The organism is Microbacterium testaceum (genome assembly GCF_001476285.1).
Lineage (GTDB): Bacteria > Actinomycetota > Actinomycetes > Actinomycetales > Microbacteriaceae > Microbacterium > Microbacterium testaceum_B.
This window is the reverse complement of record NZ_LDRU01000026.1, coordinates 1-56,794: the sequence shown is the minus strand read 5'-3', so window position 1 is coordinate 56,794 and position 56,794 is coordinate 1. Positions and strand designations below refer to the sequence as shown.

The 56,794-nt window shown below is 70.7% G+C and carries 52 protein-coding genes (1 of these 52 cut by a window edge); 24 read left to right on the top strand and 28 right to left on the bottom strand.

Translation table 11 applies throughout. The annotated features are described in order from the left end of the window. Both NS283_RS05400 and NS283_RS05395 read left to right on the top strand, forming a co-directional pair. Positions 1-105, top strand: the final stretch of a protein-coding gene (locus NS283_RS05400; protein WP_058595863.1) for a GNAT family N-acetyltransferase. The gene continues 414 nt to the left of window position 1, outside the view; 105 of the gene's 519 nt are visible here — the last part of the coding sequence; its start codon lies beyond the left edge, outside the window; the stop codon is at positions 103-105. Between the two features lie 157 nt (positions 106-262). Then, positions 263-1,000 carry an alpha/beta fold hydrolase gene (locus tag NS283_RS05395; RefSeq protein ID WP_153003287.1) on the top strand — a complete coding sequence of 246 codons (738 nt, stop codon included), beginning with the start codon at positions 263-265 and terminating at the stop codon, positions 998-1,000. An 84-nt stretch (positions 1,001-1,084) separates the two neighbouring features. Here the strand turns inward: NS283_RS05395 and NS283_RS05390 are convergent, their stop codons facing one another. Further along, a complete protein-coding gene (locus NS283_RS05390; RefSeq protein ID WP_058595854.1) occupies positions 1,085-1,918 on the bottom strand; it encodes an ADP-dependent NAD(P)H-hydrate dehydratase in 834 nt (277 codons plus the stop codon). After that, a complete protein-coding gene (locus NS283_RS05385) occupies positions 1,902-2,861 on the bottom strand; it encodes a histidine phosphatase family protein (protein ID WP_346338306.1) in 960 nt (319 codons plus the stop codon). The genes NS283_RS05390 and NS283_RS05385 overlap by 17 nt, the downstream gene beginning before the upstream one ends. Before the next feature lie 128 nt (positions 2,862-2,989). Between NS283_RS05385 and NS283_RS05380 the strand changes: the two genes are divergently transcribed. Beyond that, a complete protein-coding gene (locus tag NS283_RS05380) occupies positions 2,990-3,706 on the top strand; it encodes a GNAT family N-acetyltransferase (RefSeq protein WP_058595853.1) in 717 nt (238 codons plus the stop codon). A gap of 12 nt (positions 3,707-3,718) precedes the next feature. On the opposite strand, the gene NS283_RS05375 is transcribed toward NS283_RS05380, so the two are convergent. The 3 genes from NS283_RS05375 to NS283_RS05365 form a co-directional block, all read right to left on the bottom strand. Then, entirely contained in the window at positions 3,719-5,026 is a 1,308-nt protein-coding gene (locus tag NS283_RS05375; protein WP_058595852.1) for an amidase family protein, read from the bottom strand. Further along, complete coding sequence (locus NS283_RS05370; protein WP_058595851.1) at positions 5,023-6,456, bottom strand: MFS transporter; 1,434 nt, start codon at positions 6,454-6,456, stop codon at positions 5,023-5,025. The genes NS283_RS05375 and NS283_RS05370 overlap by 4 nt, the downstream gene beginning before the upstream one ends. Before the next feature lie 72 nt (positions 6,457-6,528). Beyond that, positions 6,529-7,206, bottom strand: coding sequence for a helix-turn-helix transcriptional regulator (locus NS283_RS05365; protein WP_058595850.1), 678 nt, complete (start codon positions 7,204-7,206; stop codon positions 6,529-6,531). A gap of 324 nt (positions 7,207-7,530) precedes the next feature. Between NS283_RS05365 and NS283_RS05360 the strand changes: the two genes are divergently transcribed. The 3 genes from NS283_RS05360 (at position 7,531) to NS283_RS05350 (ending at position 11,795) form a co-directional block, all read left to right on the top strand. Continuing rightward, positions 7,531-9,441: a beta-glucoside-specific PTS transporter subunit IIABC gene (locus NS283_RS05360; protein WP_058595849.1), complete on the top strand. Its 1,911-nt coding sequence runs from the start codon at positions 7,531-7,533 to the stop codon at positions 9,439-9,441. Next, a complete protein-coding gene (locus NS283_RS05355) occupies positions 9,428-10,879 on the top strand; it encodes a family 1 glycosylhydrolase (RefSeq protein WP_058595848.1) in 1,452 nt (483 codons plus the stop codon). Before NS283_RS05360 ends, NS283_RS05355 begins: the two co-directional genes overlap by 14 nt. Positions 10,880-10,955: 76 nt before the next feature. Then, the gene (locus tag NS283_RS05350) at positions 10,956-11,795 is read left to right on the top strand and encodes a PRD domain-containing protein (RefSeq protein WP_058595847.1); all 840 of its coding nucleotides are present in this window, start codon (positions 10,956-10,958) and stop codon (positions 11,793-11,795) included. Here NS283_RS05350 and NS283_RS05345 read toward each other — a convergent pair. Further along, the gene (locus NS283_RS05345) at positions 11,756-12,700 is read right to left on the bottom strand and encodes a LysR family transcriptional regulator (RefSeq protein WP_058595846.1); all 945 of its coding nucleotides are present in this window, start codon (positions 12,698-12,700) and stop codon (positions 11,756-11,758) included. The two genes, NS283_RS05350 and NS283_RS05345, sit on opposite strands and share 40 nt — an antisense overlap. Before the next feature lie 137 nt (positions 12,701-12,837). On the opposite strand from NS283_RS05345, the gene NS283_RS05340 reads away from it, so the two are divergent. From NS283_RS05340 to NS283_RS05325, 4 genes are all read left to right on the top strand, one after another. Continuing rightward, complete coding sequence (locus NS283_RS05340; RefSeq protein WP_058595845.1) at positions 12,838-13,788, top strand: lactate/malate family dehydrogenase; 951 nt, start codon at positions 12,838-12,840, stop codon at positions 13,786-13,788. A gap of 22 nt (positions 13,789-13,810) precedes the next feature. Then, positions 13,811-15,265: an aldehyde dehydrogenase family protein gene (locus tag NS283_RS05335; protein ID WP_058595844.1), complete on the top strand. Its 1,455-nt coding sequence runs from the start codon at positions 13,811-13,813 to the stop codon at positions 15,263-15,265. Positions 15,266-15,284: 19 nt separating this feature from the next. Continuing rightward, a complete protein-coding gene (gene mdlC / locus NS283_RS05330; RefSeq protein ID WP_058595843.1) occupies positions 15,285-16,874 on the top strand; it encodes a benzoylformate decarboxylase in 1,590 nt (529 codons plus the stop codon). A 66-nt stretch (positions 16,875-16,940) separates the two neighbouring features. Beyond that, on the top strand, positions 16,941-18,332 hold the full coding sequence (locus tag NS283_RS05325; protein ID WP_058595842.1) for an MFS transporter: 1,392 nt from the start codon (positions 16,941-16,943) through the stop codon (positions 18,330-18,332). A gap of 84 nt (positions 18,333-18,416) precedes the next feature. Here NS283_RS05325 and NS283_RS18340 read toward each other — a convergent pair whose 3' ends face one another. Continuing rightward, positions 18,417-19,328 (bottom strand): helix-turn-helix domain-containing protein, encoded by a 912-nt coding sequence (locus tag NS283_RS18340; RefSeq protein WP_193752631.1) that lies wholly within the window; start codon positions 19,326-19,328, stop codon positions 18,417-18,419. Positions 19,329-19,491: 163 nt separating this feature from the next. Here NS283_RS18340 and NS283_RS05315 point away from each other — a divergent pair, with 163 nt between their 5' ends. Beyond that, positions 19,492-20,478, top strand: a complete 987-nt coding sequence (locus NS283_RS05315; protein ID WP_081317270.1) for a carbon-nitrogen hydrolase family protein — start codon at positions 19,492-19,494, stop codon at positions 20,476-20,478. 11 nt (positions 20,479-20,489) lie between these two features. Here NS283_RS05315 and NS283_RS05310 read toward each other — a convergent pair whose 3' ends face one another. The 10 genes from NS283_RS05310 to NS283_RS05265 form a co-directional block, all read right to left on the bottom strand. Further along, a complete protein-coding gene (locus NS283_RS05310; RefSeq protein ID WP_058595840.1) occupies positions 20,490-21,920 on the bottom strand; it encodes an AMP-binding protein in 1,431 nt (476 codons plus the stop codon). Continuing rightward, entirely contained in the window at positions 21,917-23,020 is a 1,104-nt protein-coding gene (locus tag NS283_RS05305) for an MSMEG_0565 family glycosyltransferase (protein WP_058595839.1), read from the bottom strand. Before NS283_RS05305 ends, NS283_RS05310 begins: the two co-directional genes overlap by 4 nt. Positions 23,021-23,041: 21 nt before the next feature. Continuing rightward, on the bottom strand, positions 23,042-23,899 hold the full coding sequence (locus NS283_RS05300) for a carbon-nitrogen hydrolase family protein (RefSeq protein ID WP_058595838.1): 858 nt from the start codon (positions 23,897-23,899) through the stop codon (positions 23,042-23,044). A 24-nt stretch (positions 23,900-23,923) separates the two neighbouring features. Beyond that, positions 23,924-25,180 (bottom strand): MSMEG_0569 family flavin-dependent oxidoreductase, encoded by a 1,257-nt coding sequence (locus NS283_RS05295; RefSeq protein ID WP_081317269.1) that lies wholly within the window; start codon positions 25,178-25,180, stop codon positions 23,924-23,926. Further along, positions 25,177-25,467: an MSMEG_0570 family nitrogen starvation response protein gene (locus tag NS283_RS05290; RefSeq protein WP_241490498.1), complete on the bottom strand. Its 291-nt coding sequence runs from the start codon at positions 25,465-25,467 to the stop codon at positions 25,177-25,179. Before NS283_RS05290 ends, NS283_RS05295 begins: the two co-directional genes overlap by 4 nt. A gap of 1 nt (position 25,468) precedes the next feature. Then, a complete protein-coding gene (locus NS283_RS05285) occupies positions 25,469-26,371 on the bottom strand; it encodes a carbon-nitrogen hydrolase family protein (protein ID WP_058595836.1) in 903 nt (300 codons plus the stop codon). Positions 26,372-26,379: 8 nt separating this feature from the next. Beyond that, a complete protein-coding gene (locus tag NS283_RS05280) occupies positions 26,380-26,907 on the bottom strand; it encodes an MSMEG_0572/Sll0783 family nitrogen starvation response protein (protein ID WP_058595835.1) in 528 nt (175 codons plus the stop codon). A gap of 105 nt (positions 26,908-27,012) precedes the next feature. Then, positions 27,013-28,434: an MSMEG_0567/sll0787 family protein gene (locus NS283_RS05275; protein ID WP_241492193.1), complete on the bottom strand. Its 1,422-nt coding sequence runs from the start codon at positions 28,432-28,434 to the stop codon at positions 27,013-27,015. After that, positions 28,404-29,498 (bottom strand): MSMEG_0568 family radical SAM protein, encoded by a 1,095-nt coding sequence (locus NS283_RS05270; RefSeq protein WP_058595833.1) that lies wholly within the window; start codon positions 29,496-29,498, stop codon positions 28,404-28,406. The genes NS283_RS05275 and NS283_RS05270 overlap by 31 nt, the downstream gene beginning before the upstream one ends. Before the next feature lie 429 nt (positions 29,499-29,927). Further along, entirely contained in the window at positions 29,928-30,155 is a 228-nt protein-coding gene (locus NS283_RS05265; protein ID WP_153003285.1) for a hypothetical protein, read from the bottom strand. Between the two features lie 191 nt (positions 30,156-30,346). On the opposite strand from NS283_RS05265, the gene NS283_RS05260 reads away from it, so the two are divergent. Beyond that, positions 30,347-31,363, top strand: coding sequence for an LLM class flavin-dependent oxidoreductase (locus NS283_RS05260; protein WP_058595859.1), 1,017 nt, complete (start codon positions 30,347-30,349; stop codon positions 31,361-31,363). 204 nt (positions 31,364-31,567) lie between these two features. Here NS283_RS05260 and NS283_RS05255 read toward each other — a convergent pair whose 3' ends face one another. From NS283_RS05255 to NS283_RS05230, 6 genes are all read right to left on the bottom strand, one after another. After that, positions 31,568-32,758, bottom strand: a complete 1,191-nt coding sequence (locus NS283_RS05255) for an aminotransferase-like domain-containing protein (RefSeq protein ID WP_058595831.1) — start codon at positions 32,756-32,758, stop codon at positions 31,568-31,570. After that, positions 32,755-34,410 carry a dipeptide ABC transporter ATP-binding protein gene (locus NS283_RS05250; RefSeq protein ID WP_058595830.1) on the bottom strand — a complete coding sequence of 552 codons (1,656 nt, stop codon included), beginning with the start codon at positions 34,408-34,410 and terminating at the stop codon, positions 32,755-32,757. Before NS283_RS05250 ends, NS283_RS05255 begins: the two co-directional genes overlap by 4 nt. Next, positions 34,407-35,255, bottom strand: coding sequence for an ABC transporter permease (locus tag NS283_RS05245; RefSeq protein WP_058595829.1), 849 nt, complete (start codon positions 35,253-35,255; stop codon positions 34,407-34,409). The genes NS283_RS05250 and NS283_RS05245 overlap by 4 nt, the downstream gene beginning before the upstream one ends. Then, a complete protein-coding gene (locus NS283_RS05240; protein ID WP_058595828.1) occupies positions 35,252-36,268 on the bottom strand; it encodes an ABC transporter permease in 1,017 nt (338 codons plus the stop codon). Before NS283_RS05240 ends, NS283_RS05245 begins: the two co-directional genes overlap by 4 nt. A 66-nt stretch (positions 36,269-36,334) precedes the next feature. Further along, positions 36,335-37,981 carry an ABC transporter substrate-binding protein gene (locus NS283_RS05235; protein ID WP_058595827.1) on the bottom strand — a complete coding sequence of 549 codons (1,647 nt, stop codon included), beginning with the start codon at positions 37,979-37,981 and terminating at the stop codon, positions 36,335-36,337. A 53-nt stretch (positions 37,982-38,034) separates the two neighbouring features. After that, positions 38,035-39,444, bottom strand: a complete 1,410-nt coding sequence (locus NS283_RS05230) for an FAD-binding oxidoreductase (protein ID WP_058595826.1) — start codon at positions 39,442-39,444, stop codon at positions 38,035-38,037. A gap of 435 nt (positions 39,445-39,879) precedes the next feature. Between NS283_RS05230 and NS283_RS05225 the strand changes: the two genes are divergently transcribed. The 3 genes from NS283_RS05225 to NS283_RS05215 are packed head-to-tail and all read left to right on the top strand — an operon-like array spanning position 39,880 to position 44,320. After that, the gene (locus NS283_RS05225) at positions 39,880-41,085 is read left to right on the top strand and encodes an LLM class flavin-dependent oxidoreductase (RefSeq protein ID WP_058595825.1); all 1,206 of its coding nucleotides are present in this window, start codon (positions 39,880-39,882) and stop codon (positions 41,083-41,085) included. Beyond that, on the top strand, positions 41,082-42,431 hold the full coding sequence (locus NS283_RS05220) for an NtaA/DmoA family FMN-dependent monooxygenase (protein ID WP_058595824.1): 1,350 nt from the start codon (positions 41,082-41,084) through the stop codon (positions 42,429-42,431). The genes NS283_RS05225 and NS283_RS05220 overlap by 4 nt, the downstream gene beginning before the upstream one ends. Further along, complete coding sequence (locus NS283_RS05215; protein ID WP_081317268.1) at positions 42,428-44,320, top strand: FAD/NAD(P)-binding protein; 1,893 nt, start codon at positions 42,428-42,430, stop codon at positions 44,318-44,320. The genes NS283_RS05220 and NS283_RS05215 overlap by 4 nt, the downstream gene beginning before the upstream one ends. Before the next feature lie 156 nt (positions 44,321-44,476). Here the strand turns inward: NS283_RS05215 and NS283_RS05210 are convergent, their stop codons facing one another. The 5 genes from NS283_RS05210 to NS283_RS05190 all read right to left on the bottom strand — a co-directional run bounded on the left by NS283_RS05210 (position 44,477) and on the right by NS283_RS05190 (position 48,169). Next, a complete protein-coding gene (locus NS283_RS05210; RefSeq protein WP_058595822.1) occupies positions 44,477-44,932 on the bottom strand; it encodes a MarR family winged helix-turn-helix transcriptional regulator in 456 nt (151 codons plus the stop codon). A 7-nt stretch (positions 44,933-44,939) separates the two neighbouring features. Then, positions 44,940-45,368, bottom strand: a complete 429-nt coding sequence (locus NS283_RS05205) for an SRPBCC family protein (protein ID WP_058595821.1) — start codon at positions 45,366-45,368, stop codon at positions 44,940-44,942. A 174-nt stretch (positions 45,369-45,542) separates the two neighbouring features. After that, positions 45,543-46,559 (bottom strand): asparaginase, encoded by a 1,017-nt coding sequence (locus tag NS283_RS05200; protein WP_193752630.1) that lies wholly within the window; start codon positions 46,557-46,559, stop codon positions 45,543-45,545. After that, positions 46,556-47,473, bottom strand: a complete 918-nt coding sequence (locus NS283_RS05195; protein ID WP_058595820.1) for a polysaccharide deacetylase family protein — start codon at positions 47,471-47,473, stop codon at positions 46,556-46,558. The genes NS283_RS05200 and NS283_RS05195 overlap by 4 nt, the downstream gene beginning before the upstream one ends. Before the next feature lie 27 nt (positions 47,474-47,500). Next, positions 47,501-48,169 carry a GntR family transcriptional regulator gene (locus tag NS283_RS05190; protein WP_058595819.1) on the bottom strand — a complete coding sequence of 223 codons (669 nt, stop codon included), beginning with the start codon at positions 48,167-48,169 and terminating at the stop codon, positions 47,501-47,503. 251 nt (positions 48,170-48,420) lie between these two features. Between NS283_RS05190 and NS283_RS05185 the strand changes: the two genes are divergently transcribed. From NS283_RS05185 to NS283_RS05145, 9 genes are all read left to right on the top strand, one after another. Beyond that, the gene (locus tag NS283_RS05185) at positions 48,421-49,158 is read left to right on the top strand and encodes an alpha/beta fold hydrolase (RefSeq protein WP_193752629.1); all 738 of its coding nucleotides are present in this window, start codon (positions 48,421-48,423) and stop codon (positions 49,156-49,158) included. 9 nt (positions 49,159-49,167) lie between these two features. Beyond that, positions 49,168-50,202, top strand: coding sequence for a BMP family lipoprotein (locus tag NS283_RS05180; RefSeq protein WP_058595817.1), 1,035 nt, complete (start codon positions 49,168-49,170; stop codon positions 50,200-50,202). Between the two features lie 31 nt (positions 50,203-50,233). Then, positions 50,234-51,751 (top strand): ABC transporter ATP-binding protein, encoded by a 1,518-nt coding sequence (locus NS283_RS05175; protein WP_058595816.1) that lies wholly within the window; start codon positions 50,234-50,236, stop codon positions 51,749-51,751. Beyond that, positions 51,748-52,830 carry an ABC transporter permease gene (locus NS283_RS05170; protein WP_058595815.1) on the top strand — a complete coding sequence of 361 codons (1,083 nt, stop codon included), beginning with the start codon at positions 51,748-51,750 and terminating at the stop codon, positions 52,828-52,830. The genes NS283_RS05175 and NS283_RS05170 overlap by 4 nt, the downstream gene beginning before the upstream one ends. Then, positions 52,827-53,771, top strand: coding sequence for an ABC transporter permease (locus tag NS283_RS05165; protein ID WP_058595814.1), 945 nt, complete (start codon positions 52,827-52,829; stop codon positions 53,769-53,771). Before NS283_RS05170 ends, NS283_RS05165 begins: the two co-directional genes overlap by 4 nt. Before the next feature lie 40 nt (positions 53,772-53,811). After that, positions 53,812-54,771 (top strand): nucleoside hydrolase, encoded by a 960-nt coding sequence (locus NS283_RS05160; RefSeq protein WP_058595813.1) that lies wholly within the window; start codon positions 53,812-53,814, stop codon positions 54,769-54,771. A 23-nt stretch (positions 54,772-54,794) separates the two neighbouring features. Continuing rightward, entirely contained in the window at positions 54,795-55,373 is a 579-nt protein-coding gene (locus tag NS283_RS05155) for an amino acid synthesis family protein (RefSeq protein WP_058595812.1), read from the top strand. Beyond that, positions 55,370-56,164 carry an SDR family NAD(P)-dependent oxidoreductase gene (locus tag NS283_RS05150; protein ID WP_058595811.1) on the top strand — a complete coding sequence of 265 codons (795 nt, stop codon included), beginning with the start codon at positions 55,370-55,372 and terminating at the stop codon, positions 56,162-56,164. Before NS283_RS05155 ends, NS283_RS05150 begins: the two co-directional genes overlap by 4 nt. Positions 56,165-56,288: 124 nt before the next feature. Beyond that, positions 56,289-56,794: SDR family NAD(P)-dependent oxidoreductase (locus NS283_RS05145; RefSeq protein WP_153003284.1), on the top strand; the 506-nt coding region annotated here is incomplete at its 3' end.

The window sequence follows — 56,794 nt, the reverse complement described above, 5'->3', positions numbered from 1 at the left end:
CTGTACCTCAAGCTCGGCTTCAGCCGTCTCACCGAGCGCGAGCACCTGGTCGAGGTGGAACCGGGGCGGTTCCTCGACCTGCGCGCCTTCGGGTTCGACCTCTGAGCGACGACCCGCTTCCCGAGATGATGGACGTGCGTCGGTCGATATCGCTTCCCGTGCCGAGGTCCGCTCCCTGTAACCGCCGGAACTCTCGACGCCCGCCAGAGATCACGCAACCCTCGACCAGCCCCATCGCGCCGACCATACGATCGCGCTCGTGATGCACACGGTGGACGGCCTCGCTTTCCGATCCTGGACGAGTCGGCGCCCGAACAGCGCGGTTTACGTCCTGGTCCACGGCATCGGGATGTCCCACCGATACCTGAGCCGCCTTCACGCGCAGTTGGCACGCGATGCCGAGGTGCACTCGATCGACCTTCCCGGTTTCGGCGGCCTTCGGAAGCCGAAGGCCTCCCCCGATATCGCCGCGATGTCCCGAGCGCTCGGCACGGTGCTCGATGATCTCGGTGCGCGCGCGGCCGTGCTCGTCGGGCATTCGATGGGAGCCCAGTGGGTGGTGGAGACGGCCGTGCAGCGTCCGGATCTCGCGAGCGCGGTCGTGGTCATCGGACCCGTGACCGACGACGAACGGCGCAGTGCGGTGACACAGGCTCTCCTGCTCGCGCGCGACTCCGCACTCGAACCGCCCCGGGCCAACGCGATCGTGCTCACCGACTACCTTCGCTGCGGGCCGTTCTGGTACGCGCGGCAGGCGCGTCACATGGTGCGCTACCCGATCGAGGAGCGCGTGGCGCTCCTGGCGGTCCCCCTGCTCGTGCTGCGCGGGGCCGCCGACCCCATCGCGCGGGAGAGGTGGGTTCGGCGGCTCGCCGCGCGGGCACCCGTCGGATCGGTGTCGAGCATTCCCGGCCACCGGCATCTCGTTCAGTACACCGCCGCGGCTGCTGCGGCCGCACGGATCCGCGCGCACGCCCCCGGGGCGGCGGGCACGCTCTGACACCAGCGGCGACGCAACGTCAGGGCGCGATCAGCGCTTTACCTCGATGTTGCGTCCGTCGCCCAGCAGGTGCGTGTCGACGGCTCAGCTGTCGTGAACGACCGCCGTCAGCTCCGCCAGCAGATCGCGCGCGAGGAACCCGATGCCGACGCGCTCGGTGAGCCGGTCGCCGGCCCGCGCGTGCGTCCAGCCGCCCCAGACCGCCGCTCGCTCCGGCTCCATGCCGAGGGCGGCGAAGCCGGCGATCGCTCCCGCCAGCACATCGCCGCTGCCCGCCGTCCCCAAGCCCGAGCCCCCGGGTTCCGCTCGCCACGCCCGCCCGTCGGGGGCGGCGACGGAACCGAAGCAGTGCACCACCGCCGAGAAACGCTCGGCGATCTCGCGGACATCGGCCACGCGGTCGTCCCCCAGATCGCGCCCGAGCAGCAGCGCCGCTTCCTCTTCGTTCGCGTTGATGAGGAGCTCGTCCGGCAGGATGCCGCGGTCCACATCGGGCAGGATGCCGAGCGCGAAGGCATCCAGCACCAGCCTGTCGACGTCCGCGTCGGCGACGGCGAGGAGCGCCGCGCGGGTGGCATCCGGATCATCGAAACCCGGCCCGAGGAGCACGGCGTCGGCGGACTCGACCGCGGATCGCAGGTGTTCGTCGAGAGGGTGCGACCCGGTCGGGAGCACGTAGACGCCGGCCTCCGGCATCGCCGGTCCGAGGGGAGGTGCGATATCGGTGGGAACGGCGAGACCGACGCGGCCCGCGCCCACGCGCAACGTCGCCTCCGCGGACAGCAGGACGCCGCCCGGCGAACGCGTGGCCCCGCCCACCACGACCACCTGGCCGCGCGACTTCTTCGACCCGCCGGGCTCGGGGAGCCCCCACTCGCGCAGCAGCGACAGCGTGACGTTCTCAGTGCTCGAGGCCATCGTCTTCTCCCGAGTGGACGGTGATGTCGGCGCCCTCGACGGCGAGGTGCTCGACCGACGAGAAGGTCGTGAGCTCCCACCCGTTCTCGCCCCGAACGAGCCCACCGCGGACGAGCCCACCGCGGACGAGCCCACCGCGGACGAGCTCGGTCACCGAGGCGTTGCGCACGGTGTTCTCGGCGGCGAACGCGAGCAGCTCGGTCTCGTCGAGGGGCAGCAGCACGGCCAGGATGAGCATCACGACCGCGTCGTGCGCGACGACCATCACGGTGTCGACGGGGCGATCGAGGTTCTCGCCGAGGAACGACCGCAGCCGCAGAGCGACATCCGCCCACGACTCGCCCCCGGGTGGCCGGTGGTAGTACTTGCCGAGGTGGCGCCGCCGCGCCGCCTCTTCGGGGTGGAACTCCCGCACCCCGCGCGACGTCAACAGATCCAGGATGCCGAGCTCGCGGTCGCGGAGCCGATCGTCGACGCGCGTGCGGGTCGAGAGCACCGCGTCGTCGATCGCGAGCGCAAGCGTCTGTCGCGCGCGCAGGTACGGCGAGACCCAGTACTCGTCGATGGGTCCGGCACCCTCCCACCATGTGCGCAACGCCCGCGCCTGCTCCTCCCCCGTGGGCGAGAGCGGGACGTCGGCGTCACGGACGTCGAGGTCGATCGTGAGCGAACCCTCGCGCTCCGCTCTCGAGGCCGCGACGTTGCCCTCGCTCTCGCCGTGGCGGACCAGCAGGAGTCGGGTGACGGTCATGGCGCGACCGTACGGTCGCCCCGCGACCGTGCGCACGGGCGTTGACAGGCCGGAGGTGACCGGCCAGGGGCGCCGGATCTCCGCGGTCAGCGCCTTCGCGAAGCACCGTGACCCCGCGAACCGCACGTACGGCTCGAACACCGGGATCGCGCGGTAGCCGATGCGCTCGTACAGGGCGATCGCTTCCAGCATGCGCCGTCCTCACCGTCGCGGCGCCGCCGCCGACACACAGCGTTGCGAAGCGTCACGCCCCGTCACGAGAACCCGGCCGCGGTGGCCACCGGTTTGCGTGACGGCCAGGACCGGCGGAGAGTGTCTCGGTGACCACCGCTCCCGCCCTCGACATCCCGCACGCCGACGCCACCGTCCTCGACAACGCCGCGTGGCATTCGCTCGCGGGCCCGCACTCCTCGTTCGCGATCGGCGGCGACCTCGTGCGCCGGTATCCGGCCGATGTCGCGCCGTTCGTCGCGGTCCGTACGTGGGACGAGCCCGGCGTCTGGGATGCCCTGCGCGACCTCGTCGGCCCCGGCGCCGACGTGGGACTCTCCGGTTACGAGGGCGGCTTCCCCGACGGGTGGGAGTACCTCGGCGGCGGCGAGGGCGTGCAGCTCGTCGAGACCGATGCCCTCCGACCCCGCCCCGACGACGAGGCGATCGAACTGGGCGCGGAGGACGCCGCCGACATGATGGCGATCGTCGACCGCAATCAGCCCGGCCCCTTCCGGCCCCGCACGTACGAGCTCGGCCGGTACATCGGCATCCGTCGTGAGGGTCGACTCGTCGCGATGGCGGGCGAGCGCCTCCACCCGACCGGGTGGACCGAGATCAGCGCTGTCGCCGTGGATGCCGATCACCGGCGCCAGGGCCTCGCCTCGCGCCTGGTGCTCGACGTCGCCTTCCACATCCAGCAGCGCGGAGACCGGGCGTTGCTGCACGCCGCGGCGGCGAACGTGAACGCGATCGCGGCGTACGAGAAGCTCGGCTTCGCCCTACGGCGGCGCAACAAGTTCGCGTCGGTGCGTACGCCCGCCTGAGGCTCGACGGCGTCAGGCCCCGTGCTCGACGCTGACGCCCGCGCGCGGCACCGCCTCGTCGCGCGAGTCGTCGTGGAGCCTCCTCGCGATGCCCAACGTCCGTGCATCGTCGAAACGCCGACCCTGCACGGTGATCCCGACCGTTGCTCCAATCCCCGGTGCGGGAACGGTGACCATCGGCGCACCGAGGATCGTCCCGGGGCCGGTGTGTCGCGTGTACAGGCCGAAGACCGACGTCTCACGATCGCGATGTCTCACGGTCGCACCCCCACCTGACAAGGGTGCGGGCGCCGGCGTGGTGGGGAAGACGAGTGCGTCGACGCCGAGCCGTGCCAGCGCGTCGTCGGCGAGTATGCGCGCCTCGAGGACGAGCGACAGAGCATCCGCGTACTCGTCGGCCGAGACCGGGCGGTCCACCAACCCCTGGAGGAAGTCGGCGACATCGGCTGTCTCCACCCCCGCGCGGAGCACCTCGAAAGCCTCGTCGGGCGGGAGGTTCAGCGCGCGAGCAGCGGCGGCCGCGAGCTCGCGGGGAGCCTCCCACCCGACGACGAGCGACTCGGCCCTGCGCGCGCGGGCGAGCACGTCCGCGATGTCGACGTCCACGACGTCGATGCCCGCGCCCCGCGCGTCGTCGAGCGTGCGGAAGAACGCCTCCTCCGTCCGCGCGTCCAGGTCTTGGAGGAAAGTGGTCGGGATGCCGAGACGCGCCCGTTCCACGGGTGGTGCCGAACGGCTCCCGGTGACCCAGGAATCGGCGCGCGCCGCGTCTTCGACGGTCGTGGCGAACACTCCCGGCGTGTCCCGTGTCCACGACAGCCCCACGATCCCCGCGGTCGGCCAGCGCCCCGTGCTGGGACGGAAGCCGACGACCCCGCAGTTGCCGGCCGGGATCGACACGGAGCCCCCGGTATCGGTGCCCAGCGCCAGGGGGACGAGCCCCGCGGCGACCGCCGCCGCGCTGCCCCCCGAGGAGCCGCCGGCGGAGAGGCGCGGAGCCGACGGGACGCGTGCCGATCCGTACGCGGCGTTGTCGGAGGTGACCCCGAGAGCGAGCTCGTGCATGTTCGTCATGCCGACGACGACCGCCCCGTGCTGCCTGAACGCCGCCACCACCGGCGCGTCGGCTTCTTCCGCCGCCACATCGAGCACCCGGCATCCGGCCGACCGATGAAGACCACGCACGGCGATGTTCGCTTTCACGGCCGCCGGGAACGCGTCGGGTCCGGCGGTGGAGCGCTGCGACGCGAGCGCGTCGTCGTCGGAGAGCTGCGTCCAGATGCCGAGATCGTCGGGCACCGCCGTGCGTGCGACGGTCATGCCGAGATCTCCTCGAGCGAACGGTTGCGCGTGCGCGGGGCGAGGAGGTTGATCAGCGCGCCCACGATGAGGAAGGCGATGAGTCCGAGGAGCGAACCCAGCAGCGGGAACTGCGAGAAGATCCCGACGAGGAGGAAGACGCCGAGCCCTCCCCCGACGTGCCCGATGCTGTCGGCCAGGGCGTAGGCCGTGGTGCGGAAGCGGGTCGGGAAGCTCTCAGCCGTGAGCGCGTACTGCGCGGGAACCCAGATGTTCTGCCCGAAGAAGACGAGGATGGCCCCCAGGAACGTCATGACCGTCGCCCCGCCCCCGGCCACGACGATGACGGCGCCCACGACGGTGATCGCGCCACCGATGAGCATCCACCACTTGCGCTCGATACGGTCCACGACCGAGCGGGCCACCACTGCCGCCGCGAGGAAGCCGGTGAGACCCACGGCGCTGACGATGCCGGCCTCCGGCGCGGTGTAGCCCTGGCGCACCAGCACCGACGTGAACGCCCCGGCGAAGGAGTACAGCGTCACGTATCCCAGCAGCCAGGCCGCGCCGATCACGAGCAGTCGACGAAGGTACACGCGCGATGTGAGGAGCTCGCGCACGCCCGACCAGGTGCCGCCCGTGGCGACCTCGGTGCTGCTGCTGTCTTCGGGCGATGCGGGAAGCAGCGGGTGACGACGCGTCGCGAGCTGCTCCATGCGCTCGACGACCGCGGCGGCCTCGGCGTCACGGCCGCGGGTGGCGAGCCACCGCGGCGACTCGGGAAGAGCGATACGCAGGACGATCGACACCGCCGCGAGGATGGCTCCCACGGCGTAGACCCAGCGCCAGCCCGACGTGAAGGAGTCGGATGCCAGGGCGAAAGGCAGACCCTGAGGCCAGGGGGTCATGGGCGTGGTGAGGAACAGACCCAGCCAGATCCCGAGCGCCGAGCCGAGAGCGGCCATGAAGAACAGCACGCTCGTGTAGCGGCCGCGCATGCGCCGCGGTGCGATCTCGCTGACGTACACGTTGATGATGGCCAGGTCGGCGCCGATGCCGATACCGGTCACGAGGCGCGAGAGGCTGAAGGACGTCGCGTCACCGGCGAAGGTCGAGAACAGCGACCCCAGACCGGTGATCACCATCGCGATGATGAGCAGGCGGTGGCGCCCGAAGCGATCGGACATCGGCCCGAGCACGAGTGCGCCGATTCCGTACCCCAGGAGGCTGAGGAAGATCGGGAGCCCGATGAACTGATCCGATGTGGCCGGGGTGCAGCCGCCGATGATCTGCGCACAGGTCTGGACGAACGAGACGTTGATGTTGAAGATGTCGTACTGGACGAAGAGCATGCCCAGCCCGATGGTGAGGACGGAGATCGCGCTCAGTCCCCACCGGGGGAATCGATCGAGTCGGGACAGGGGCGAGACCCCCGCGCGCAGTGTGGACATTTCTCTCCCGGGATGCTGAAACGGTTGCGTGCGACCGAGCATCCTCGACGCGGAGCCGCGTCGGCATCGTCATTAATGACGAGGGGTGCGCACCGCCATGGCCAGCGACGTGCGATTCTGCGTTCCCGTCTTGGCGAACGCCTGCGCGAGATGGGTGCGAAGAGTCGGCAGGGAGATGCCGAGCCGGTCGCAAATCGCCTTGTCCGTCAGCCCGTCGCCCACCAGCGACACGATCTCCTTCTGCCGCGGGGTGAGAGCGGATGCCGCCAATGGCTCGTCGCTCCACAGTCGGTGCATGAGATCCCCGATCGCCTGCAGTTTGCGTACGTCATCGGGGGTGAAGGCGCCCCGCCGTTGGGAACGCCACACGCGCAGATCGATGGAGCCGACGACCGGATGCGGTGCGAAGTAGTTCATGCCATGGAACATGCCCGAGCGGAACAGGAAATCGCGGACGAACTCGTCGCGGCTATCGCGCCGGGGGCTGATCGCCGACGCCCCGCGCGCCTCGAGGAAGCGCGGGGTCATCGTGTCGATGTGCCGGAAACGCGCGTCGTAGGCGCGCAGGTGCTCGTCGTCGAACTGCACCCCCACGGGATCGGCGTACGGGCCCGCTGGCGTCCATCGGTACGACACGAACGTGTCTCCCTCGACGGCCCTCAGCAGCTGGCGCCCCAGCCGCCGGCGGCGCTCGGGCAGGGGGGCGTCGGCGGTCAGGGTCTCCATGATCTTCCACGACACGCGGCTCACGGCGTCCTCCTGTCGCGCTGCGTCGGGCCGACCCTAGTCGCGCCGCCGATCGCGCATGTTTCCGGGCGGTGACACCGGGATGCCGATAGCGACGGGCACCGTCGCACCGTCTCGACGGCGACGATACCCCGCGTCGAGCCCACCGTCGAGACGCGACGTCTTGCCGCCCGGTCGCACCTGTGGTAGAAATCTCACGGACGTGTGACTGGTCAAGCAGGCAGGATCCGAACGCAAACGATGTTTTGCGGTCGGGTCCTTTTTTTATTGCCCGAAAGCGGTGGCGGAGCAGCCCCGGGACGTCCATCCAACGAAGGAGGAGCGCCCATGACGAACCAAGACCTCGCCCGCGACATCATCGCGGGGGTCGGTGGCGATGAGAACATCGCCACCCTGCAGCACTGCTCGACGCGACTGCGCTTCACGCTCGCCGACGACTCGCGCGTCGACCGTGCGCGGCTGGAGGCGCTGCCCGGCGTGCTCGGCGTCGTCGTCGGACCGCAGACGCAGGTCGTCGTGGGTGCCAAGGTCGCCGACGTGTACCGCGCCGTCGAGCGTGAGCGCTCGCCGAAAGACGTCGTCGCGAAGCGACAGCCGCTGACGCTCAAGCGCGCGGGCTCGGTGTTCATGGAGTTCGTCGTCGGCGTCTTCACCCCGATCATCCCCGCCATCGCCGGTGCCGGTGTCTTCAAGTCGCTGCTCATCGCGGCGGTGGCGCTGGGCTGGGTCGCGAAGGACAACCCGACCTATCTGACGCTCGTCGCAATCCCCGACGCGGTCTTCTACTTCCTGCCCCTGCTGGTCACCTTCACCGCCGCGCGTCGCCTCGGCGTCAACATCCCGCTCGCCCTCGGGATCGTGGGGCTCCTCGTCTTCCCCGGCTTCTCGACACTGGTGACGAACGGCACCTCGGTGTTCGGCGTTGCCGTTCCGGCCGTCTCCTACGGCGCGCAGGTCTTCCCGCCGATCCTGACGGTGCTGCTGCTCTGGGCCGTCGAGCACTGGGTCACCAAGATCACCCCGGCACCGATCCGCGTCTTCTTCGTGCCGCTGGTGTGCATCATCGTCGTCGCCCCCGCGATGATCTTCCTGCTCGGCCCGCTCGGCTTCTGGCTCGGCTCGCTCCTGACCGGTGGCATGCTGTGGCTGCACGGCACGCTCGGCTGGGTGGCTGTCGCCCTGCTCGCGGGCGTTCTGCCCTTCATCATCTCGGTGGGCATGCACAAGGCCTTCATCCCGCCGACGGTCGCCACGATCGCCGAGACCGGCCGCGAGTCGTTCTACAACGTGTCGTCGCTCGCTCACAACATCAGCGAGTCGGGCTCGAGCTTCGCCGTCGCCTTCCGCACGAAGAACCCCACGCTCCGCGCGACCGCCATCTCGGCCGGTGTCTCGGCACTCTTCGGCATCACCGAGCCCGCCCTCTACGGTGTCACGCTGCAGAACCGCCGCGCGCTGATCGCCGTCATCACGGGTGCCGTCACGGCCGGCGCGTACCTCGGCATCACGAACGTCGTCAGCTTCGTCGCCGTGGGCCCGGGTCTCGCCAGCATCTCGATGTTCGTGGATGCCGAGAACCCGTGGAACCTCGTCAACGCCCTGGTCGGCGCGGGTATCGCGTGGGCCGTCTCGTTCACGGTGTGCTTCGTGCTGTGGCGCGACTCCGCCTCGACCACCCTCCGCGTGCTCGGCGAGAACGCCGACGTCGCCGCCGAGGCATCCGTTCAGGACCCCGCCGCCGTTCGCGCGACAACCGGCGCCTCGGTGCAGCTGCAGGCGCCGCTCACCGGCCAGCTCATCCCGCTGTCGCAGGTCGACGACGCCGTCTTCGCCTCGGCTGCCCTCGGCGAGGGCGTCGCGATCGTCCCGACGGACGGGCGTGTCCTGGCCCCCGTCTCGGGCGAGATCGTGAGCCTGCTGCCCTCCCGCCACGCGATCGGACTCCGCACCGACGAGGGCGTCGAGGTGCTCGTGCACGTCGGCATCGACACCGTCAAGCTCGCCGGAACGCACTTCGAGGCGCACGCCGGCCAGGGCGACCGGGTCGCCGCGGGCGATCTGCTCGTCACCGTCGACCTCGACGCCGTCCGCGCCGCGGGCTACGACATCACCACTCCCGTGGTCGTGCTCAACAGCGAGGCCTGGGAGGTCGCGCCGTCGGCGAACGGATCCGTGGAGGCCGGGCAGCCCATCGCCACTCTCACCTCGAGCAAGGAGACGACCAATGCCGCTTCCTGACACCTTCCTCTGGGGCGGCGGCATTGCCGCGAGCCAGGCCGAGGGCGCCTGGCGCGAGGGCGGGCGGGGGCCCGCCGTGTCGGACATCTCGAAGTACCGCCCGAACGCCGACCCGAAGGACTACGCGGCTCAGCACCACGTCAGCCTCGCGTCCATCGAGGAGGCGATGAGCGACCCCGACCCGACCTTCTACGGCAAGCGGCGCGGGATCGACTTCTACCACCGCTACCCGGAGGACCTCGCGCTGTTCGCCGAGATGGGGTTCACGGTGCTGCGCGTCTCCATCGCGTGGTCGCGGCTGTACCCGACCGGGGAGGAGACCGAGCCGAACGAAGAGGGGGTGGCCTTCTACCTCGCCCTGTTCGAGAACATGCGGGTCCACGGCATCCAGCCCCTGGTGACCCTGGCCCACTACGACGCACCGCTGCACCTCGCGACGACGTACAACGGCTGGACCGATCGACGCCTCATCGCGCTGTTCGAGCGGTTCGCGCGCACGTGCTTCGAGCGCTTCGGCCACCTCGTGAAGCTGTGGCTGTCGTTCAACGAGATCGACAGCGTGCTGCGGCATCCCTTCACCTCGGGGGCCATCATCGAGGAACTGGTCGAGGGCTCGCTCGAGCAGGCGTGCTACACGGCGCTGCACCACCAGCTCGTGGCATCCGCCCGCATCACCGCGATGCTCCGCGAGCTGCACCCCGACGCGAAGCTCGGCTGCATGCTCACGATGCTGACGACCTACCCGCTCACGTGCCACCCCGACGACGTGGCCGCCACGCAGGCCAAGGATCGCCTGATGTACCACTCGAGCGACGTGCAGGCCGGCGGGGAGTACTCGCCGCTCGCGCTACGCACGCTCGCTCAGCGCGGCGTGACGATCCCGATCGAACCCGGCGACCTCGACATCCTGCGCGAGAACACCGTCGACTTCGTGTCGTTCTCGTACTACATGTCGATGACCGAGTCGGTCGACCCGACCGTCGAGCGCACCCCGGGCAACACGGTGTTCGGAGTGAAGAACCCCTACCTCCCGTCCACGGACTGGGGGTGGCAGATCGACCCCGTGGGGCTGCGCATCTCGCTGATCGCGCTGTACGACCGCTACCGCAAGCCGCTGTTCATCGTCGAGAACGGCGTGGGCATGCGCGACGTGCTGACCGACGACCGGAAGGTGCACGACGACTACCGCATCGACTACCTGCGCTCGCACCTCGCGGAGATGATCGTCGCCGTGGACGAGGGCGTCGAGATGCTCGGCTACGCGTGCTGGTCGCCGATCGACACGGTCAGCCTGTCCACGTCGCAGATGTCGAAGCGCTACGGCTTCATCTACGTTGATCAGGACGACGAGGGCCGGGGCAGCGGCGAGCGCATCCGCAAGGATTCGTTCGACTGGTATCGCAAGGTCATCGCGTCGGGCGGCACCGACCTCACCTGACGGGTTCGGGGGCCGGCACACGTCGGCCCCCACACCCGCGACGCTTCATCGGACGGTGTCGACGGAGACAACCACCATGCAGATCATCAAGAAGGTCCTCAACTCGAGCGTCGTGCTCGTCGAGGACGACCGCGGCGTCGAGCGCGTTCTCCTCGGCAAGGGCATCGGGTTCGCCCACCGCCCCGGAGACGTCGTGCCGCCCGGCGCGCACGACCGTGTCTTCGTCGAGCTCCGAGAGACCGATCAACGCAACTTCGTCGATCTCGTCTCGCAGATCCCCGTCGACTTCGTCGAGCTCACGCGGCGCATCGTCGCCGATGCCGAGTCGGAGGGACTGGAGTTCGATCCCCACATCTACCTCGCCCTCACCGACCACCTGCACTTCGCGATCGAGCGCGAGCGTCGCGGGATCGCGATCGTCAACCGTCTCGTGGCCGAGGTGCGCAACCTCTATCCGCTCGAGCACCGCATCGGCCTGCGGGCGGTGGGCCTCCTGCGCGAGAAGTTCGGCGTCGACATCCCCACCGATGAGGCCGCGAACATCGCCTTCCACCTCGTCAATGCGCAGGTGGGACGTGAGGACATGGATGCCGCGGGCGTCGTGTCGTTGGTGGCATCCATCATCAAGATCGTCACGCACGCGAGCACCATCGCCGTCGTCGGCGACGACCTGCACGGCGCACGCTTCCTGACGCATCTCCACTTCTTCGCCGAGCGCCTGTTCGCGGAGCGGATGCTCGGTGACGACGACTTCCTGCTGCAGACGATGCGGACGCGGCACCCCGACGCCGTGACCACCGCGGAACGCGTGCGCACGTTCATCGACCGCGAGTACGGGGTGGCGGTGCCCGACGAAGAGGTCGCGTACCTCGCTCTTCACATCGCGCGGGCGTCGCTCCCCGCCGCGTCCGACTGAGGATCGTGCTCGGCGGCGAAGGAGCGCACCGCCTCCTCGAGGACGCCGAGAAACCACCGACGCGCGGCCGTCGGGTGCAGCGCCGGATTGGCGAAGAGACGGACGTGGAACTCCTCGACCAGCCCGTCCAGGGGCCGAGCGTGCAGCGGCCAGCGGCGGGCGAACATCCCCGCGACCCGGCGCGGCACGATCGCCGCCCCGCCCGAACGGACGAGGGTTTCGGGAAGCGTCGAGAAGTGGTGCGCGCGCAGCACCGCCAGGGGGGCGATGCCGGCGTCGTCGAGTGCGCGGCCGACGCGGTCGTGGCCCGAAGAGGTGTCGATCACGGCCAGTCGCAGATCGGCCAGCTCCGCGGGGCTCACCGCGACGCCCCGCAGGTCGTCGGGCCAGGTCGCCACGCAGACGTACGTCTCGCTGAAGAGGTCGACTGAGGCCGTCCGCCCGCTGGGCGCCGCACTGCTGACGGCCGCGTCGACCTCGCCGCTCGCGATCCACCGGTCGACGGCGTCGACGTCCACGGGAACGACATCCAGGCCCACTCCGGGAGCATCCAGGGAGAGGCGTTCCATGAGGGTGGGGAGATAGGCGTACTCCCCCATGTCGGTGAGCGCGACGCGGAACCGCGTGCGAGCGGTGGCCGGGTCGAACTCGCGGCCGGCGACGACGTCGTCGATCGCGTCGATCGCCGACCGGGCGACCGCGTAGAGCTGATCCGCGCGGGCGGTCGGGGCCATGCCCTGCGCCGACCGGACGAACAGGGTGTCGCCCAGATCACGCCGCAGACGCCCGAGCGCGTAGCTCACCGAGGGCTGGGTGACGTTGAGCGCGCCCGCGGCGAGCGTCAGGCTGCGCCGTTCGTAGATCGCGACGAACGTCCGCATCAGATCCAGATCCACGGATGTCATGACCCGGCCTTTCCGCGCACGTCCGCGTGCGACATAGAGAGATTCTATCCGTGGCATCCGAAACCTCGTCTGGACGCACCACTCATCGAGGCGTTCAATCGATAACGGCGCCAGGGACGGCGCGGAAGGAATGTGCAATGACGCAGACATGGTCGCCGCGACGCGTCGCGATCCTCGGGGCTTCCGGCCTCACCGGCGCAGGCCTCGCCCACCAGCTCTCGCTGGCCGACGAGTACGACGAGATCTTGCTCTTCGACCTCAAAGAGAACGTGCTGCAGGCGCACGCGATCGACATGCGGGAAGCGCAGATCGTCGCCGGCCGTACACGCGCCCGCCTCACGGTCCTCCCTCTCGACGAGGCCGTCGCCCAGACTCCCGTAGACCTCGTCGTCTTCGCCGCTTCTCGCCCCGAGACGCCTGACGGCAGCCGCGAGGCATTCCTCGAGGGCAACCTCGGTGTCCTGCGGGCAGTGCAACCGGCGATCTCCGCGCTCGCGGGCGAGAGCGGGTTGGTGATGATCCTCACCAACCCGGCCGACGTGCTCGCCACGTGCCTCGCGCACCTCAGCGACATCGACCCCGCGCGCATCTTCGGCTACTGCCTGAACGACAGCATCCGTTTCACCGCGGCGATCGCCCGCGAGCTGAAGCTCGACCCCACGCGCATCGACGCCCTCGTCGTCGGCGAGCACGGCGACGGCCAGGTCCCGGTGTGGAGCGGCCTCCGACTCGACGGCGCGCCCCTCGAGCTCACCGCCGACCAGCGTGCCCGTATCGACGCCGACGCGCGCGGGTGGTTCCGCCGGTGGTCCGACCTCCGGCCCGGCCGGAGCTCCGGTTGGACCACCCCGCTGGGATCCGCCCGCACGATCGCGGGACTCGCCGCCGACGAACCGATGCCGGTCGCGGTGTGGCGTCGCGACGCCGAGGGCAACGGTTCGCACACGACGCTGCTCGCCGTCGTTCGTGACGGGGCGGTCGTGCCGACTCCCCTCGACTACCTCGACGACGCCGAGCGCGCCGCCGTCGACGAGGCCTCCGCGGCCCTCGCCGACAAAGCATCACGCGCCGGCGCACTCACTCACTGAACCACTGGAAAGGGACCGACCGATGACGTTCTTCGACCCGCAGACCTGGGATGGCCGCTACTTCGACGGATCGTGGGTGAGCACCCCCGACACCGCCGCGGTCGTCTCCCCCTCGACCGGTGAGACGATCGGCCGCGTCGCCGCCGCGACCGCCGCCGACCTCGACCGCACGGTGAAGGCCGCGCGCCGCGCGCAGACCGCGTGGGCGAGCGCCCCCGCCGAGGAGCGCGCCGCCGTGATGCGCCGCGCCGCGGCGATCATCGAGGAGAACACCGAGACCCTCGCCCGCTGGCTCAGCGACGAGGCGGGCTCGGCCCAGGGCAAGGCGCACTTCGAGGCGAGCCTCGTCGCGAACGAGTTCCACCTCGCCGCGGCGACCGCGATGATGCCGTACGGTCAGCTGCTGCGCTCGGCCCGCCCGCGCCTGAGCCTCAGCCGTCGCCGCCCCGTGGGAGTGGTCGGTGTGATCTCTCCGTTCAATTTCCCCGGCATCCTGTCCGCGCGGTCCATCGCCCCCGCGCTCGCGCTCGGCAACGCCGTCGTCCTCAAGCCCGACCCGCGCACGAGCGTCAGCGGCGGTCTGTTCTTCGCCGCGGTGCTGGAAGCCGCGGGCGTTCCCGCCGGCGTCTTCTCGGTGCTGCCCGGTGGCGTCGAGGTCGGTTCGGCGCTCGTCGACCACCCCGCCGTGCCGATCATCTCGTTCACCGGGTCGACCGAGGCCGGCCGCATCATCGGCGCGCGGGCGGGACAACTGCTCAAGCGCGCGCACCTCGAGCTCGGCGGCAACAACGCCCTGGTCGTGCTCGGTGACGTCGACGTCGCGGCCGCGGCATCCGCGGGCGCCTGGGGATCGTTCCTGCACCAGGGGCAGATCTGCATGACGACCGGACGCCACCTCGTGCACGACAGCATCTACGACGAGTACGTCGAGACCCTCAGCGCGAAGGCGGCGGCCCTCCCCGCGGGCGACCCCTCGACCGGCGCGCCCCTCGGCCCGATCATCGACGAGCGTCAGCGCGACAAGATCAACGCGATCGTGCGCGAGACGGTCGACGCCGGAGCTCGCGTGACCGCGGGCGGCGGCTACGACCGGCTCTTCTTCGAGGCGACGGTGCTCGCCGACGTGACCCCCGAGCACGCCGCCTTCCAGAAGGAGATCTTCGGGCCCGTCGCCCCCGTGACGCGGTTCAGCTCGGTCGACGAGCTCGTCGACCTCGTCAACGCGAGCGACTACGGCCTGTCCCTCGGCATCCTCGCGAAAGACGCGTTCCGCGCCTACGAGCTGGCCGATCGCCTGCCCAGCGGCATCCTGCACATCAACGACCAGACCGTCGACGACGAGTCGCAGGCACCGTTCGGCGGTGTCGGCGCGTCCGGTACGGGTGCCCGGTTCGGTGGGCACGAGGCGAACATCGAGGCGTTCACCGAGACCCAGTGGGTCACGATGCAGGCCGACGTCGCGACCTACCCGTTCTGACACCCGCGAAGGGACCCCCATGTCTGCTCCCGACGTCGCCCAGGCGTTCTACGAGGTGCTGCGTGCGCGCGGCGTCAACCGGATCTTCGGCAACCCCGGCTCCAACGAGCTGACGATGCTGAAGCACCTGCCCGACGACATCGAGTACGTCCTCGCCCTGCAAGAGGGGGCGGCGGTCGCGATGGCCGACGGTTACGCGCAGGCCTCCGGATCGCTCGGCGTCGTCAACCTGCACTCGTCGTCGGGCACCGGTAACGCCATGGGCAACCTGACGAACAGCGCAGCGGCGCACGCGCCGGTGCTCGTCATCGCGGGCCAGCAGAGCCGGCGCTACGTTCCGCTCAACGCGATGCTGACGAACGTGGATGCCACACGCTTGGCGGATCCGCTGGTGAAATGGTCGGCCGAGCCTCTCCGCCCCGAGGACGTCCCCGCGGTGGTGTCCCAGGCGGCGCTGCTGGCGATGTCGGCACCGACCGGACCGACCTACGTCTCGATTCCGCTCGACGACTGGGCACGACCGGCCGACGAGCAGGTCTCTGCCGGCCTCCCAGCGCGTTCGGTGGCGGCGACACCGGTGCTGTCCGAGGCGAGCATCGACGAGATCGTCGCGGAGCTGGATGCCGCCTCCTCGCCGGTTCTCGTCCTCGGGCCGGGCGTCGACACCGAGGCCGGGTGGGCGGCAACACGGGCGCTCAGCGAGCGTCGCGGCCTGCCGGTGTGGGTCGCACCGAGTCCCTCGCGTGCGCCGTTCGCCACCCGGCATCCGCATTTCCGCGGCATCCTCCCGACGGGCCTCGGCGCGGTGGCGGAGCTCCTCTCCGAGCACGACGTGGTCCTCACCCTCGGCGCGGCCGTCTTCCGCTACCACCAGTTCGTCGAAGGCGCGCCCTTGCGTCCGGGAACGCGCCTCATCGGGGTCACGTCCGACCCGGGCGAGGCGGCGCGGGCGGCGGCGGGCGCGATCCACGTGGGCGACCCCGTCGATGCGGCGGCGCGACTGGCGGCACGGGTGCGCGAGAGCGACGGTCCCGCGGACGGCGCCTTCGTTCCGGATGCCGCTCCCCCGACCGTCGGGGGACGCCACTCGGCGCAGGCAATCCTCGACGCCGTCGACCGCGCGAAGCCCGCCGACGCCGTGGTGGTCTTGGAATGGACTTCCGCCGACGCCCTCTGGGCGCGGTTCACCTTCGATCGCGCCCAGTCGTACTACTTCCCCGCCAACGGCGGGCTCGGCTGGGGGCTCCCCGCGGCGATCGGGGTGCAACTCGCCGACCCGTCGCGGCCGGTCGTGGCGCTGATCGGTGACGGCGCCATGCAGTACACCCCCGCGGCGCTGTGGACGGCCGCTCGCTACGGCATCCCGGTGACCTTCGTGATCCCCCAGAACGAGGAGTACGGAGCGCTGCAGCGCTTCTCGCGGATCATGGACGTCCCCGACGGCGGCTACCTCGACCTCCCCGGCCTCGACCCGTGCGCCGTGGCCCGCGGCTACGGCGTCGACGCGCACCGCCTCGACAGCCTCGACGACCTCGAGGAGTTCGTCCGGGGCGCCGCCACCGCGACCGGTCCCCGCCTCGCGGTCGTCCCTCAGCTCTCTCAGCGCTGAGCCCGCCCGCCACACCCCCGCGACGAGAAGCCGCGGTTCCGACAACGACGTCACAGGAGCGCTCCCATGTCCACCCACCCCTCGCGCCGGTCGGGCGGTTTCACCCCGACCGGCACGATTTCCGCCCCCGCCGACCGACGCCGCGTCGTGTTCGCCACGGTGGTCGGCACCACCGTCGAGTGGTACGACTTCTTCCTCTACGCCTCGGCGGCAGGCCTGGTCTTCGGCCAGCTCTTCTTCGCCCCCGCCGGCCCCGGCATCGCGCAGGTGCTGTCGTTCCTCACGGTGGGCCTCAGCTTCCTCTTCCGCCCCCTCGGCGCTTTCCTCGCCGGTCACCTCGGCGACAAGTACGGCCGACGCGTGGTGCTGATGCTGACGCTCACGCTGATGGGTGCCTCGACGACGCTCATCGGCCTCTTGCCGACGTTCGACGTCATCGGGGTCGCCGCGCCCGTGCTGCTCATCCTGCTGCGCATCCTCCAGGGCATCTCGGCCGGCGGGGAGTGGGGCGGGGCGGTGCTCATGGCCGTCGAGCACGCCCCCAAGACCAAGCGCGGAGTGTTCGGAGCCGCGCCGCAGCTGGGCACGCCGCTCGGCCTGCTGCTCGCGAGCGGCATGCTGGGGCTGATGGCGCTCATCGCCCCCGGCGACGCGTTCCTCGCCTGGGGCTGGCGCGTACCGTTCCTGCTGTCGTTCGTCCTCATCATCGTCGGCTACTACGTGCGCAAGAAGGTCGAGGAGAGCCCCGTCTTCCTCGAACTCAGCGAGCGCAAGGAGAAGACGCGCGCCCCCATCGTCCAGCTGTTCCGCAAGCACGCCCTTCTCGTTCTCATCGCCGCCCTCGTCTTCGCGGGCAACAACGCCGTCGGCTACATGACCACCGGGGGCTACATCCAGCGCTACGCCACCAACCCCGACGGTCCCGTCGGTCTCGCCACCGCCGACGTGCTCGGCGCGGTGACCCTCTCGGCCGCGTCGTGGCTGCTGTTCACCTGGATCGGCGGGTGGGTCGCCGACCGGATCGGCCGACGCAACACCTACTTCGTCGGCTGGGCCGCGCAGCTCGTGGGCGTCTTCCTGCTCTTCCCACTGGTCAACACGGCCAGCGTGGGGCTGCTCACCCTGGGCCTCGTGATCCTGTCGGTCGGTCTCGGACTGACGTACGGCCCCCAGGCCGCCCTGTACGCCGAGTTGTTCCCGGCATCCATCCGCTTCTCGGGAGTGTCGATCTCGTACGCGCTCGGAGCCGTCCTGGGTGGCGCGTTCGCGCCGTCCATCGCGCAGGCGCTGGTCGATGCGACGGGCGGCACGACGGCGGTGACGTGGTACCTCGCCGGCATGACCCTGATCGGCGTCGTAGCGACGCTGCTGCTGCGCGACCGCAGCGGCATCCCCCTCGGTCCCGACCACGAGGCCGAGCAGACGGTCAGCCCGATCCGCGGGGTGACGCGGGCCTGACGGCCCCTCCGCCGAACGGTCCCGTTGCGCGTCGGCGCGGCGGGGTCGTTCTCCGCGTCGCACGCGGCGTCTCGCGCCGGGACGTCAATCAGCGGCGAACTGCGCGCGGTACCGCGTGGGGCTCATGCCGACCTCGTTGCGGAAGGTTCGCGCGAACACGCTCGGGTCGGCAACGCCGCAGCGCAGAGCGATGTCCGGGATGGCGAGGGTCGTCTCGCGCAGCAGACGGCACGCGCGCGACATGCGCTCCGCCCGGATGAACGCGGCAGCGCGCAGTCCGCGCTCGGAGAAGACCTGGTGGACCGTGCGCACGGAGACGTTCTCGACCGCGGCGAGCGCGGAGACATCGAGGCGAGGGTCGTCCAGGTGCTCCGCCACGATCCGGTGGAACGAGGCGAACAGTGCCGCGTGAGAGCGGGGTGGGGAGCTGCGCCGCCCTCCCCCGCGCAGAGCCGCGGCGAGCAACTCGGTCGCCACGCGGATCGACTGTGCGGTGTCGTCGAGGACCGGCCTGCCGGTGAAGTGCGAGCGCACGACCCGGCTCGCGGTGCGCAGCAGAGGATCACGGCGCGCGGACAGACGCTGCGCCGCGATCGTGGAAAGTGTGGATGCCGATAGACCCAGCCACTCCGTCGGCACCTGCAGCACGACGAGCTCTGCGTCGTCGGGGAAGTCGAGGTCGTACGCGGATCGGGTGACGTACAGGACGCCGTCGCCCGGGCCGATCGTCGCCTGCCGGTCGTTCTGCTCCACCAGATTCCGGCCCGAGACCTGGAAGGAGAACAACGCCATGTCATCCGCGGCCGGGGACAACAGAGCCCGATCCCGCGCGATGTGACAGGCACCCGAGTGGATGGCCGACAGCGCCGCGCTCGCATACCCGCGGTGATCGAGGGAAGCGACGAAATGAGCGCCCGTTCGCACACGGAGCGGCACGAACGCCTGACTCGAGAGCGTCTCCCACTCGGGAGCGGACACCGCGGTGCGCACTGTCATGAATCGATGATGTGCCATCCGGATGCCGCGGAGGTAGCGCCCGATGACGATTCTGTTTCTCCGGGCCACGATGCAGAAATTGCACGACGGGACGCACGAATCGTCTTCGCCGTGCCCCCACGGCAGTCCTACTGTCTCCTCACCACGACCCCGAGGAGATCCCATGACCACTCGCATCGCCGCCGTTCAGGCCGAACCCGGCTGGTTCGACCTTCCCGCAACCGTCGCCAAGACGGTCGATCTCATCGCCGAAGCCGCCGCCCACGGCGCCGAGATCGTCGCCTTCCCGGAGACGTGGCTTCCCGGTTACCCGGTCTTCCTGTGGGCGTACCCGGTCCCCGAGCAGATCCCCCACCTCGCCCGCTACCACGCCGCATCACCGACCGTGGATGGCCCGGAGATCGCGACGATCCGTGCAGCAGCCGCCGCGCACGGCATCACCGTCGTCCTCGGCCTGAGCGAGCAGGACCACGGCTCGCTCTACATGGCGCAGCTGATCATCGGTCCGACCGGCGACATCCTTCTCCACCGCCGCAAGCTCAAGCCGACGCACGCCGAACGGACGCTCTTCGGGGAGGGTGACGGCGGCGACCTGCAGGTCATCGAGACCCCGCACGGTCGCCTGGGCGCCCTCAACTGCTGGGAGCACCTGCAACCGCTCGTGAAATTCACGATGTACGCGCAGCACGAGCAGATCCACGTCGCCGGCTGGCCGTGCTTCGGCATCTTCGCCGAGCACCCCTCCCTCGGGTGGGAGCCGTCGATGGCCGTCAGCCGCACCTACGCGCTGGAGGGCGGTGCTTTCGTGGTGGTGTCGACCCAGATCCTCAGCGAGACCGGGGCGCAGAACTTCCTCGTCAACGGCGCACCGTCGCCCATCGTCGACTTCGGCGGGGGCTACGCGCGCATCTACGGGCCGGACGGCGCGCTGCTCACCGAGCCGCTCGACACGCACACCGAAGGGCTCGTGTATGCCGACATCGATCTCTCCGCGATCGACATCGCGAAGAAGTTCGCCGACCCCGTGGGCCACTACAGCCGGCCCGACGTGTTCACGCTGACGGTCGATCGCACGGCGCGGACGCCCGCGACCCTCGGGGAGACGAGCACGGCCGAGGCGGACGTGCCGACGTACGACGTCGAGATCTGATCCCGCCTCTCTCAGCCGCCGAACTGCTTGGCGAGCGCGGAACGCCGAACCTTTCCGGCGTCGTTGCGTAGCGACGTCGTCACCACGTGCAACGTGACGGGCGATCGCCGACCCAGATGCGTCCGCGCGTGCACCATAACCGACGCGGATGCCGCGGGGTCGGCGAGCCGGACGGCGGCGTGGACCACGTGGCCCAGATCGTCGTCCGGGATGCCGAAGGCGACGGCCTCCTCGACGGCGGGGTGTTCCTCGAGCACCGCCTCGACGGCAGCGGGCGCGATCTTGTCGCCGCCGCGGTTGATGAGGTCGTCGGCCCGGTCGTGCAGGAAGAGGTAGCCCTCGGCATCCAGGTGTCCGACGTCGCCGAGCGTGTCCCACCCCTCGTCGTCGCGGCGGGAGGTCGCTCCCACGTAGGAGTACGCCGCCGTATCGCCCCGGCGCATCCACACCAGACCGCTCTGCCCGAATGGGAGGTCGGCTCCGACATCGTCGCGGACACGAACCTCGGTGCCGCCGATGGGTCGCCCGACGCTGCCCGGGCGTTCGAGCCACTCCGTTCCGGTGATGCGCGTGAGGCCGTTCGACTCGCTGCCCGCGTACACCTCGTCGACCCGTTCGGCGCCGAGCCAGTCGAGGAACGCCCGCTTCAGAGCCGGCGCGCACGGCGCTCCCATGTGCAGCACTCTCTCGAGGCTCGCGACGCGCACGGGCCTCCGTGCCTCGGCGGGCAGGCGCAGCAGCCGGGCCATCATCGTCGGCACGAGCAGCCCCCACGTCGCACCGTGCGTCTCGACGGCGTCGACCCACGCGTGCGCGTCGAAGTGCTCCAGGATGACGAGCCGGTGCCCCGTGAGCAGACCCCGGAACGCGTACGTGAAAACCGCCGAATGCCACAGCGGACCGGCGACGATCTGCGTCGCCGCCCGCGGGAGGAAAGCTGCCACCGGGCGCGAGGGATCGAGCGTCGCCGGTGCCGCCGCCCGCACGATCTTCGGCCGCCCCGTCGATCCCGAAGTGGCCGGTGCCTTCCAGCACGACGCCGCGACATCGGGGAGATCGCCCGCCCACGGCTCGACCCGCGCTCCGGGCACCCATGTGACGTCGGGTGACGCGGGTCGCACGCCCACGGCGGCGGCGGGCAGGGCGATCGCCTCGAGGTCGGTGCGCTCCGCCGCGGTGAGCGAGGTCGACAGCGGCTGCGGCGTCGCACCTGCCCGCCAGATCCCGAAGCAGGCGATGACCATGTCCCGCCCGTTCGGCAGAGACACAGCGACCGTGTCGTCGCGGCGGACGCCGCGGGAGAGGAGCTCGTGCGCGAGGGCCGAGGCGGCGGCATCCAGTTCCCCCGCCGTCATCACGCCGGCACCGTCGATGACGAGCGGTTCGTCGGGGGCGCCCCGAGCGCGGTCGGCGAGGATCGCCGAGAACGAGCGCTCGGTCACCGCGCGCTCCGCTGCGGCACGCGTGCGTAGAACCGCTCGTGTGCCTCGGCAGCCCGCTCCCAGGTGTGCGCGCGGGCGAGTGCCAGCCCGGCGGCCGTGTCGGTCGGCGCATCGCCCCGCAGCACCGCGTCGAGCCGCACGGCGATCTCTCCGGGAGTCGACGCGTAGAGCACGGTGTCGCCGAACACCTCCCGGATCACGGGCAGATCGCGCGCCACGACCGGTGTCGAGGCGGCAAGCGCTTCCATCGCGGCGAGTCCGAAGCCCTCTTTCGTCGAGACGAAAGCCAGCGCACGGGCCTCCGCGACGAGGGACGGCAACGCGTCGTCGTCGACCGGGCCGAGGATCGTCGGTCGGATGCCGAGCTCGTCGGCGCGAGACTCGAACCGCTCGCGGTACTCGCGGTAGTCGAACAGCGTCTCGCCGCCGCCGAACACGAGGCGCACTTCGGGGTGGGCGTCGCGCAGACGCGCATATGCCTCGAGCAGGTCGAGGGAGCCCTTCCGCGGTTCAATGCCGCCGAGCGCCAGCACGTAGGCGCCGAGCTGTGCCCGCCAGGCGGCGCGTGCGTCGTCGGCGCCCACCGCGGCGGCGAAGCGCTCGGCATACACCCCGTTCGCGATCACCTCGGGGCGCACGCCGTACCTCTGCTCGACCTCGCGGGAGACCGCGTCCGAGACGCACAGCCGGGCCACCGGCTCGACCACCGCACGGTCGTGGCACGCGACGAGCTGCGGGGTCGTGAACGCGTCGAGGTGGTGGATCGTTCGGACGACCGGGATGCCGCGGCGCAGCGCCGCATTCGCCGAGATGCAGTCCTGCGCGTGCACGATGTCAGCGTCGGCTTCGAGAGCCGCAGCCATCAGCTCGATCGAGCGCTCGATGCGCTCCCCCACACCCTCACCGTCGAGCGGGGGGAACGGCACGACCCGCGCGCGCACGCGCGGATCGACCGGGCGGAAGAACGTCGTGTCGTCGCCGCGTCCGAGCGTCCAGACCTCGACCTCATGGCCACGGGCGGTGAGCGCCTCGGCGAGCGCGAGGGTGTGAACGACCCCACCGCGGGGCTTGGTGGAGTACGTCAGCTGCGCGATGCGCATCGATGTCCTTTCCGGGGCGGCTCACGCGGGGGCGCTGAGCCGGTAGGTGTGTTCCGCCCGCTGCGCCAGGTGGTTGAGCTTGCGCCGAGCGCGCGCGATGTGGGCGGCGACGTCGGCCTCGGCGACGGCGAGCCCGCCCTTGGCCCAGGTCTTCGCGATGATCTCACCGGCGGGGTCGACGACCTTCGCCTGGCCGAGGAACCGAAGCCCGCCGAGCACGCCGGTCTGGTTCGACGACACGAGGTAGACCTGGTTCTCCGCCGCGCGCGCGCAGTCGTACAGGTCGAACAGGTGCGCCTGACGGTCGTTGCGGATGCGGTCGGATCGGTCGGTGACGCTCGCCGGCCACGCGCTCAGGCACGCGATGATCTGCGCGCCGTCGAGGGCGACCGAGCGCGCCGCTTCGGGGAAGGTCTTATCGAAGTCGATCAGCATGCCGACCCGCCCCACCGGGGTGTCGAAGGCACGGAAGTCGGCGCCCGCGGCGTAGACGTCGGACTCGCCCAGCGGCAGGTGCACCTTCCGGTGCACGCCGAGCACGCCGTCGCCGGTCACGCACACCGCGGTGTTGTAGCGCCGCTCCTCGCCGTTCTCGACGGCTCGCTCGGCGATGCCGAAGCACACCGTCATGTCGCCCGCGAGCTGCATGATCGCCGCCACCTCGGGCCCGTCGATCTCGACGGAGTGCGGGATGCCGTCGCCCTCCTCCACCGGGTGGTGCAGGTCGAGCAGGTAGCCGCCGATGGTGGCGTCCGGCAGCACGAGGAGGTTCACCCCGCGTCCGCGTGCGTCCTCGACGATGCCGGGGAGCTTCGCGAGCGTGCGTTCGACGTCGCGACCGAAGTGGGCCGCCACCGCAGCCATCGTGACGGATGCCATTCCCCGAGAGTACGCGGTGGCCGATCAGCGCACCGCGAGGACACCGCGCGACGCCTCGACGACTCCGGCCGCGACGTGCTCGGCATCCCGGGCGATCGCGTGGAACCGCCCTGAGCCCCACGTGTGCAGCCAGGGAAGACCGACGAACGAGAAACCCGGTACCGCGGTCATGCCGCGCTCGTGCACGGGGTGCCCGCCCGCGTCGAGGACGTCGAGGTCGCCGAGCCACGACCAGTCGGCCCGGAAGCCGATGGCCCAGACCACCGCGTCGATCTCGTCGAGGTCGAGGTGCGTCGGACCCCCGTCGGGCGTCCACACCGGTCGGTAACGCTCCTCGGTCGGCGCGTCGATCCCCTCGCGCTCGATGTAGGCGTCGATGTCGTTCTTGATCGACTCGGCCACCGAGTCGGCACGATCGAGGTTGGACGCCAGGGTGTCATCGAACGCCAGGATGCCGTCGACGATGCCGATCGCTCGCCCGTGCAGGCCCATCCCCTGGGCGGCGAACGCCCGCAGATCGATGTCACGCCCCCCGTCGCGCCCGGTGACGTAGTGGTTGGTCGCGGCGCGTTTGGCCGCGGCCTGCTCCCCCACCGGCACGTCGTAGACGCCCATGTCGGCGAGCCACGTCATGCAGTCGCGGCCGCGGTAGAACCGCGCGACGCGCGGTGCCCGGCCGACCGCGAGGTGCACCTGTCGCCCCTCGAGGTGGAGGTCTTCGGCGATCTGGGTGCCCGACTGGCCCGTGCCGACCACGAGCACGGTTCCCGGGAGCTGCCCCGCGTTGCGGTAGTGGTGGGAGTGCATCTGCACGATGCGCGCGGGCAGGTCCTCGGCCCACGACGGGGTGATGGGGCGGTGATACCCCCCGGTCGCCGAGGTGACGGCATCCGCGGTGATCTCTCCTGCACTGGTCTGCACGACGAACACCCCGTCGTCGCGGCGGTCGACCCGCCGCACCTCGACTCCCTCCGCGAGGGGCGCATCGAAGGTGTCGGCATAGCCATGCACCCACGCGTAGACCTCGTCGCGGGTCATGAACCCGTCGGGGTGGGGACCGTCGTAGGCGTACCCGGGCAGCCGGCAGTGCCAGTTCGGCGTCACCAGCGTGAAGTTGTCCCAGCGACCGTCGCGCCATTCGTGCGCCGCCGAATCCCGCTCGATGACCACGTGCCGCACCCCGGCCTGGACGAGGTGCCAGCTGACCGACAGCCCGGCCTGTCCCCCACCGACGATCACGGCGGGATAGTGGTCGCCCGCCCGCAGCTCGACGGGGATCACGACGCCCTCGCGGGGAGGGGCGGCTCCATGCGCAGCACGGTGACCTCTCCCTCGGCATACGCGGCGGCGGTCCGCACGATCTCGTCTCGGGATGCCATGGCGGAGGTGCACGCGAAGCCGTAAGCGGCCCGCACGCGTTCGGCTGCGGCATCCAGAGCTTCACGCGAGCGCTCGACGAAGTCGGTCACACCGTAGCGGCCGCCGGTAGAGAGGTAGTCGTGCATCACCAGGCTCGGTGAGTAGTGCGACGTCTCGGCACCGTCGGGCCAGCGGACGGCGAAGCGCATCTCAGGCACGGGCCAACTCCTTCCATCCCTCGACGTGCGCGCCGACGGTCTCGGCGACCGGGCCGTAGACATCGGGGCGACGGTCACGCAGATGGAACATGCCCCCGCGCATCGCCCGGAAGGTCTCTTCGATGTCGATCTCGGCGATCGCGAGACCCGTGCCGAGCAGGGTCGTGGCGAGGATGTTGCCGCCCGGATCCACGACCTTCGCATTGCCGACGTAGCGGAGCGACCCGAAGGTCCCCGACTGATTGGATGCCATCCAGAACACCTGATTGTCGAGCGCCCGCGCGATGTCGAACTGGTTGAACCGGTACGTCCACCGGTCGTCCTGCAGATTCTCAGCGGTGGCGGTGCGGGCCGCGGGCCAGGCCGACATGCTCACCACGATCTCGGCGCCGTCGAGGGCGAGCATGCGCGCGGCCTCGGGGAACGCCTTGTCGTAGCAGATCTGCATCCCGACGCGCCCCACGGGGGTGTCGAACGCCTCGTAGGTGTCGCCGGCAGAGTACGACATGTTCTCGCCGAGCGGCTGGTGAACCTTGCGGTAGGACCCGTAGATGTTCTCGCCGTCCAGGCACACCGCCGCGTTGTAGCGGGTCTCGCCGTCGTCGGCCAGCTCGCAGAAGCCGATCGTGACGATCATGTCGCCCACGAGCTCCTGCACCCGGGCGATCTCGGGGCCGTCGAGGCGGATGGCAGGCGGCATCGACTTCGTGGTGGTCTTGATCGTGTCGCCGTGGTTGCCGAGCGACGACAGGTACCCGCCGATCGCGGCCTCGGGGAACGCCAGCAACGACACCCCCGCGGCCCGCGCCTCGGCCACCAGGTCGGCGATGAGCGCGTAATTCTGCTCCAGGTCTCGCGTGAAGTTGGCCGAGACGGAGGCAACGGTGATCGACATGGCGAGCCTCAGAGGTTGTACGTGGAGTTGATGATGGCGCCCTTGCGCGCGTAGTAGATGAGGGCGTCCTGCACATCGAGCGGGTGCGCGGGGATGACGCCCTCGATGAGGTCCTCTTCGCGGATGCCGTGCAGGGCCAGGCCGAAGCGGCAGCAGTAGACCGTGCCGCCCTCCTTGATGAACGTCTCGAGCGAGTTGTTCATGTTGAGCTCACCCGGGAAGCCCGCGTCGCCCGTGGTCGGGAAGCCACGGTTCGCCGTGGCGGCGAGCGTGCCCGGGCCGTACAGGTAGATGGCCGACTCGAAGCCCTTCCGCAGGGCGCGGGTGGCCTGGAGGATCGCGACGAAACTCACCGATGACTCGTGCGGGATGCCGTGGATGAGCGTGAAGTACGACTCGCCGTTCTCGGCCTGGAAGTCGGGGAACAGCTTGGTGGAGCCATAGATGTTGCTGCCCTTGGGAAGCGACGGGTGCGGAACCTCGCCGAGGGACTTCGCGATGTTCTCGGCGATCTGAGCGTCGATGTCGGTGGTCATTGTCGTGTCCTTCGCGTCGGGTGGAGCCGGGGATGGAGCGCGTGTGCCTGATACCAGGCTCGCGTCCGTGTGTTTCGGATTGGTTTCAACGGGAATGAGCTTGCGTTACGCCTTGCCGAGCCCGGTGGCATCCGTGTCGAGAGCGCGGGTCTCGACACCGTCGGGCCAGCGCAACACGACGCCGGGCTCGGCGCTGAGCACGCCGATGGTGGCCGACTGCGCGAGGGGCGAGGGGATCTCGGGAGCCTCGGCGGTGAGCATGCCGAACCCCGGGAAGCAGGTCAGCCAGTCGCCGAAGGCGACGTCGGGCGGCGCGGGGATCTCGGCCACGTCGATCAGTGCGCCGGTTCCCGACGCCTCAGCGAGCATCGCCGCCGTGCCGACGATGCCGGCCATGCTGACGTCCTTGGCCGCGGCCGGCCGGTGCGCGGCGAGAAGGCCCGCGAGGTGCCGGAGCTCCTCACCCGTGCGGGTCGAGGTCGAATCCCACTGGCGCCCCTCGAAGCCGCGCCGCCAGCGGCCGTGAAGGTCGACCGTCAGACCGAGCCGATGCCCGACCCGTCCGCCCCCGCCGGGGATCGGCGCCGTCGTGCGCCCGAGGGCCGTCACCGCGAGTGACGCCGCCCCACGTAGCTGTGTATGCCCGCCGAGGACCGGGACGTCCCACGCCACGGCAGCGCTGCGCAGCCCCGAGACGATGCGGCGCACCGCCGACGGGGTGGCAGCCGACACGGCATCCATCAGTCCCACCGCCCGCGCGCCCATCGCCGACAGGTCGTTCACGTTGACGAGCACGCCGCACCAGCCCGCCCACTCGGGGTCTTTGTCGATGAGCGCGGGCAGGATCGCGTCGGTGGCGACCACCACGTCGGTACCCGAAACCAGCGCGCCATCGTCGCCCACCCAGCCGTCGCCGCCCAGGGCTTCGGGGTGGTCATCGCGGATGCCTGCGAGCACGTCGCCGAGGGGGAGCTTCATCGCCCCGACGAGGTCGGAGATGCGCTCGATGGGCCAGCGCATCCGCACGTGCGGGGCTCCGCCGATCGCGGTCTCTCCCCCGCGCACCCAGCCGAGGTGGCGGAACAGGGGTTCGTTGCGCTCCTGCACCGTCGCGTCGAAGCGCAGCACGCCCCGGCTCACCGCCTCGCGACACGCGGCCTTCACGAGCGCTGAGCCGATGCCGCCGGCCTGCCGGGCACCGCGCCGTACGACGAGCCGACCGCCCGTCCACCAGCCGATGTCTCGGGCGGTGGCGGGGGCGAGGCGCACCCCGCCGAGCACATCGCCCGTGGCGGTGGCCGCAACCAACACCACGGTGCGGTGGTCGTCGTCGATGTCATCGTGGTCGGTGCCGGCGAACAGCCCTTGCTCGTCGACGAACACGTCGCGCCGGATCGAGCGGTAGGCGGCGATGTCGGCGGCATCCGCCACCCGGATCACCCATGGCGGCGCCTCCTGCCGCCGGGGCGCCCCGGTCAGCACGGGAACGTCGAACATCACGCGCCCGCCGTCTTCAGGATGCTGCACGCCCCGCAGGCGGCGCAGCCCGCGCGCTGGTCCTCGCCGCGCATGCCGGCCGCGTGCAGCAACCCGGCCACGCGAGAGGTAATGTCGTCCACGACCGCGCGGTGCGGCGCCGGGACCTTGTCGACGTCGGTCGCGAGCGTGCCCTTCAGCGGCCGGAACGGCACGACGAAGGGGTAGACACCCATGTCGATGAGTTCGCGGGCTCCCTCGACCGCCTCGTCGGGGTCTTCCCCCATCCCCACGATGAGGTAGGTCGACACCTGATTCCAACCGAACACCCGCACGGCTTCACGCCACGCGGCGCGGTACTCGTCCATGCTCACGCGGGATTTTCCTGGCATCCATCGCCGACGCACCTCGTCGTCCATCGACTCGACATGGATGCCGATGGACCGGGCGCCTGCGTCGTACAGGTCGGTGATGGCCTGCAGGTCGGCGGGCGGCTCGCACTGCACCTGGATCTCGAGCTCGGGAACGGCGGCCTTGACCGCGCGGACGCATCGGGCCAGGTGCTTGGCACCGCGGTCCCAGCCGTTCGACGTGCCCGTCGTCATGACCATGTGCGTCACGCCGTCGAGGCGGACCGCGGCCTCGGCGACCTCGGCGAGCATCGCGGGCGTCTTGACCGCGATGGTGGTACCCGCATCGAGCGACGCCTCGATCGCGCAGAAGCGGCACCGCTCACTCTCGTCGTAGCGCACGCACGTCTGCACGACCGTCGTCGCGAGCACGTTCTTGCCGTGCAGCTTCGCGATCTTGTCGTACGAGACGCCCTCGGCGGTCTCGAGGTCGTAGAACCGCGGGCGAACCACCGGGGCGACGTCGAAACCGAGATCGGCGCCGTCACGGGTGAGTCGTCCGGAGGCGGTGATCACGTACGGACTGTTCGGGTTCAGGGGGATCGCGGCCCCGTCGCCGTCGATGACGAAGTGACCGTCGTCACTGGGGCCGGCCCCGCCCGTGCGGCGCACGGGTGCGTCGCTGCGGACGCCGAGCAGGGCTAGGCTGACACGCGTCGAAACGCGGTCACGGTCTGCGGGTGCGAGCGCTGAAGCGTTGTCCATGCAGTCCAGTAGAACGACGGGGTGTTTCGATACGACGTCGAGCGGATAGCGGTTCTGTTTCGCGATCCCGCAGCAGGGTGCGTCGCGGAGGCGCCTGCGGCGGCGTGGGGGCCAGGCACGGTGTGCGAAACTCCGGAAAGATCGGCGGGCGGACGGTTTTTTCGGGATGGGAATGACCGGAGACGGCGCTTGTTCCGGAGTTCGGCACCGCGTTTCGTCGCTGCTCGACCCGCATGCGTTCCGCGATGACGGCCCGTGACGATGCGGCCTCCCCTGGCCGTGGGGGCAGGCGCCGACCCGTGCGTGCACATCCGTGACAGCACCACCAGCGCCGCGAACTTCACGAGCGACGGCACCGCCGACGTCTTCGACGTGGCGCTCGACGCCCCGACGCCGGACGCGAAGCTCGCCCTCCCGCGCCGAGGCGCGTCAGCGAGCCTCGTCGGTCGTCCGGGGTCCGCCACGGAAGACGACGCGCGCGATGAGGGCCGCGCCCGCGAAGCCGCACAGCACCGCGACACCCCAGACCAGGAAGCCGAGGACGGGGTTGGGTTCGAGCCAGGCCTGGACCGCGTCCGTCCCCTTGAGGAGCATCCAGGCGAGGAACGCTGCGATCAGCAGACCGCCTGCGAGAACAAACCCCACTGTTTTCCCCATGGGGAGACGGTACCGAAGCACGTGACGGCACGAAAGCGCGACCGCGCTATTCAGACCCACCGAGTGTCCAAGAAACCCGGACGAATTTCTGAGGCGTCCGGGTGTTTTGGACACCGGATGCCATGACCGCACGTGACTGTCCGTGACGGCGCCCGGCCCTCGCCGTTCGCGCCCCGGCTAGCGTGACCGACATGGCCCGTGCACTGCGCTCCCTCGGCTTCCTCACCATCGGCCTCTTCGACCGCGAGAACCCGCGGGCGGGGCACGCGACCACGCTGTCGATCATCGAGCGCGGAGAGCGCCTCGGCTTCGACAGCGCCTGGCTGCGCGACCGTCACCTGCAGTACGGGATCTCCTCGCCCGTCGCGGTGCTCGCCGCGGCGTCCCAGCGCACGAGCCGGATCCGGCTGGGCACGGCGGTCATTCCCCTGGCATGGGAGAACCCGCTCCGCTTGGCCGAAGACCTCGCGACCGTCGATGTGCTGTCGGGAGGACGCCTCGAACCGGGGTTCTCCGTCGGTCCACCGCCGCGCCTCGACGACGTCGCGGCGGCGCTCTACCCCGACACCGTCGAGCACGAGGAGTTCGGGTACGAACGCCTCGCGCGCCTGCGCCGTTTCCTCGCGGGGGAACCCGTCAGTGCCCGCGCCGGGACCGAGGGCATCGAGGAGTACTCCGAGCGCGTCGAGCCGCACGCGGCCGGCCTCACCGACCGCCTCTGGTACGGCGCCGGCAGCCCCGCCTCGACCACGTGGGCGGCCGAGAACGGCTTCCACCTGCTGACCAGCAGCGTGATCCAGTCGACGACCTCGACCGACTTCGACGCCGAGCAGCACGCGCAGATCCGCCTCTACCGCGACACGCACCCCGACGGCGAGCGCGCCCGGGTCTCGCAGGGCCTGGTGGTCGTGCCGACCGATTCGGCGACGCCCGATCAACGTCGACGGTACGAGGCCTATGCCGAGTCGCGGCGCGGGCGCGTCGGCATCCCTCAGGGTCCGCGCCGGATGCTGTTCGCCGAAGATCTCGTCGGCACGTCGGAGCAGATCGCCGAGCGGTTGCTGTCGTCGCGGGCGTTCCCCGAGGTCGACGAGGTCGCCTTCGCGCTGCCGTTCTCGTTCGCCCCCGACGACTACGCGCAGATCCTCGAGGACATCGCGGGCCGACTCGGACCGCTCCTCGGCTGGGAGCCCGCGGCTCCCGCCTGACGCGCGCGCAAGCCGCGTCGAGTGTCCAGAACACCCGGACGATTTTTCGAGGCGTCCGGGTGTTGTGGACACTCACCCCCCTGAACCGGTCGGCGGCGCGAGGCGCGTCACGAGCTGGGCGAGCGTCCAGAACACGCCGTAATGGCGTCGCGCATAACGGCGTGTTCTGGACACTCGACGGGCCGGGATGCCTGCGGGCGCCGCTCAGCGCTGCCGCTCGACCGCCCTCCCCAGCCGCGCGGCGGCCTCGCGCAGCAGCTCCTCCGACGTGTCGCCGTACGCCAGGCGCAGGTGCCGGTCGGCGTCCGTCCCGGGCCCCGAGGGGAAGAACGAGCCGCGCTGGTACTCGACGCCCTCCGCGCTCCCGTCGGCGGCGAGCCGATCGGCGTCCAGGGAGTCGTCGTTCAGACGCGGCCAGAGGAACAGCCCGCCGTCGGGCACGGTCACGTCGAAGGCTCCGGATGCCGAGAGCGCATCGGCCAGCGCATGAGCCCGCGACCGGTACAGCGCCCGCGCCCGCCCGAGCACCCGGTCGAAGAGCCCGGCGTCGCTCGTCAGCAGTTCCGCGACCACCGCCTGCACCAAAGTCGACGAGTGCGAATCCTGGCGGCTGCGCAGGGCCACGGCATCCGGGACCAACCGCGGGGGCAGCACGACCCAGCCCAGGCGGAGCCCCGGGCCCAGCGTCTTGGTGAACGTGTTGACGTGGATGACGTGGTCGGAGTCGTGGAACGGGGTGAGCGACTCGGGCTCGCCGGCGAAGCGCAGTTCGCGGTACGGGTCGTCGGCGAACACGACGAAGCCGTACCTCTCGGCGAGGTCGACGAGCTCGCGACGGCGGGCCGTGGGCAGCGACGACTGCGACGGGTTGTGGAACTCGGGCACCGTGTACACCGCGGCGGGACGCGCCCCGGCCCGGAGCTCCGCGGCGAGCGCGTCGATGTCGAGTCCCTCGGTGCCGACGCGGATCGGGAGCACCCGCGCGTCGGCCAGCTCGAGGCCCCGCAGGAACAGCGGGAACACGGGGTTGTCGACCGCGACGAGGTCACCGCGCTCGAGCACCGTCTGCACCGCGATCGCGAGGCCGTGGAAGCCGCCGTTCGTGATCAGCACGCGGTCCACGGCGACGCCCTCGCGGGCCGCGATCCATTCGCGCAGCGCCGGGATGCCCTCGGTCCGCGAATACTGCAGCGACGGCGCCCCCGGCGCGCTCAGCACCCGAGCGGTCGCGGCGGCCAGCTCGGCGGTCGGCAGCACCGACGGATCCGGGATGCCACCGAGCAGCTCGATCGCGTCGGGTCGACGATCGCGCAGGGTCTGGTCGCCGAACCCCTTCGGCGCGGTGAACGCCTCGATGAGCGCGGGACGGGAGCGGGGTGGGGAGAGCAGGGTCATCGGGAACTCCGGGGGTCGCGGAACGGGATCGCGTCGACGAGGGCGCGGGTGTACTCCTCGCGGGGGTGCGAGAGCACGTCGGCGACGCGGCCGGCCTCGACCACCCGCCCGTCTTTCAGCACCGACACCGTGTCGGCGATCTGGCGCACGAGGGCGAGGTCGTGCGAGACGAAGAGGTAGGTGAGACCCCGCTCGCGCTGGAGGCGACGCAGGACGTCGAACACCCCGGCCTGCACGGTCACGTCGAGGGCCGAGGTCGGCTCGTCGAGCACGATCACGTCGGGCTCGAGCACGAGGACGCGCGCGATGGCCACGCGCTGACGCTGGCCGCCCGACAGCTCGGCCGGACGGCGGCGGGCGAGGTGCGGCGGGAGGCCCACGGCATCCAGAGCCTCCGCCACTCTCGCCGCCCTCTCGGCGCGCGTGCCGATCCGGTACTGGTCGAGGGGCTCGCGCACGATGCTCCCGACGCTCCACGTGGGATCGAGAGAGGTGAAGGGGTTCTGGTAGACGAGCTGGAGGTGCCGACGGATGCCGCGGAGCTCCGCCGGCGTCCGGCCCGAGACCGCCACGCCGTCGACGAGGATCTCGCCGGTATCCGGGCTCTCGAGCCCCAGAAGCAGACGCACCGTGGTGGTCTTGCCCGAGCCCGACTCCCCCACGAGGGCGTGCGTCGTGCCGGGCGGGACGCGGAACGAGACGCCCGAGACGGCGGGGCGGGCCACCCCGTCGACCACGAAGCTCTTCGACACCTCGCGCACGTCGATGCGGGTCGCGGTGGTGTCGGTGGTCCATGCGTCGACGCCGCGCTCGTCGACGTCACGCCGGTAGCGGTCGGGGTTCAGCGCGGGGGCATCCGCCTGCAACTGCACCGTGTACGGAGAGGTGGGCGCCGCGAAGACCTCGCGGGTGGCCCCGGCCTCTTGGACCCGCCCGTCCTTCAGCACGACGATCTCGTCGGTACGCTCGGCCGCGATCGCGAGGTCGTGGGTGACGAGCAGCAGACCGATCCCGAGGTCCTCGCGCAGGTCGTCGAGCAGATCGAGGATGCGCTTCTGGATCGTGACGTCGAGGGCGCTGGTCGGCTCGTCGGCGACGAGCAGGTCGGGACGCGGCAGCACCGCGAGACCGATCAGCACGCGCTGGAGCATCCCCCCGGAGAGCTGGTGCGGGTACGCCCCGTACACACGGGCGGGGTCGGGCAGGCCCACGCGCGCGAACACGTCGAGGATCGCCGCGCGCTGCGCGCGCGCGTCGGTGAGCCCCGCCAGGGCCGCTGCCTCGTGGGCTTGCGACCCGACGGTGCGCACGGGGTTCAGCGCGTGCGAGGGGTCTTGGGGGACGAAGCCGATACGACGTCCCCCGAACGGGCGGAACCGCGCCTCCGACAGCCCCAGCAGGTCGCCGCCGTCGAACGCGATGCGCCCCCGTGCGGTCGCCGCTCCGCGTGGCAGCAGGCGCAGGATCGAGCGCGCGATCGTCGACTTCCCCGAGCCCGATTCGCCGATGAGGGCGAGGCTGCCGCCGCGCGGGATCGCGAACGAGACGTCGTGCACCACGGGGGTGCGGCCGTAGGCGACCGACAGACCTTCGACAGCGAGGAGCGCGGTCGCGGTGTGCGCCTCGGAGCGCACGGGAAGAGTGGTGGTCATGACGTCCTCCGGAGCCAGCGGCTGATGCGGTTGATCGAGAGCACGGTCGCCACCGTGACCAGGGCGGGCCAGACGACGAGCCACGGTGCCCGCGGGTAGTCCTTGCCCGCCGAGATGAGCAACCCCCAGTCGGATGCCGGGGGCGGATCGCCGTACCCCAGGAACGCGAGCCCCGCGATGACGAGGATCGACAGCCCGAACTGCAGCACGGCGAGCGGGATCAGCGAGCGCGACGCGTTGGGGAGCACGTGGCGCAACAGCACGTGGACCGTCGAGCCGCCCTGCAGCCGCGCGGCCTCGACGAACACCGAGGAGCGCACGCGGATCACCTCGGATCGCATCACCCGCGCGAACACCGCGACGGCCGAGACGCCCGTGGCGATCGCGGCGTTGATGGTCTGGAAGCCGAGCGAGCTGACGATCACGACCGCGAGCAGGAACGCCGGGATCGCGAGCAGCACGTCGACGAAACGCGCGAGCACGACGTCGGTCCACGAACCGAGGAAGCCCGCGAGCAGGCCGATGAGCCCGCCGACGACGACCCCGATCGCCACGGCGACGAGAGCGCTGGTGACCGAGGACTGCGCACCGAACACGATCCGCGCGAACAGGTCGCGACCGAGGTGATCGGTGCCCAGCAGGTGCGCGGCGCTCGGCGCCTGCAGCTTGTCGGCGGGCACTCCCTGCGCGGGATTCTGCGAGGTGAAGAGCGCGGGCGCGATCGAGAAGGCCAGCACCACGGCGACGACCGCGAACGAGACGACGACGCTGACCGGGACGGAGAGACGGATGCCACGGGCTCGGGCGTTCGTCACCCGCCCCGGGGCGGTGAGGGTCGCGGTCATACGATGCTCACTTCCTCGCGCAGCAGCGGCGCGGGATCGTCCTGGGGAGCCGCGGTCGCCGTGCGCCCGCGCGCCCCGATCGACACGCGGGGGTCGAGCAGCGGATAGGCGAGGTCGGCGAGGAGGTTCACGACCACGAACACGATCGCGGCGAGAGAGACCACCGCCTGCAGCACCGGGAGATCCTGGCTCGCCACGGCCGACTGCACGAGCGTGCCGATGCCCACGCGGCCGAAGATCGCCTCGGTGATGAGCGCCCCGCCGAGCAGCTCTCCGACGATCAGCGCGAGCACCGTCACCGTCGGCAGCGACGAGGGCTTCACGAGGTGGCGGAGGAAGAGCGCCCCCTGCCGGAGCCCCCGCGAGCGGGCCACCGCCACGTACTCCTGCCGGGACTCGTGATCGAGAGAGGCGATGAGCACCTCGGCGAGCTGGGCAGACACCGGGATGCCGAGCGCCACCGCCGCGAAGAACGTTCCCCAGGGCGTCTCGGTGTCGATCATGCTGAACAGCCCGAGACCGAAGGCGAACACGTGGATGAGCAGCAGGCCGATCACGAAGTTCGGCACCGAGAGGAACAGCGAGGGCAGCGAGCGCAGAACGCCCTGGCCGAATCGCGGCGGCAGGAACTGCGTGCCGTATGCGATCACGACGGCCAGCGCGACGGCGACCACGAGCGCCGCCCCGGCGAGCGCGAGCGTCGACCCGAGCGCATCGAGCACGAGTCCGCCCACCGGCAGGTTCGACCGCAGTGACACTCCCAGATCGCCGACCACGAAGCGGCCGAGCGACGAGCCGAGCTGCACCCACCACGGCTGATCCAGCCCGTAGTACGCCACGATGCGCGCGATGTCGTCTTCGGTGAAGCCGTTGTCGGGGTTGCGCAGCGTGCTCGTGATCGGGTCGCCCGGGAGGATGCTGATCACCAGGAACGTGAACAGGTACGCCAAGAGGACGACGACGATCGCCTGGCCCGTTCGGCGCAGCGCGAAGCGGCCGTAGGTGCGGAGCATGCTCTCTCCTTTCGTGTCGATGGGTCGGGATGGGGGCGGATGCCACGGCATCCGCCCCCATCCGAATCAGCTGTTCAGCCAGGCGTCCAGGTAGTACGCGTAGGCGAGGCCGTTGTAGCTGACGCCGCTCACCTCGGGGGCCTGCACGTACACGCGCTGCACGATCTGCGTCAGCGGGACGAAGTACCCCTGGTCGAGCACGTAGCTCTGCAGCTCGTCGGCGACCTTCGCGCGGGCGTCACGGTCGGTGGCCGTGGCGATGCGCGTCGAGAGGTCGTTGAGCGTGGCATCCGAGGTTCCGAGCTTGAACCAGTCCTCGTCGCCCTTCTTCTGCGAGGTGAGGACCCCGGCGACGGTTCCCACGTCGACGAAGCTGCGCGTGATCTCGTTCGCGGGGACCGTGGCGTTGCCGATGACCTTCTGGCCGTAGGTCGGGACGTCGTAGGTCTCGAGGTTCACCTCGAAGCCGAGGCTCGTGAGCTGCTGGTCGACGAGCTCGTCGACCGACTGGGACGCCTGCAGGTACGGGTTGGGGTAGAGCGTGAACGACAGCTTCTGCCCGTTCTTCGTGCGGACGCCGTCGGCGCCCTTGACCCAGCCGGCGGCGTCGAGGAGAGCGGCGGCCTTGTCGGGGTCGTACGCGAAGTCGGCGCTGTGGTCGGTCGCCTCGGGCACGGTGCTCTGGAACAGCGACTCGGCCGCGTGCCAGTCCTCGGTGTAGACGGTCGACAGGATCTGGTCGCGGTCGATGCCGTGCTGGACGGCCTGACGCACCTTCACGTCGTCGAAGGGGGCGACGGAGGTGTTGAGCGCGTATCCGTTGACGAACCCGAGGTAGCGCGGGGTCTCGACGGTCAGCCCCTCCTGCTTCAGCGCGTCGAGGTCCTGCGGGCTCGCGTTGTAGGCGACCTGCGCCTGGCCCGACTCGACCGAGGCGGTGCGCAGCGTCGGCTCCGCGACCTGCTTGTAGGTGATCGTGTCGAGGTACGCGGCACCTTCGTGGCCGACGGCTTCGGGACCCCAGTCGTAGTCGTCGCGCTTCTTCAGCACGACGCTGTCACCCTCGGCGACCTTCTCGACGGTGAACGGTCCGCTGCCGATGTCCTTCGTGAGATCGGCCTGCTGGTCGGCGGGGAGTGCCAGCGTGGCCGGGGACAGGAGGATCGAGCCGTGATACGCCAGCGTCGGGATGAAGCTGAGCGTCGGTGCCGAGAACGACACCTTCACCGTCGTGGCATCCACCGCCTCCGCCCCCGCGTAGTTGGCGGAGGGGAACAGGCCGATGCGGTTGATGCCCTCGTCGGGCCGACCCTTCGCCCAGATGTCGATGTTCGCGACGACCGCGGCCGCGTCCAGCGGCGTGCCATCCGAGAAGGTCACGCCCTCTTTGAGGTGGAGCGTGAACTGCGTCTTGTCGGCGTTCTCGTCCCAGCTCTCCGCGATCCACGGGCTGAGGTTGCCCTCGGCGTCGACGTAGACCAGCTTGTCGGTCACGTTGCCCCAGATCTGGCCCTGGTAGCTCGAGATCGCGCTGTTGTTGGGGATCCAGGTGGCGCCGAGCGAGTCGATGAGGAAGACGAGGTCGCCGCCGGGCTTCGGCGTGGAGCTCTCGGCCGGAGCGGCCGAGGTTCCCGCGCCGCATCCGCTGAGGAGGACGGCGCCGACGGTGAGGGCGGAGGCGACGCCGAGGAGGCGTCGGAAGCGAGTGATCATGAGGGTCCTTGTGCTGTGGAGACGTGTGGTGGGGAGTGTGCTGGTGAAACGGGTTACAGGGCTTTGCCGGGGTTGAAGAGACCGGCGGGATCGAGGGCGTCTTTGATCGCGAGCTGAGCCGACCGCACGCGCGCGGCGAGCTCCTCGGCGGCGAGCGCGCGCTTGACCGTGCCGATGCCGTGCTCGCCGCTGACGGTTCCGCCGAGGGCGAGGGCGGTGCGCACGATGTCGTCGGCGGCTTCGTGCAGCGCCGCGGGGGCGGGGTCGGCGCCCGCCGGGACCGGGAGCGTGACGACGGGGTGCAGGTTGCCGTCGCCGGCGTGGGCGACGGCGCTCACCGCCACCCCGTGCCGCGCCTCGATCGCGGGGAAGGCCGCGAAGACCTCGGCGATGCGCGACTTCGGGACCGCGACGTCGCCGCCGACGAACCAGGATCCCTCGTCGAAGCGCCGCCCCGAACGTCGCAGTTCCCAGAGGACCTCGGCATCCGGTCCGCTCTCGACCTGCACGCGCCCACCGGCGGCGGCGAGCGCTGTCGTCAGCTCGGCGGTCTGCTCGTCGATGCCGAACCCGTCGAGCTCGATGAGCAGGAGGGCCGCGCCGCGGGCGCGAAGGCCCGAGTCGTTCGCCGCGTCGATGCCCTCGAGGGTCGGCTCGTCGAGGAACTCGATCACGCTCGGGCGCACGCGTGAGGCCGTGATCGCACCGATGGCCGCGGCCCCCGCGGGGGTGGAGTCGAAGAACGCCGACACCGTACGCCGGGCGACGGGGAGGGGACGGATGCGAACGGTCGCGCCGACCACGATGCCGAGCACCCCCTCCGACCCGACGAACAGCGACACGAGGTCGAGTCCGGTCACGCCCTTGATCGAGCGGTGGCCGATCGAGACGAGGCTCCCGTCGGCGAGGACGACGTCGAGGGCGAGCACCGACTCTCGGGTGACGCCGTACTTGGCGCAGCGGAGGCCGCCGGCGTTGGTGGCGATGTTGCCGCCGATGGTCGAGATGCGCCAGCTCGCGGGGTCGGGGGCGTAGAAGAGGCCGAGCGGGGAGAGGTGCTCGTTGAGCGTCGCGTTGAGGACACCCGGCTCGACGACCGCGACCTCGTCGGCGGGCGAGATCTCGACGATCCGGTTCAGGCGGTCGGTCGAGATCACCAGCTGCTCGGTATGGGCCGTGGCACCGCCCGACAGCCCCGTGCCCGCACCGCGCGGGACGACGCTCACGCCGTGGCGGGCGGCGAGGCGCACGAGCTGCTGGACCTCGCCGACGGTAGCGGGGAAGGCGACCGCGGGTCCGTCGGTCGTGCCCGTGCCCTGTCGAGGTGCGGTGCCCGCGTCGTGCGCGTACTCCGCGGTCCCGGGAGACGACGGGCGCACGTCGATGCCGGGGGCGTCGCGCTCGATGTCGTCGAGCAGGGCGGACAGGCCCGTGCGCGGGACGGTCGCGGTGGAAGCGCTCATGGGCGTGCCTCTCTGGGTGGGGACGGGAGTGCAGCCGAAGGTAGGGCGATGCCCGGTCGGCGGTCATCTCGGCGGAAACGCGCCGTCGCGATGCGTCGCGGTCCGTCACGGAACGTCGCGCGGCGTCACAGTCCCGCACCGCGCAGGCGGCCCGGGCTACCCTTCCGTGCCCGCACCTCCCTCGCTGCGCGACGCACGCCGAGTGTCCAAAACACCCGGACGAATTTTCGCGGCGTCCGGGTGTTCTGGACACTCAACGCCGGGCGCGCGGCACGCGGTGTGCGGGGGTCTTGGACACTCAACGCCGGGCGCGGGCACCGAACGGCCGTAACAATGACGCCTCGCGGCGCTGCGTTACGGACGCGATTGTGCCGGCGCGGCACCGGCGGCACAGTGGGCGTTTCGGCGGGACCGGCCCGCCGCGAAGGAGTCCCGATGCCCGACCGCATCCACCTCGCCGTCGCCCTGGACGGCGCCGGCTGGCACCCGGCCGCGTGGCGCGAGTTCACCGCGCGCCCCACCGAGCTCACGACGCCCGCATACTGGCGTGACCTCGCCCGCACGGCCGACGGCGCCGGGCTCCTCTTCGCGACCATCGAGGACGCACTGAGCCTGGGCGGGCGATCCTTCGAGCCGGATGCCGAGACCCGGCGCGACCGCGTGCGGGGCCGCCTCGACGCGGTGCTGTTGGCGTCATTCCTGGCCCCGGTCACGCGTCGCCTGGGTCTCGTGCCGACCGCGACCACCGCGCATCCCGAACCGTTCCATCTCGCCACCGGACTCCAGACCCTCGACCACGCCAGCCGGGGCCGCGCGGGTGTCCGCCTCGTCGCGGGCTCGACGCCGCAGGAGCGCGCGAACTTCGGGCGCCGCGCCGACGGACCGACCGGGATCCCGGCATCCGGTCGCGTCGAAGACGACCCCGCGCTGCTCGCGGCGTTCCGCGAGGCCGGCGAAGTGGCCGAGGTCATCCGGCGTCTCGCCGACTCGTGGGAGGACGACGCGATCGTGCGCGACCTCGAGACCGGGAAGTTCCTCGACCGGGAGCGCGTGCACAACGTCGAGTTCGAGGGCGAGTTCTTCTCGATCACGGGCGCCTCGATCGTGCCGCGCTCCCCGCAGGGCCAGCCGCTCATCACCGCCCTCGCGCACCAGACGATCCCGTACCGTTTCGCCGCGGAGCACGCCGACCTCGTCTTCGTCACACCCGCGGATGCGGCGGCGGTCGGCGGCATCCTGAACGAACTGGCGGATGCCGCGGACGAGGTGCGCACGCTCGACGAGCCGCTGCGCGTGTTCGCCGACCTCCTGTTCCTCGTGGAGGACACACGCCGGGAGGCCGAGGCGGTCTGGAACCGCCTCCAGGACCGTTCCCCGCTCGCCACCGATGCCCGGGTCGTGGTCGGCACCGCCGACGACGTCGTCGACGAGATCGCGGCTCTCGCCGCTCAGGGGGTCGACGGCATCCGCCTGCGCCCCGCGCGCCTGCCCGCCGACCTCGACGCGATCGCCGAGCGGGTCGTGCCGCGCGCGGCTGGCGCCGGCATCCTGCTCCCCGACGACGGCGCACCGACCCTGCGCGAACGCGTCGGACTCCCCCGTCTCGCCAGCCGCTACGCCCGTCAGGAGGTCGGCGCATGACCCGCCGTCAGATCCACCTCGCCGCCCACTTCCCGGGTGTGAACAACACGACCGTCTGGACCGATCCGAGCGCGGGCAGTCAGATCGACTTCTCGTCGTTCGAGTACTTCGCCCGCACGGCCGAGCGGGGCTTCTTCGACTACCTCTTCCTCGCCGAGGGCCTGCGCCTGCGGGAGCACCGCGGGCAGCTGCACGACCTCGATGTCGCGGGACGCCCGAACACCCTCGCGATCCTCACCGCCCTGGCCGCGGTGACCGAGCACATCGGCCTCGTCGGCACGCTCAACACGACCTTCAACGAGCCGTACGAGCTCGCCCGTCAGCTCGGCGCGCTCGACCTGCTGTCGAACGGCCGGGCTGGGTGGAACGCCGTGACCAGCTCCGACGCGTTCCACGGCGCGAACTTCCGTCGCGGGGGCTACCTCGACCACGCCGACCGGTACGTGCGGGCGTCGGAGTTCGCGGCGCTGTCGAAGGCGCTCTGGTCGTCGTGGCGCGACGACGCGATCGTGGCGGATGCCGAGACCGGGGCGTTCCTCCGCGACGACGCGATCGAGCGGGTCCGGCACGAGTCCCGTCTGTTCGACGTCGACGCGGTGTTCGACGTTCCGCGCTCTCCGCAGGGGAGACCCGTGATCGTGCAGGCCGGGGACTCCCCCGACGGCCGCGACTTCGCCACGGAGCACGCCGACGTCATCTTCTCGCTGCACACCGAATTCGCCGACGCGCAACAGTTCTACCGCGACGTGAAGGGCCGCCTCGCCGCGCACGGCCGCGACGAGGATTCGCTCAAGATCCTCCCGGCAGCCACCTTCGTGCTCGGCGACACCGCCGACGAGGCCCGCGAACGCTCGCGCGAGATCGCTCTCGCCCAGGTGCGCCCGCAGACCGCGATCACCTACCTCGAGCAGATCTGGAACCGCGACCTCAGCGGGTACGACCCCGAGGGTCCGCTGCCTGATGTCGAGCCCGACACCGGCGTCGAGACCGCGCAGGGCTTCGCCGGCCGCCACGCCGCGATCCGCGCGCGCGTCGGGCAGCTGCGCGAGCAGGCGGCCGCAGAGAACCTCAGCATCCGGGAGCTCGTGATCCGTCTGACCGCGAAGCACACCTTCGTCGGGACGCCGGAGCATGTGGCATCCGAGATCGACCGGTACGTGCAGGAACGCGCGACCGACGGGTTCACCGTCGTCGGACATGTCACCCCGCACGGCCTCGACGAGTTCGCCGACCGGGTCGTGCCGCTCCTGCAGGAGCGCGGCTCGTACCGCCGCTCGTACGACGACGGGGCGACGCTGCACGATCTGCTGGGCCTGCCGCCCGTCCTCACTCCCGCCGTGCGATGATCCGGGTGGTCATCGTGGGGGCCGGCCCGCGCGCGGTGATGCTGGTCGAGCGCCTGCTCGCCCGCCGGACCCGCGCGGCCAGTCCGCGCCTGCACATCACGCTCGTCGACCCGCACCCGCCGGGTGCCGGACGCATCTGGCGCCGCGATCAGTCGCCGCTGCTGAAGCTCAACTCGATGGCACGCGACGTGACCGTGTTCACCGACGAGACGTGCACGATCTCGGGGCCGGTGCGTTCCGGGCCGTCGCTCATCGAGTGGGCCGAGCGCGTCCGCGCAGGGACCATCCCCGATGTCGCGATCGACGATCCGGGTCTGGATGCCGAGCTCCTGACGCTGCGCGGAGACAGCTTCCCCACGCGCCGACTCCAGAGCGTCTACCTCGACTGGTTCTGGCGCCGCACGGTCGCGATCGCGCCACCCGGGGTCGAGGTGCACGAGCACCGCGGGGTCGTGCAGTGGGTCGATGACACGACCGAGGGGTACGAGGTGGCGTTGGCCGATGGCATCCGTCTTCCCGCCGACATCGTCGTGTACGCGCTCGGGCACAACGGACGCGACCCCGACGGCGAGACACGCGCGCTGATCACCGCGGCCGCGGACGCGGGCCTGACCTATGTGCCGCCGTCATTCACCGCCGACGCCGACCTCTCGGTGCTCGGTGCGGGCGACGACGTCATCGTGCGCGGCATGGGACTGGCGGCGGTGGATGCCATCGTGCTGCTGGCCGAGGGACGCGGCGGCCGCTTCGTCCGAACGCCGGACGACCGCGTGCGGTACGAGCCCTCGGGGCGGGAACCGCGTCTGCACCTCGGCTCGCGCCGCGGCGTGCCGTACCGCTCGAAGGTGTCGTCGGACCTGCGGGGCGACCCGCCCGCGCGCGAGGTGCTCACCCCCGCCGCGATCGCGGACCTGTTGGCACGGCCCGGCACGATCGACTTCCTCGACGACGTGTGGCCGCTGATCGCCCGCGAGCTCGTGTGGGGGCACTACCGCGAGCTGTTCACGGGTCATCCCGAGCGGGTGCGCGTCACGTGGGAGGTGTTCCGCGAGACGCTGCGCGCCGTGGACGGCGACACGGCAGCCCTGCGGCGCGCGGTCGCGGAGGTCGTCCCCGACCCGCTGGACCGTTTCGACGTCCCCGCGCTCGATGTGCCTCTCGGCCAGGAGGCGTTCGCGGATGCCGCCGAGGTGCACCGCCGCGTCCGCCAGCACATCGCGGACGACCTGCATCTGCGCACGACTCCGGAACGCAGCACCGCGCAGGCGCTGTTCCTCGCGATCCTGCAGTCGTTCCTCGCGGTGTCAGAGATCCCCGCCGAGCGGTGGAGCGCGCGGTCGCGCGCGATCGATCTCCCCGTGACGTGGCACACCTTCTTCAGCTACGTCGCGTCGGGGCCGCCGGCCCATCGCCTCGAAGAGATCGGCGCGCTCGCGGATGCCGGGATCGTGCGGTTCCTCGGACCCGAGATCGCAGTGCGCATCGACGACGGGCGGTTCGTGGCATCCTCTCCGCGGGTTCCGGGAGAGGTTCGCGCGGGCGCGCTCCTCGACGCGTGGCTCCCGAGCGCCGAGGCGGCCTCGAGCGACAACGCGGCCTTGCGCGAACTGGCGACGCGGCACGGCCGCGAGGTGCACGTCACCGACGAGACCTTCACGGGTTCGCTCGGCCGCATCGACACCGACGCCGACGGACGAGTCGTCTCTCGCGACGGCATCCCGCACGCGACCCTCTTCGCCATCGGACCGTTCACCTCGGGCATGGAGGCCGGTGCCTTCACCCGCCCGCGTTCCAACGCCCTGTCGCTCCGGCACACGGACCGCGTCGCGGGCGCGGTGTCCGAGGCGGTGGCCGCGGTGTCCGAGCGGCGCTGGGCGTTCTCGCGCTGAGGCCGCGCGTTCCCGCGCTGAGGCCGCGCGTTCTCGCGCCCGCGCGCGCCTCGCCCTCCCGCGCCGCGGCCGCGCCCCCTTCCGTTGAGTGTCCAAGACACGCCGTAACCCCGCGCCGAGTTGCGGCGTGTCTTGGACACTCAACGCTCCAGCGGCCTACGCGCTCGAGCGCGCCAGTACCGCGGCGAGGTGATCGACGAGCGAGTGCGATGCGGTCGCGTCCGGCCCGAAGAACTCTTCGTCGACGTCCTCCACGGCGCGGTTCGCCGCGCGCGCCAGCTCACGCCCGGCGGCCGTGGCCCGGACGCGGACGGCGCGGCGGTCGGTGGCATCCTGTCGCCGTTCGACGAGATCCCGCTCGGCGAGCGCGCGGATCACCTGCGACACCATCATCGGGTCGGCGCCGGCGCGCTGGCTCAGCGCGGCCTGGGTCATGCCCTCGTCGGAGTCGCCGAACGTCAGCACCGCCAGCAGCACGAACTGCACGTGCGTCACCTCCTGCGGCGCGAGCGCCCGGCGGATCGCCGCCTGCCACCGGTTCGTCACCTGCCAGAGCAAGAATCCCGGGCTGGCGTCGCCGGAGGCGAAGCGACTGTCGAGGGGAGTCGTCATCCCTCGATCATCGCGCGCGAACGGTCTCGACGAGCGCGACGAGCCGGTCGAGGTCGGCGGGCACCGATCGCTCGAAGCCGGCGAACGCGGTGCGCGCCCACAGCCACGAGAGCGGTCCCTCGAGCGTCACCTCGGCCGTCACCCGCGACCCACCCGGGGTGGCGTCCACCCGGTGCCGAAACGTCAGTCGGGCTCCCGGAACACGGCTGACGTCGGTGTAGACGCGGTCGGGCTCGAGTTCGGCGATCACGAAGGCCGTGCGCGGACCACCGACGGGCTTCAGGATGCCACGCGCCCCCTGCCGCACCTCACCCTCGACGCGCGCCCACTCGGTGTCGGGCGACCACTCCTTCCACGAGTCGTGATCGACCCACCGGGCGTAGAACGCCGAGGGCGGAGCGGTGGATTCACGGGTGACGGAAGCAAGTGTTCGCATGTATTTAGTATGCGCGCATATTACTTGGATGGCAACGACGAGATGGTCGTCCACGACAGTCCGCAACGCGTTCACAGACGATGAGGCGCCCGCACGCGTACAACCAGGCTGCGCGCGCCGCAACCGCCACGGACCGACCACGTCGGTCGGAAACGACGGCTGACCCCGCTCCCCCTACAAAACCGAACCCGCTCGAGCGGCGAACGCGACCTCGATCTGCGCTCGGGTCGAGTCGATCGCCAGAAGGAAGCTGAGCAGCACTCGCGCCTTCAATCCGTCGAGACCATCGCCCGGCGTGGCCCCCGCGGACAGGAGGTCTCTCTCGGAGCCGGGGAAGGCTCCCACCGAACGGTAGACGTCGCCGGCGCCCGCACGCGACACGAAGACGACCGGGATCGCCTCCGCCATCTCGCGGATGACGGGCACGATCCCTGCTCCGACATGACCCGCGCCGAACGCTTCCACGACGACGCCCGCGGCGGTGCGCGCCGCCGCGTAATCGTCTGCCCCCTCGCCCAGCGCGCAACGATGGAGCACCACTCGGAGAGCGTTCTCCCGGAGGCCGCGAGCGACGGCATCCGGATCCAGGCCCGGCGGTCGCGTCTTCGGCGCGAGGGCGATCCGCACGCGCCCCTCGACGATCCAGCCGACCGGGCCGACGTTCTCGCTCACGAACGCCGCCGGCTTGCTGGAGTGAGCCTTGCGCGCCCAGCGCGCCAGGTGGACCTCGTCGCCGTTCACCACGAGCGCACCCAGTCCCCGCGCCTCTAACGAGGCGGCGACGCGCAGCGCCGCGGCCAGGTTCGCCGGACCGTCCGCTCCCGGCATGCCGGCGTTGCGCATGGCGCCGGTCACGACGATCGGCTCGTCGCCACCGTGCAACAGGTCCAGTGCGAACGCGACCTCCTCGAGCGCGTCCGTGCCCACGGTGACCACCGCCGCCGCGTGACCGTCACGGAAGGCCTCGGCGATCGCCGCACCCAGGTCGGCGAGATCTCCCAGCGACAGGCTGGCCGAGGGCAGACGCCGGAACGTCACGGCCGTCACCGGCACGCCGGTCGCGCGCGCGAGGTCGCCCACGACATCGTCGGCTCCGAGCTCGATCCGAGCACCGGACGACAACGCCGGCGCCGCGATCGTGCCGCCGAGCGAGAAGACGGCCACTCCCGCCGGCGTCGCGGTCGCGCTCACGACGCCCAGAACTCCCGATCGAACGGGTACCGCGGGTCGGTCTCGAACGGGTGGCGCTGCTTGAAGTCGCGCACGATGTTCTCGCACGTGTCGAAGCTCACGCCCGGCTTGTCCGCCATGTACTCGATCAGGCGCTCGATCATCAGCAGCACCTGCGGGCGTCCCGACACGTCGGGGTGCAGGCAGATCGGGAAGGTGGCGTAGTCGTACTCCCGGTACACCCAGTCGAACTGATCCCGCCAGAGCTCTTCGATGTCTCGCGGGTTCTTGAACCCGTCGCTGTTCGGACTCGTCTTGACGAACATCATCGGCGGCAGATCGTCGAGATACCAGTTGAACGCGAGGGAGACCAGCGGGATTTCCGTGCCTCGCACGAGCGGCTTCATCCATTCGGCCGCCGGCCGCGAGTAGTCGATCTTGGTCCATGAGTCGCCGGTGCGGGCGTAGAAGGGCTGGAAATCGTGGAGCACCTGGGTGCGGTCGTACTCGATGCCGGCCTCGAGCAGGATGTCGGCGGTGATCGTCGTCATCTCGCCCCACGGCGCGATGTATCCGGTGGGCTTGCGCCCCCACACCGATTCGATGAGCTCCAGCGAACGCTCGAGTACATCGCGCTCCTGCTGAGGGGACATGTCGCGAGGATTCTCATGCGAGTACCCGTGCACGCCGAGCTCGTGGCCCGAGTCGACCAGCATCTCGATGCTGCGGGGGAACGTCTCGATGGAGTGGCCGGGCGTGAAGAACGTCGATGAGATGCCGTACCGATCGAAGAGTCGCACCAGGCGTGGAAGGCCCACGTCGCCGGCGAACAGTCCACGCTGGATGTCCTGCAGGCTGTCCTCCCCGCCGTACGAGCCGAGCCAGCCGGCGACGGCGTCGACGTCCACGCCGAAGGTGACCTTGATGTCTTTCATGTTCGTCCTCTCAGGGTGGTGCCGGTCTCAGGTACTCAGGGGGAAGTCGGCGATGCTCAGCAGAGCGTCGCGGCTCGCCCGCACGTGCGAGCGCATGAATCTCTCGGCCGTGAAGGCGTCTTTGGCCGCGATCATGTCGAGCACGTCGTGGTGCTCGCCGACGCTCCCCGCCAGGCGCCCGGGCTGTTCCAGCGAGGCGTGCACGAGGCGCGGGTAGGCGAGCTGGTTCATCATGATGCGGTAGTGCTCCGCGAGCTTGTCGTTGTCGGCGCCGCGGATGATGAGCTCGTGGAACTCCTCGTTGAGGCCCGCATACGCCCCGCGGTCTTCGGCGGAGAGAGCCACGTCAGACGCGCGGATGTTCTCGCGCAGTGCGCGCAGCTCAGGGCAGTCGCCGCGGGCCGCCAGCAACCCGGCAGCCGAGCCCTCGATGAGCTCCTTCATGTGAAAGAGCTCGATCATGCTTCGTCGCGTCGGCGCCATGACGAAGGTTCCAACCCGAGGGCGGATCTCCACCAGACCCTCGGTCTGGAGCTGCTTGAGCGCCTCGCGCACGGGCGTACGACTGACCTCGAACTCGTCAGCGAGCGCCCCCTCAGACAGAGCGGTCCCCGGGGGCAGCTCACCGCGGATGATGCGCGAGCGGACGCCGTCGATGACGCGGGTCTGCGCGCTCTGGGACCGAGCACCTTGCATGGCATAAGTCTTGCTCTTTAAGAACAAGCAAGTCAATTGACCGCGCATGCATGCAAGTAAACAGCTTGTTTCAGGGGTTTTTCGGCTACGGGACCCGTAAAACCCGGTTATTGACATGGCAGACCGGCTGTGTCAATAATCCACCTACCATGCAAGAAGCTGCCCCTCTTTCCCAAGATCGCGGTCTCCGCCACACTGTCGGCGCACCCCGCATCGCCTACCGTGTGCACGGCGACGGCTCGCATCCTGTCGTGCTGTTGCACGGCGTCGGCAGTTCCTCGCGCACGTGGTGGCGTCTCGTTCCCGCCCTCGACGAGGGCCTGCGTCTCGTCCTGCCGGACTATCGCGGTCACGGGGACTCCGAAGCCCCCGAGCCGCCCTATCGACCGGACCACATCGTGGACGACATCGTGCGCGTCCTGGATGCCGAGGGCATCGGCGCCGCGAGCGTGATCGGGTTCTCGGTCGGGGCCCTCTTCGCACAGCAGCTCGCACTCGCCCACCCGGAGCGGGTGAACGCACTCGTGCTGCTCAACTCCATCGCCGATCGGACGCCGCAGGAGCAGTTGCGCGCGCTCTCACGCTGGGCCGACGTCCGCACTCGCGTGCCCGGCGACCTCGCTCGCTCGAGCGTCGAACGATGGTTCACGAGCGACTTCGCCCGGCTCGAACCCGCCGTGGTGGACGTCGAAGTGCAGATCGTCAGCGGGGTCGATCCCGTCGGATACGCCGAGGTCTACGGCATCCTGGCCACCGCCGATCTCGGGGACAGCCCCGCGCGCATCGCCTGTCCGACGCTGATCGTCACGGGCGAGAACGACCGGGGTTCCACTCCCCGGATGTCGCGCACGCTGCACGAGCTCATCCCCGACTCCCGCCTGCACATCGTCCCCGACCTGCAGCACTACCTCCACGTCGAAGATCCCGCACGGCTCGCCGCGATGATCAACGACTTCCTCCTCACCCGCGACACACCTACCGCCCTCTAAGGAGCACCCATGCACCGCAAGAAGCCCCTGCTCATCGCCGCTGCCCTCGCGGCCACCGCCGCTCTCACCCTCAGCGGGTGCAGCGGCTCCTCGTCGTCCGACCCCACCTCCAGCTCGCAACTGTCGATCGTCGCCCCCCTGTCGGGGCAGCTCGGCGACAAGAGCTTCATGGACTCGGCCAACGAGGGGCTCATGCGCGCCGGCGAAGACCTCGGCGCCAAGGTCAAGGTCATCGAGGCCGGCGCCGACGACGCTCCCGCGTGGGAACGCAACCTGACCGAGGCCTCGGCCTCCGGCGACAACCAGCTGATCGTCACGGGCGGCACCGTCGTGGCATCCACCCTGGAGAAGGTCGCTCCGCAGTTCCCGGATCAGAAGTACCTGATCTTCGACTCGCCCTCCGTGGGTGACAACGTGACCGGCATCAGCTACGCGCAGAACGAGGGTGCCTTCCTGGTCGGCGCGCTCGCCGCCCAGATCACCTCCAACCCCACGTCGTTCCCGCGCGCCACGGGGAGCAAGAAGGTCGGTCTCGTCGGCGGCAAGGACATTCCCGTCATCCGTGACTTCATCGTCGGCTTCACGCAGGGCGTGCACGCCGTCGACCCGTCGATCACCGTGGACGTGCGCTTCACCAACGACTTCGCCAGTTCGCAGGTCGGCTACGACGTGGCCACGTCGATCTACAAGGACGGTGCGGATGTGGTCTACCAGGTCGCCGGAGCGGCCGGACTCGGTGTGCTCCAGGCCGGCGCCGACAGTGGCCGCTACGCGATCGGTACCGACTCCAACCAGAACGACCTGCACCCCGACTCCACCCCGGCCAGCGCCCTGAAGAACGTCGGGAACACGATCTACGACGCCATCAAGTCGTTCCAGGCGGGCACGCTCGAGCCGGGCACCACGATCGTCGGCAACATCGCCAACGACGGCGTCGGCATCGCCTTCAACGACGCCCTCGTGCCGTCCGACATCCAGAAGAAGGTCGACGACCTCCGCCAGCAGGTGGTCGACGGCCAGATCAAGGTCGACACGGCGCTCTGACCCAGCCGCCCCGTTCTCCCGAGGAGATCCCATGGACACGCCCCTGCTGCGCCTTCGCGGCATCGTCAAACGCTTCGGCTCGATGACCGCGGTCGACCACGTCGACCTCGACGTACGCGCGGGCAGCATCCATGCACTCCTCGGCGAGAACGGGGCCGGCAAGTCGACGCTGATGAACTGCCTCTTCGGGCTCGAACGTCCCGACGAAGGCAGCATCGAGATCGACGGCCACCCCGTCGCGATCACCTCGCCGCGACGGGCATTGGACGCCGGCATCGGCATGGTCCACCAGCACTTCAAGCTGGTCCCCTCGCTCACCGTTGCCGAGAACGTCGCTCTCGGTCGCGAGCCGGTGCGCGGCGGCCTCGTCGACCGCCGTGCGCAGATCGACCGCGCCGCCCGCGTCGCGCGCGAATTCGGCTTGGACGTCGACCCCACCGACATCGTTCGGACCCTGTCGGTCGGCGGCCAGCAGCGAGTCGAGATCCTGCGCGCCCTCTCCCAGGACGTCCGCGTGCTCGTGCTCGACGAGCCGACCGCGGTGCTCACCCCCGCCGAGACCGACCGCTTCTTCGAGGTGGTGCGCGGTTTCGCCGAGCGCGGTCTGGCGGTCATCCTCATCAGTCACCACCTCCATGAGGTGCGGCGTATCGCCGACGAGGTCACGGTGCTGCGCAGCGGACAGCGTGTCGCCCACTGCTCGATCGACGACGTCACCAACGCCGATCTGGCCGAGCTCATCATCGGCCGGGCGCAGGAGACCGCGACCGACGTGCCGCGCGGCACACCCGGAGAGAGAAAGCTGCGCGTCAGTGACCTACGTGTGCGTAACGCTCGCGGCATCGAGGTCGTCGACGGGGTGAGCCTCGACGTGCGCGCGGGAGAGATCGTCGGCCTCCTCGGGGTGGCGGGAAACGGCCAGACAGAACTCGTCGAGGCGATCACCGGACTCCGCCGCGTGGACTCCGGCACGGTCGAGGTGGCCGGGCGAGACACGACCAACATGCACCCCGCCTCGGCGCGGGCCGCCGGGATGGCCCATGTGCCCGAAGACCGCCAGGGTCGCGGCATGGCCGGCTATTGGCCGGTCGCCGAGAACATCGCCGTCGGCTACCTCGACACCCCGGCGGTCGGCCGCCGTCTTCTCGATCGCCGTCGTATCGGCGAGCTGGTGACGAACCTCATGCGCACCTACGACGTCCGCGCCCGCTCCCCACGTCAGCTCGCGCGTCGCCTGTCCGGCGGCAATGCGCAGAAGATGGTGCTCTCGCGCGAGCTGTCGCGGGAGCCCGCGATCGTCGTCTGCGCCGAGCCCACCCGCGGTCTCGACATCGCCGCCACCGCCGCCGTCCGCTCGCGTCTCGTCGAGCAGCGCGATCGGGGCGCCGCGGTCCTGCTCGTCTCCAGCGAGATCGAAGAAGTCACGCAGACCGCCGACCGTGTGCTGGTCATCTCATCGGGTCGCATCGTCGCCGAGTTCGCCGACCCGCTCGTGCGACCGACCGAACAGCAGGTCGGACGCGCAATGCTCGAAGGAGGAGCACAGTGATCCCCGCGACCGCCCCCGAGCCGATCCCGGCGACCAAGCGCCTGGCCGGTGTACTGGCCACCCCGCTGCGCGTCGTGCCGCTGGGCATCCGTCAATCCGTCCTGGCCGTGCTCATCGGCGTCGCCCTGTGCTTCGTCATCATCCTCGTCACCGCCGACCAGCCGTTCGTCGCCTTCGGCGCGTTCATCTTCGGCACCTTCCGCAACCCGTACTCCGTCGGCACGATGATCGCCATCGCGACGATCCTCATCACCGCGGCCCTGGCGTCGACCGTGGCCTTCCGCGCCGGGGCTTTCAACATCGGCACCGAGGGACAGCTCGTGCTCGGGGGTCTCGCAGCCGCCGTCACCGCCCCGCTCGTGGGCACCGGAGGGTTCCTCGCCCAGGTCGCGGCCCTCGTGGCGGCGAGCGCGGCCGGTGCGCTGTGGATCGCCATCCCCACGCTCCTGCGCGTGAAGTGGCGCACCAACGAGATCCTCACCACGCTCATGGCCAACTACGTCGCCGCCGACGTCGCGCTGTTCCTTGTGAACAATTACTTCCGCGACCCCAGCTCCGGCGCCGTCGAGACGCCGCCGCTGGATCGGTCCCTCTGGCTGTGGGCCATCCTCCCGCCCTCGCAGGCCAACATCGGCGTGGTACTCGTCCTCGTCCTGGTCGCCGCCGTATGGATCTGGTCCGAGCGCACCCGGACCGGCATGCGCGCCGCGGTCTCCGGCATCCAGCCCGCCTTCGCCGAGTACCTGGGCTTCCGTTCGGCCCGGTACCTGGGTGGGTCGATGCTCGCCTCGGGGGCGCTGGCGGGTCTCGCGGGCGGTTTGGCCGTGATGGGCGTGACGCACTCCTACATCGAAGGGTTCTCGCCGCAGTACGGCTTCCTCGGCATCACCGTCGCGATGATCGGGCGGCTGCGACCGCTCGGCATCGTCGTCGCCGGCGCGCTCTACGCCTCGCTGATCACCGGCGCGACGGCCATGCAGTCGGTCTCGGACGTGCCGTTCTCACTCGTGTTCGTGCTGCAGGGCGTGCTCATCCTCCTCATCACCAGCCAGCGCATCGGCGGAAAGGCGTCTTCATGAACGTCGTCGGCGACTTCCTCTCCCTCGCACTGGCGAGCACCATCCCGATCATCGTGACCGCCTTCGGGGGGATGTTCGCCGAACGCGCGCGCGCCACGAACATCGCCTTGGACGGCATTATGCTCCTCGCCGCCCTCGCGGCGCTGTCGGTGACCGCGGCCACGGGCAACCCGTGGATCGGCGTGCTGGCCGCGATCATCGCGGGAATGGCATACGCGGCCCTGCTGGCCGCGGCGGCGTACGTGCTGCAGTGCGACATCCTCATCGCGGGCATCGCGGCCAACATGCTCGCCACGGGCATCGCGCTGCTGGTGGTGCAGAACGTCCTCGGCTCCACCGGGACGTACACCCCGCAGGGGGCGCCTCTCATCCCCCGCATCCCGCTCGGCCCCCTCGAGCAGATCCCGGTGCTCGGCCGCGCTCTCGACAAGCAGAGCGCGTTCCTGTTCATCGTGATCGTGATCGTTGTCGTCTGCGGCATCGTGCTCGCCCGCACGCGCTGGGGTCTGCACGTGCGCGTCGTGGGCGAATCCGACGAGGCCGCCGCGGCCGCCGGCATCCGTCCCGTCGTCATCCGCACCACGGCGCTGCTGGTCAGCGGAGCTCTTGCCGGCGTGGGCGGGGCCTATCTCACCCTCAGCTCGGTGGCCTCGTTCACCTTCGACCTGACGGCGGGAATCGGCTTCATCGCGTTCGCGGCCGTCATCTTCGGCGGCGCGACGCCGCTGGGAACGGCGACCGCCTCGATCATCTTCGGCGCGGCGACGGCCCTGGCCATCCAGTTGCAGAGCGCTCAGCTCATCGACCAGCAACTCCTCCATTCCCTGCCCTACGTCGCGGCCATCGTGGCACTGGCGTTGCGGTCGATCCGGGAGCGGCGCAGCGCGCGCAGCGACGTCTCCGACACCTCGTTCCTCCCCGCCGTCATTCCGCGCGGCTGACCTCGCAGATCTTTTCCCGCCCTACCCGCTACGGAGTCCCATGCACGACCGCACCCCCGTCCTCGTCGACTGCGACACCGGCGTCGACGACGCCATGGCCCTGCTGTACCTCTTGCAGCGCACCGACATCGAGGTGGTCGGCATCACGACCGTCTTCGGCAACAACACCGCCGCCGTCTGCGCCCGCAACTCTCTCCGCGTGCTCGAACTGGCCGACCGCGCCGACATCCCCGTGGCGATCGGCGCCGAGAAGCCGCTCGTGGGCGAGGTGACCTACCTGGCGACCCACGTGCACGGCTCCGACGGGCTGGGCGACTCGGGACTGCCGATGCAGGTGTCGACGACGGTGAGCCCGCTCGACGCGGTCGCTCTGATCGATGAGCTGTCCGAGCGCCACCGGGGCAGCCTCCGCATCCTCGCCGTCGCGCCGCTGACGAACCTCGCCCACGCACTGGACCGGATCGCCGATCTGACCGACCGCGTCGTGGACGTCGTCATCATGGGCGGCGCGGCGGATGTCGCGGGCAACCAGAGCCCCGCGGCGGAGGCGAACATCATCCACGACCCCGAGGCGGCGCAACGGGTCATCGCCGCCGACTGGCCGACGACCCTCGTGCCGCTGGACGTCACGATGACCGAGGTCGTCACTCCGGCGCACATCTCGCGGCTGGAGGCCGCCGGCAACCCGATCGCCGACTTCGTGGCCCGCACGACGGAGTTCTACTTCGACGGCTACGGCGTCGATTCCTACGGCCGACGCTCATCCCCCTGCCACGATGCGGTCGCCGCCGCCATCCTCACGGGTGAGGTCGTCCCCTCGGTGTTCCCCCTCGTGCACGTCGAGGTGGACTGCTCCGACGGCCCGTCCCGCGGCGCGACAGTCTGCGACACCCGCGGCCGATGGAAGGGGTTCCCAGACCAGCCCGACGGCAACTGCCGTGTCGCTCTGACCACCGACGGCACGTTCCCCGACCACCTCGTCACCGCCTTCGGCGGCTGATCTTCTGAGCGAGAAAGACGCAAATGAGCAGCTACAGCATCCGCAAATGGGTATCGCACGTCGAAGAAGTGCGACACGACGGCGGCGAGCCCTTGAGCACGCCCCTGGTCAAGGCGGCGGTCGGGGTGGTGATCGCGAACCCGTTCGCGGGGCAGCGGGTCCAAGACCTGTCGGAGCTGACCGAACCGAGCGCGGAACTCGGGCGCGAGCTCGGCGCCCGCGCCGCGGCTCTGCTGGGCGGCCTGCCCGTGCAGAGCTACGGCAAGGGTGGCATCGCGGGTCTCGCCGGCGAACAGGAGCACCTGGTCGCGTGCGTGACGACGATCTTCGGCGATGCCTTCCGTGAAGCGGTGGGCGGCGGCGAAGCCTGGATCTCGTCGTCGTCGAAGGTCGCGGCGGCCGGGGCATCCCTCGACATCCCTCTCGCGCACAAGGACGCGTTGTACGTGCGCTCGCACTACGACTCCGTGATGATCACCGCGCCCGACGTACCCAAGCCCGACGAGCTGTTCGTCGTGGTCGGTGTCGCCTCCGGGCCGCGACCGCACGAGCGCGTCGGTGGCCTGCGCGCCGACGAGATCACCGGCGGTGGGCTGCGATGAGCCACGAGCGCGTCGCCGTCGTCACCGGCGGGGCCTCGGGCCTCGGCCGGGCGACCGCCGAGCTGCTGGGCGCCTCCGGCGTACACGTGATCGTGGGCGATCTGAGCCGAGAGCCGAAGGAGCCGGGCGAGCCTCCCACCGACGAGCGCATCACCGCCTCGGGCGGGTCCGCCCGGTTCGCGCAGGTCGACGTCACCTCGACGGCATCGGTCGAGGCGTTGGTGGCGTCGATCCGCGCCGAGGAGGGCCGCATCGACGTGCTGGTCAACAACGCGGGGCGCTTCGGCCCCTCCACCCTCCTCGGCACCGACGACGAGACGTGGGAGACCGACATGGCTCTCAACCTGCGCTCGCAATTCCTCGTGAGCCGCTCCGTGATGCCCACCCTGTTGGAACAGGAACCGGATGCCGAGGGCGTCCGCGGGCGGATCGTCAACGTCTCGTCGCAACTGGGCATCACCGCAGCCCCCCACGCGGTGACCTACGGGGTGGCCAAGGCCGGTGTCGCCCAACTCACCCGGCAGTTGGCGGTCGACTTCGCGAGCGAGGGCATCGTCGTCAACGCGGTCGCCCCCGGACGCATAATCACCGGTACCCACCCCGGCGAACGCGACTACCTCGACCACGGCACGATCGACGAGGCGACGCGCTTCTCCCTGTCGCGGACTCCTTTCCCGCGTCTCGGGCGGCCGATCGACGTCGCGCGGGCGGTCCGCTTCCTCGCCTCGCCCGAGTGCACCTTCGTCAGCGGGCACGTGCTCGCCGTCGACGGCGGATGGCTGGCGTACTAACGATCGCTCGGATCCGACGAGCCGCATCCGCCGCGGTCGCCGGGTCCATCCAGCGCATCGGGTCCCACGGGCACGCGGTGCCCACCCCCAGCACGGCGTCCACGGGACGCGGAAGGGCAGCATCATGACAGGACAGCTCGACGGAAGGGTCGCCGTCATCACGGGCGGAGCCTCGGGGATCGGCGCGGCCACGTCGATCGCGTTCGCGCGGGCCGGCGCCCGCGTGGTCATCGGCGACTACGCCCCCGACGGGCACGACGCCATGGCCGTGATCTCGACGATCACCGGAGAGGGCGGCGAGGCGTTCGCCATGGGTGTCGACGTTCGTGACCCCGAGCAGGTCGACGCTCTCGTCGGCGCGGCGCGCGAGCGTTTCGGTCGGCTCGACATCGCGGTCGCCAACGCCGCGATCGCGCGTCGGGTCCCCGCGGCCGAGCTCGACGACGACGCATGGCGTGACCTGCTCGACGTCGATCTGGCCGGGGTGTGGCGCCTGTTCCGCTCGGCGCTGCCCGGTATGCGGGACGCCGGATGGGGGCGCCTGCTCGTGACCGCGTCCACGGTCGGCAACCTGGAGGCGTGGCCGGAGCATGCCCACTACTCGGCGGCGAAGGCCGCGGGGACCCGACG

Excerpts from the sequence above, each read along its gene's own strand:
- NS283_RS05395 (WP_153003287.1), top strand. The coding sequence starts at position 263 with ATGCACACGGTGGACGGCCTCGCTTTCCGATCCTGGACGAGTCGGCGC.
- NS283_RS05390 (WP_058595854.1), bottom strand. The coding sequence starts at position 1,918 with ATGGCCTCGAGCACTGAGAACGTCACGCTGTCGCTGCTGCGCGAGTGG.
- NS283_RS05385 (WP_346338306.1), bottom strand. The coding sequence starts at position 2,861 with ATGCTGGAAGCGATCGCCCTGTACGAGCGCATCGGCTACCGCGCGATC.
- NS283_RS05375 (WP_058595852.1), bottom strand. The coding sequence starts at position 5,026 with ATGACCGTCGCACGCACGGCGGTGCCCGACGATCTCGGCATCTGGACG.
- NS283_RS05370 (WP_058595851.1), bottom strand. The coding sequence starts at position 6,456 with ATGTCCACACTGCGCGCGGGGGTCTCGCCCCTGTCCCGACTCGATCGA.
- NS283_RS05360 (WP_058595849.1), top strand. The coding sequence starts at position 7,531 with ATGACGAACCAAGACCTCGCCCGCGACATCATCGCGGGGGTCGGTGGC.
- NS283_RS05355 (WP_058595848.1), top strand. The coding sequence starts at position 9,428 with ATGCCGCTTCCTGACACCTTCCTCTGGGGCGGCGGCATTGCCGCGAGC.
- NS283_RS05350 (WP_058595847.1), top strand. The coding sequence starts at position 10,956 with ATGCAGATCATCAAGAAGGTCCTCAACTCGAGCGTCGTGCTCGTCGAG.
- NS283_RS05345 (WP_058595846.1), bottom strand. The coding sequence starts at position 12,700 with ATGACATCCGTGGATCTGGATCTGATGCGGACGTTCGTCGCGATCTAC.
- NS283_RS05340 (WP_058595845.1), top strand. The coding sequence starts at position 12,838 with ATGACGCAGACATGGTCGCCGCGACGCGTCGCGATCCTCGGGGCTTCC.
- NS283_RS05335 (WP_058595844.1), top strand. The coding sequence starts at position 13,811 with ATGACGTTCTTCGACCCGCAGACCTGGGATGGCCGCTACTTCGACGGA.
- mdlC (WP_058595843.1), top strand. The coding sequence starts at position 15,285 with ATGTCTGCTCCCGACGTCGCCCAGGCGTTCTACGAGGTGCTGCGTGCG.
- NS283_RS05325 (WP_058595842.1), top strand. The coding sequence starts at position 16,941 with ATGTCCACCCACCCCTCGCGCCGGTCGGGCGGTTTCACCCCGACCGGC.
- NS283_RS18340 (WP_193752631.1), bottom strand. The coding sequence starts at position 19,328 with ATGACAGTGCGCACCGCGGTGTCCGCTCCCGAGTGGGAGACGCTCTCG.
- NS283_RS05315 (WP_081317270.1), top strand. The coding sequence starts at position 19,492 with ATGACCACTCGCATCGCCGCCGTTCAGGCCGAACCCGGCTGGTTCGAC.
- NS283_RS05305 (WP_058595839.1), bottom strand. The coding sequence starts at position 23,020 with ATGCGCATCGCGCAGCTGACGTACTCCACCAAGCCCCGCGGTGGGGTC.
- NS283_RS05300 (WP_058595838.1), bottom strand. The coding sequence starts at position 23,899 with ATGGCATCCGTCACGATGGCTGCGGTGGCGGCCCACTTCGGTCGCGAC.
- NS283_RS05290 (WP_241490498.1), bottom strand. The coding sequence starts at position 25,467 with ATGCGCTTCGCCGTCCGCTGGCCCGACGGTGCCGAGACGTCGCACTAC.
- NS283_RS05285 (WP_058595836.1), bottom strand. The coding sequence starts at position 26,371 with ATGTCGATCACCGTTGCCTCCGTCTCGGCCAACTTCACGCGAGACCTG.
- NS283_RS05280 (WP_058595835.1), bottom strand. The coding sequence starts at position 26,907 with ATGACCACCGACATCGACGCTCAGATCGCCGAGAACATCGCGAAGTCC.
- NS283_RS05270 (WP_058595833.1), bottom strand. The coding sequence starts at position 29,498 with ATGGACAACGCTTCAGCGCTCGCACCCGCAGACCGTGACCGCGTTTCG.
- NS283_RS05265 (WP_153003285.1), bottom strand. The coding sequence starts at position 30,155 with ATGGGGAAAACAGTGGGGTTTGTTCTCGCAGGCGGTCTGCTGATCGCA.
- NS283_RS05260 (WP_058595859.1), top strand. The coding sequence starts at position 30,347 with ATGGCCCGTGCACTGCGCTCCCTCGGCTTCCTCACCATCGGCCTCTTC.
- NS283_RS05255 (WP_058595831.1), bottom strand. The coding sequence starts at position 32,758 with ATGACCCTGCTCTCCCCACCCCGCTCCCGTCCCGCGCTCATCGAGGCG.
- NS283_RS05250 (WP_058595830.1), bottom strand. The coding sequence starts at position 34,410 with ATGACCACCACTCTTCCCGTGCGCTCCGAGGCGCACACCGCGACCGCG.
- NS283_RS05245 (WP_058595829.1), bottom strand. The coding sequence starts at position 35,255 with ATGACCGCGACCCTCACCGCCCCGGGGCGGGTGACGAACGCCCGAGCC.
- NS283_RS05240 (WP_058595828.1), bottom strand. The coding sequence starts at position 36,268 with ATGCTCCGCACCTACGGCCGCTTCGCGCTGCGCCGAACGGGCCAGGCG.
- NS283_RS05235 (WP_058595827.1), bottom strand. The coding sequence starts at position 37,981 with ATGATCACTCGCTTCCGACGCCTCCTCGGCGTCGCCTCCGCCCTCACC.
- NS283_RS05230 (WP_058595826.1), bottom strand. The coding sequence starts at position 39,444 with ATGAGCGCTTCCACCGCGACCGTCCCGCGCACGGGCCTGTCCGCCCTG.
- NS283_RS05225 (WP_058595825.1), top strand. The coding sequence starts at position 39,880 with ATGCCCGACCGCATCCACCTCGCCGTCGCCCTGGACGGCGCCGGCTGG.
- NS283_RS05220 (WP_058595824.1), top strand. The coding sequence starts at position 41,082 with ATGACCCGCCGTCAGATCCACCTCGCCGCCCACTTCCCGGGTGTGAAC.
- NS283_RS05215 (WP_081317268.1), top strand. The coding sequence starts at position 42,428 with ATGATCCGGGTGGTCATCGTGGGGGCCGGCCCGCGCGCGGTGATGCTG.
- NS283_RS05210 (WP_058595822.1), bottom strand. The coding sequence starts at position 44,932 with ATGACGACTCCCCTCGACAGTCGCTTCGCCTCCGGCGACGCCAGCCCG.
- NS283_RS05205 (WP_058595821.1), bottom strand. The coding sequence starts at position 45,368 with ATGCGAACACTTGCTTCCGTCACCCGTGAATCCACCGCTCCGCCCTCG.
- NS283_RS05195 (WP_058595820.1), bottom strand. The coding sequence starts at position 47,473 with ATGAAAGACATCAAGGTCACCTTCGGCGTGGACGTCGACGCCGTCGCC.
- NS283_RS05190 (WP_058595819.1), bottom strand. The coding sequence starts at position 48,169 with ATGCAAGGTGCTCGGTCCCAGAGCGCGCAGACCCGCGTCATCGACGGC.
- NS283_RS05180 (WP_058595817.1), top strand. The coding sequence starts at position 49,168 with ATGCACCGCAAGAAGCCCCTGCTCATCGCCGCTGCCCTCGCGGCCACC.
- NS283_RS05175 (WP_058595816.1), top strand. The coding sequence starts at position 50,234 with ATGGACACGCCCCTGCTGCGCCTTCGCGGCATCGTCAAACGCTTCGGC.
- NS283_RS05165 (WP_058595814.1), top strand. The coding sequence starts at position 52,827 with ATGAACGTCGTCGGCGACTTCCTCTCCCTCGCACTGGCGAGCACCATC.
- NS283_RS05160 (WP_058595813.1), top strand. The coding sequence starts at position 53,812 with ATGCACGACCGCACCCCCGTCCTCGTCGACTGCGACACCGGCGTCGAC.
- NS283_RS05155 (WP_058595812.1), top strand. The coding sequence starts at position 54,795 with ATGAGCAGCTACAGCATCCGCAAATGGGTATCGCACGTCGAAGAAGTG.
- NS283_RS05150 (WP_058595811.1), top strand. The coding sequence starts at position 55,370 with ATGAGCCACGAGCGCGTCGCCGTCGTCACCGGCGGGGCCTCGGGCCTC.